This is a genomic window from Cryobacterium sp. 10C3 (assembly GCF_034314285.1).
GTDB classification, from domain to species: domain Bacteria; phylum Actinomycetota; class Actinomycetes; order Actinomycetales; family Microbacteriaceae; genus Cryobacterium; species Cryobacterium glucosi.
In genome coordinates, this window is record NZ_JAVIWF010000002.1 from 2,579,051 (window position 1) to 2,636,721 (window position 57,671).

A 57,671-nucleotide genomic window follows, 5' to 3' on the forward strand; every position below is an offset into this window, starting at 1 on the left:
GTACGAGCGAATGGCGATGCTGCACCTGTCGGTCGAGGGCGACGTGCACGCAGTCGCTGACGCAATCGGCGCCCTGGAAGGGGTGATCTATCTGGTCATCGGTGCGGGCTCATACGACCTGCTCGTCGAGGTCATCGCCGTCAACGCTGACGCACTCCTCGAATTGATCAACGGGCGCATCCGCACGATCCCGGGAGTCTCGCGCTGTGAGACGTTCTCGTATTACAACATCCATACCCATCGATTCACGTGGGGTACGCGATAGCCGGATCACCGTCTGCTCCGTGCGGACAGGACCCGGTCGAGTGCCTCTACGAAGAAGTCGACGCTCTCGGTCGTGATGTTCAGCGGCGGCTTGATTTTGAGGACGTTCTTGTAATCTCCGGTCGGCTGGACAATGCAGCCTTCACGCAGCAGTTCCTCGCAGATCTCGGACGCTTCCACTGAGGCCGGTTCGAGGGTATCGAGGTCACGTACAAGCTCGACGCCCAGATACAGGCCCAATCCGTGCACAGCGCCGATGATGTCGTGCCGGCCCTGCAGCGTGACGAGCTTGGCTTTCAGGTCGCCTCCGACAGTGCGTGCGTTCTCCTGCAGGCCTTCCTCGTGGAGGATGTCGAGCACGGTCAGCCCAACGACGCAGCTGACTGGGCTTCCACCGGCGGAGGAGAACATGCTGCCCTCTTCGGCGAATTTCTCGGCGATGTCACGACGTGTGATCACGGCCCCGACTGGCTGACCATTGCCCATGCCCTTGGCAATCGTGATGATGTCCGGTATGACCCCCTGCTGTTCGACCCCCAGAAATACTCTCCGAGGCGACCGTATCCGACCTGCACCTCGTCGGAAATGGTGAGTCCGCCTCTGGATCTCACCTTCTCGAAAACGCCGGCCAGGTACCCGTCCGGCAAGAGCACGCCACCGGCATTTCCGAAGACCGGTTCCCCGATGAAGGCCGCAAGACCAGTTCCTGCGTCATCGAGCACTCCGAGTCGGGCTTCGAGATCTTCCAGGTATCGGGCGGCTGAATCGGCGCCGCGGTATGTGCCGCGGAAGGGGTGGGGCGCATCGATGACGTGCACCCAGTCCGGCCGGGTTTCCAGCGCACGCGGGTTGTCTCCGATGGAGGATGAAACGGCGTCGGCTCCCACCGTCCAGCCGTGGTACGCCTCCTGGAAGGCGAGGACGCCATCATTCCCGGTATAGGTCTTCGCCAACCGCAGCGCGAGATCGACAGCTTCGCTGCCGCTGTTCACGAGGAAGACGGTGTCCAGACCGTCTGGAGCCAGGGCCACAAGCCGTTCCGTGAAACGCGGCAATGCGCTGTAGTTGAAACGGGAGTTGGTGTTCAGCAGCGACCATTGATTGCTCACGGCTTTGACCAACCGGGGATGGGCGTGTCCGGCCAATGCGACGTTATTCACCAGGTCGAGATAGCACTGAGCGTGCACGTCGATGAGGTGTTCCCGCCAACCGCGTTCAATTTCCGGGGGCTCCGTGTAGTAGTGCTCCTGGACTGCGGCGAACGTCGAAACACGCCGCTCGAGAACATCCCCGGACAGCAGTTCAGGTGCAGCAAGGTCGATGCCGAGAAGCGGGGAGGGGTCTGGGTAGACACGCTGCCAGATCTCGGCTTCAGCAGGAGTAGCGAAGAAGGCTGGGCGGATACCCGCCACCCGTGACAGTTGGACCCTGACGTGGACGGGAGCTTCGGGCCGTGCCGTGCCCGCGCGTGCCGCGCCGATGCGCTGCCCTGCGCTGACGCGACCCGTCGCCACGGGTTCGAGCCCGGAGAGCCAGATCTCGTACCCGCTCGCTTCCAGCACCAGTGCGTCGCCCTCGATGCGCACGGCACCGTCGACCGGTGCCGAGAAGACCGTTCCGGGTGCACTCACCACCTCGACGCCGAGCGCCAACGTCGCGGTTTCCCCGGTGTAATGCAGCTTCGCGCGCGTCAGCCGGTACTCGCCGTAGCGCGTGACGGCTGTGCCCGATGTTCGGAAGACCGCGGCGGCGAGGGCAGCCTCGGAGTCGTGGCGCACCCAGATCCCGTCGCTGAGTTCCGGGTTGGTGACGGAGAAGTCAAGGACGGACATCGGGGCGGCCTGGAGGAGGAGGGCCTCGGGGCGCTCGATGACGCTGCGCCGATCGAAGCGCACGCGTGCTCTGATCAACGCGCACATCTGCTGAGCGTCAAGGCCCTCAGCGGCTTCGAATGCGATCCATTCGTGGTCACGATTCTCTGATGCGTAGTGGTTCGCGTCGTCAACGGCGACCTGCTGCTCGCCACTGACCACGAGGACACAGGTTCTGAGGACGATGAGGGCCCAGAGCGCAGCGAGCTCGTCGTCGGTCAACGGCGTATGCGTGACGAACGCGGCGATCGTCTCGAGGATGATCAACGGTGTTCGCGGGTTGTGGTGAAGGATTGATGCGCAGGTGACAGCCAGCTCGGCGACGATCCAGCTGTCGGCGATGTCGCCGAAGTCGATGACACCGAGTGTGCTGCCGTGCCGGGTGACGACGTTGTCGTCGGTGATGTCACCGTGGATGGGCTGCGATCGGAGCTTGTCGCTGAGCGGTTGCAGCGCCGCCTGTGCTTGCGCCGCGGCCTCTCGAACGCGCTCCCGGCGAACAAGGTCCGGCACGTGCGGAAGATACATCTGCACGACCTGCGTCGCGATCCGGAGATTCCATTGGGTGACTCGCTCGGTGCCGGGGTGGACGAAGTCTTCGAGGGAAGCGGCGAGACGGCCGGCAGTGTGGCCCAGGGAGCGGGCTTCCACGACTGAGAGAGCACCGCGACTGGTGAGCGCATCCCCTTCGACGAAGCTCAGGAGTCGGACGTGGAGGTCGACGTCGTCGACATGAACGATCCGGATCGCGGCTCCGTCGCGCGAAGGGACGCTTCGAGGAACGTCGATTCCGGCCAGGCTCACACGTTCCGCTGCAGCATCCTGGGCCTCGAGCTCCTGGGCGGAGAACGCTGGATTGGAGAATTTGAGGAGCCAACGCGTCTCGCCGTCGTCGATGAGAAAATTGCGGTCCTGTTGACTTCCCAGTTCGGTGAGGTGTCCGGTCACGTGAAAAAGATCCCTGGCGACGGATGTTGCGTCGTGTTGCGTCACGGAGGGCCTGGGGAGAGAGGGATTGGAGAAGAAGTTGTAGTTCGTCATTGTGGTGTGTTTCAGCCGATCCGTGTGAATTTCCTGTGGGCGAACTCGTCGACGGCGAATCGTACGACTTCGCGACCTTGGGCTGGTGTCTTGATTCCGGCGAAGGGAGGGTCAATCCATGGCTTCAGCATTTCATAAATGTCACGGATTTAGTCAATATGGTGACAAATCATTAGCCCGAGGTGCATGTGCATGATTTTTGCATACCGTAACCGTCAGAGGTCAGCACGCCATCGAAGCGGGGGCGACGGTCAGGCGGGCGCGGGGGCGAGCGCGCCCGCCGGGAGGCCGAGTTCGTGCTCCGCGACGGTGCGCACAAGGTCGCGCTGGCCGCGGGCGTCGCCGTAGCGCACGACCGCGTGCGCGTTGATGCCGTCGATGATCGCGAGCAGCTGCCAGGCCAGTGCGCCGCTGTCGGCGACCGCGAACTCGCCACGCGCGCAGCCCCGGTTCAGGAGGGCCACCAGGAACGCCTGCCAGGCATCCATCTGCACACCGACCTCACGGGCCAGGGCGATGTTGCGTCGCCCGACGCTCCAGGCGTCGAGCCACACGGTCGTCACCGCGCTGCGGTCGGGGCCGAGGAGCGTGTCGATCAGCGCGCGCAGCGCCTCGACGGAAGTCGGGAGCGCCGAAAGCTCCTTCGTGATCTCCGCGAGCTCGGCGCCGGCGATCGAGCCGAAGGTCGTCGCGACGAGGCCCTCCGTGCTCGGTTCATAGTGGCTGACCAGGGCGGGTGTGACGCCGATCCGGGCCGCGATCGCGCGGAGCGTGATGGCGTCGAGACCGTCGTAGCGGGCGATCTCGCGGGCCGTGCGCGCGATCTCGGAGGCGCGCTCGGGACCGGACTTACGCTTGGCGCGGCTCGGAAGGGTTGACATCGCACCTCAGTGTATATAGTTTTGCCTCGGGCTTATTGATCAAGTGATCAACTGGCTCCCTATCCTTCCTTCGACCGCCGTTCCCGGCACCCCAGGAGACGCCTTGCAGCTCATCATCGCCCCCGCCGCCCCGCCGCTGACCCGGGTCGCCGGCGCCGCACCCTCCGCCACCCCGCTCCGGGTCGGCCTCGTGCAGCACCGCTGGCACGCGGACGACGCGGCCCTCCGTGCCGAACTCGCCGAGGGCATCCGCCTCGCCGCCGCCGCGGGAGCCCGGATCGTGTTCCTCCCGGAGCTGACCCTCCGCAAGTACCCCGGCAACCGGCGCGCGACCGGCGTGCCCAAGCTCGATGCCGAGGACCTGCTCACCGGCCCGACCTTCGCCTTCGCCGCCGAGCAGGCCCGCGCGCACGGCGTCGTCGTGCACGCCTCGCTGTTCGAACGGCCGGACCCGGCCGACCAGCCCGGCGACCCGCGCGGCTACAACACCGCGATCATCGTCTCCCGCTCCGGCGAGTTGCTCGGCCGTACCCGCAAGCTGCATATCCCGGTCACCGAGGGCTACTACGAGGACACCTACTTCCGCCCCGGGCCTCCGGAGGACGCATACCCCGTCTACGCGCCGGTCGAACTCGACGGCGCCCGCATCGGCCTGCCGACCTGCTGGGACGAGTGGTTCCCCGAGGTCTCGCGCCTCTACGGCCTCGCCGGGGCGCAGATCCTCGCCTACCCGACCGCGATCGGCTCAGAACCGGGCTTCCCGGCCTTCGACACCCAGCCGATCTGGCAGCACGTCATCGTCGGCAACGGCATCACGAGCGGCCTGTTCATGGTCGTCCCGAACCGCTGGGGCGACGAGGGCGACCTGACCTTCTACGGCTCCTCGTTCATCTCCGACCCCTACGGGCGGATGCTGGTCCAGGCCCCCCGCGACACGTCGGCCGTGCTCGTCGCCGACCTCGATCTCGCCCAGCGGGCCGAGTGGCTGGCCCTGTTCCCGTTCCTGGGCACGCGCCGGCCCGACAGCTACGGGCGTCTGACCGCCCCGGTCGAGCCGACGCATCCGTTCGGTGCGGACGCGGACGCGGACTCGAGCGCGGGCGCGGCGGCCCGCGCATGACCTGGCGGATGCCCGCGGAGACCGCGTTGCAGGAGCGGGTCTGGATGGCCTTCCCCTCCGACGGTTACACGCTCGGCGACACGGCGGCCGAGGCGGAGGAGGCGCGCAGCACCTGGGCGGCCGTCGCACACGCGGTGCTCGAGTTCGAGCCGGTGACCATGGTCGTCGACCCCGGCGGGAGCACGGCCGGGACCGGCGCACGCGACGCGCGCGCCGCCGCCGCGCGGCACCTCTCCGCCGGCGTCGACGTGCTCGAGGCCCCGCTCGACGATGCCTGGATGCGCGACATCGGGCCGACCTTCGTGCTCGACGACAACGGCAGGCTCGGCGCCGTCGACTGGATCTTCAACGGTTGGGGCGGCCAGGACTGGGCGAGCTGGGGCCGCGACGCCGACATCGCCGGGATCGTGACCCGCGCGGCCGGGGCGACACCGGTGTCCTCGCTGCTCGTCAACGAGGGCGGCGGCATCCAGGTCGACGGCGAGGGCACCGTCATCGTCACCCAGACCGTGCAGCTCGACCCCGGCCGGAACCCGCACGCGGACCGGGCCAGGGTCGAGGCCGAACTCGCCCGCACGATCGGGGCGACCCACGTGATCTGGCTGCCGCGCGGCCTCACCCGCGACCAGGCCCGCTTCGGCACCCGCGGGCACGTCGACATCGTCGCCGCGATCCCCGCGCCCGGCACGCTCCTGGTGCACGCCCAGAACGACCAGGCGCATCCCGACTACACCGTGACCCGCGAGCTGCGCGCGGTGCTCGCCGCCTCGACGGATGCCGCAGGCCGGCCCTGGACGATCATCGACCTGCCCGCGCCCGCCCGGCTCTCCGACGACGAGGGATTCGTCGACTACAGCTACGTGAACCATCTCGTGGTCAACGGCGGCGTCATCGCGTGCGGCTTCGGCGAACCCCGGGCGGATGCCGCGGCCCGGTCGATCCTCGAGGACGCCTACCCGGGGCGGACGGTTGTGACCGTGGACGCGCGGCCACTCTTCGCCCGCGGCGGAGGCATCCACTGCATCACCCAGCAGCAGCCCGCGGCGGCTTAACCCGCCGCAATGTCTGGCGGTGAGGCTGTCGGCGCAGCTAGGGTATGTGTGGGCGTGTGATTACCCCCTGTTCCGGGGTCAGTCGCACGGCCGACCCTACCCATCTATCACTACGTAACCATTCGTCGGAAGGTCTGTCGTTCGCCCCGGCGGCTGATTCGATTTTCCAGACGGTGTCGGACCCCTCGCAGCACTGACTGCGCGCCGGTCCCCTCCGTTCGACTGCCGACTTCACGGTCCCGAAACCCGGGTCGGCTGAGCACCCCGACGAAGAGGTGACGTCGAAGCGAGAAACGCGGACCCGCCGTGACCCACCCGACACCCGATACACCTGTACCCCCAGCCGGCGACCGACCGCTGGCCTCCGCCACTGGACGTGCGGGAGTCCTCGAATGAGCGCCGCAGGCGATTTCCGTGACGTGGAACGCGAGGCCCTGCTGCGCCGCAGCCAGCGCTCCGCCGCACGCACCGCGGCGAAGAATCCCCCGGTCGCACGCGCAAGCCAGCCCTCGACCGGGACCTCCCCCGTCGTCCGGCTCGGGCGCAGCGCAGCGATCACCTTCAACCCGGCGCTCCTGAGCGCCGCAGAGCGCAGCCGGTTCAGCCGGCACATGAACGCCCGGGTGTCTCCGGGCAAGGGCGTGCTCTCCAACGCGGAGTACTACGCCCAACAGGCCTTTGTCGACGTCGCCCAGATCTCGGTGCCCACGGTCAGCGGCCGGGACAACGTGAACTGGGTGCTCAAGCGCGGCGACGGCAGCACCGAGGTCGTCCCCGACTTCGTGGCCCGGGCCGTCCAGCCGCGGGAAACCGGTCATCCGGGCGTGAGCGCTGCCGTGACCGCGCCCGTTGCGGTGCCGGTTGTTCTTCCGCCCGCCGCGCTCCAGGCCGCGCCGCCGGTCGCCGCGCCGCTCGCTGGCGCACCGTTTGCTGCCGCGCCGCCGCTCGCCGCACAACTGGCCACTGCACCGCCGGCGCGACCCAGTGCATCGGCTGCCGCTGCCGCGCTTGCCGCAGCCGCAGAGACCGCGGTCGCTCAGGCAGCCGCGGCGCAGGCCGCCGCCGCGCAAGCCGAGGCGGCACAGGCCGAGGCGGCGCACGCCGCCGCCGTGCAAACCGCTGCAGCACAAGCAGCGGCACACCGTGCGGCTGAGCAGGCCGAGGCAGCGCACGCCGCGATCGAGCAGGCCACCCGGGCGCAGGCCGCAGCCGCACACGCCGAAGCACAAGCCGCGGCAGAAGAAGCCGCCGCCGCACAGGCCGCAACCGCGCACGCAGCGGCACAGACGGCGTCAGCACAAGCCGCCGCCGCAGCGCAAGCGATCAACGTGCCGCTGCACGTGCCACTGGCCGGCCCGTCGCGACTGCCCGCGCCGCCGGAACCGGAACCGGTGTCGACGGTGCGGTCCGCTGCGGTGTCTGCCGCACACCTCGCCGCACAGCGCGCACCCCAGGCACCCCTGACCCGGTCAGCGCGTGCGCCGATGGCGCCCGCGCCGGGCGCGCCGATCGTGGCGAATTACGTCGGCACGGTCACGGGTTCTCAGGTCCTGCGCGCCGAACGGGACAGGGCCAGGGAGATCCTGGCCAGGGCCACGGAGCTGCGGGTGAAGACCGGGCAGAAGAGCACGGGCCCGAACTATCGCGCCGCGCTCATCTCCGAGAACCGGGCGCGCACGAAGTTCTTCGAGCTGAATACCCAGACCGAGCAGGCCACCGCCCGCGAGGCGCGCATCGAGTACGCCGCGCTGCTGAGTTCGCTGACCGAGGGCACCGAGAACCATCGGATCGAGTACGAGGCGCAGCTCTCAGCGCTGCTCGCGGGTGTCCCACTGCCCGCCCTGACGGAGCGGATCGCGGCCGCCGAGGCGATCGTGCACCGCCAGGACGAGATCGCCGGGCTCGCCACGGATTCCGCGGAGCGCTGGGCGGCCGGCTCCCCGCAGCGGAAGGTCAACCACACCGAGTAGGCGCAGGTCGCGCGGGCTCAGCGGGGCGGCATCCGGATTCCGCCGTCGAGCCGGATCGTCTCGCCGTTGAGCATCGGGTTGTCCACGATGTGCCGCACGAGCGCGGCGAACTCATTCGGGTCGCCGAGCCGGGCCGGGTGCGGAACCTGCGCGGCGAGCGACTCCCGCACCGCGGCGGGCATGCCCTGCAGCATCGCGGTGTCGAAGACGCCCGGCGCGATCGACACGACCCGGATCAGTGAGCGCGCGAACTCCCGGGCGAGCGGCAGGGTCATCGCCGCGACCCCGCCCTTCGAGGCCGCGTATGCCGCCTGCCCGACCTGTCCGTCGAAGGCGGCGACGGATGCCGTCGTCACGATCACGCCCCGCTCGGCGGTCCCGCCTCCCCTGGTCCACCACCCGCGCCAGAGCCGGCCCCGAAGCCGGCGCCGAGGCCGATGCCCAGCGCGTCGATCGGCTCGGCGGCGAGCATCGCGGCCGCCGCGAGCCGGATCACGTTGAACGTCCCGGTGAGGTTCACCCGGATCACCCGCTCGAAGTCGTCGAGCGGGAGCGGGCCGTCCCTCCCGACGGTGCGTTCCGCCGGCGCGATTCCCGCGCACGTCACGACAATCCGCAGCGGCGCCATCGACACCGCAGCCTCGACGGCACGGTGCACATCGCCCGCGCTCGTGACGTCGCCGGCCACGAAGCGCGTCCGGTCGCCGAGGGCGGCCACGATCGCGGCCCCGGGTGCCCCCGGCAGGTCGAGCAGCACGACCGCTGCCCCGGCCGCGTGCAGGGCGGTGGCGGTGGCCAGCCCGAGGCCGGAGGCGGCCCCGGTGACCAGTGCGGAGCATCCGTCGATGCGCATTTCAAAGCCTCTCGATGATCGTCGCGTTGGCCATGCCGCCGCCCTCGCACATGATCTGCAGGCCGAAGCGGCCACCGGTGCGCTCGAGGGTGCCGAGCAGGGTGCCGAGCAGTCGGGTGCCGGAGGAGCCGAGCGCGTGGCCGAGGGCGATCGCGCCGCCTGCCGGGTTGAGCCGGACGGGGTCGGCGTCGAATTCGCGCGCCCAGACGAGCGGCACGCACGCGAAGGCCTCGTTGACCTCGTAGGCGTCGAGGTCGTCGAGGTCGAGGCCGGAGCGGGCGAGGATGCGCCGGGTCGCCGGGATCACGCCGGTGAGCATCAGGAGCGGGTCGCTCCCCGTGATGGCGAAGCTGTCGAACCGCGCCCGCGGGGTGCAGCCGAGCTGGGCGGCGCGGGCGGCGCTCATGATCAGCACGGCGGAGGCGCCGTCGGTGAGCGGCGACGAGTTGCCCGCGGTGGTCAGCCAGTCGAGGTCGGGGAATCGGTCCGCAAGGGCATCGGTGCGGAACGCGGGCGGCAAGGCGGCCAGGGTGTCCAGCGTGGTACCGGGGCGGATGGTCTCGTCCTCGGTGACGACGGTGCCGTCCGGCAGCCGGACCGGCACGAGGCCGCGCGCGAAGTCACCGCTGTCGCGCGCCTCGGCGGCCAGCCAGTGCGACCGGGCCGCGTAGTCGTCGAGCTCCGTGCGGGTCAAGCCCCAACGGCGGGTGATCAGCTCGGCGGAGACGCCCTGGCCGACGAGACCGTTCGGGTAGCGCTCGTGCAGGAGACGACCGGACGGATCCTGGCCCGGGCGCAGGGACGAGCCGAGCGGAACCCGGCTCATCGACTCGACTCCGCACGCGATCACGATGTCGTAGCTTCCGGCGATCACGCCCTGGGCGGCGAAGGTCGCAGCCTGCTGGCTGGAACCGCACTGCCGGTCGATCGTCGTGCCCGGCACCGACTCCGGGAACCCCGCGCTGAGCAGCGCCGTGCGGGTCACGTTGTAGCCCTGCTCGCCCGTCTGCGTGACGCAGCCCCCGATCACGTCGTCGACGAGCGCGGGGTCGAGGTCGTTCCGGCGCACCAGCTCGGCGAGCACCCCGGCGAGCAGGTCCGCCGGGTGCACCCCCGACAGTGCTCCACCCGGTTTGCCCCGCCCGGACGGGGTGCGCACGACATCGATGATCACGGCCTCGTTGCTCATGCCGACAGCCTAGGCCTATGCCGCGCCGCCGGGCCCGCCGGGGCCCGCCAGCCTTGGCGCGGCGCGGGTCAGGCGGAGAGCGCCCACATCGCGACGGCGCTGGCCGCGGCCACGTTGAGGGAGTCGATGCCGTGCTTCATCGGGATCTGCACGACGCTGTCGGCTGCGGCGAGGGCGTCCTCGGTGAGGCCCTCGCCCTCGGCGCCGAGCAGCAGGGCGAGCTTCTCGTGATCGCGACCGTCGAAGTCGCGCAGGCTGACGGCATCCGCCCGGAGGGCGAGCGCGGCGACGTGGAAGCCGCGCCTCGACAACAGCGCGCGGGTGCTCGGCCAGTCGCCGACGCGGGTCCACGGCACCTGCAGCACCGTCCCCATCGAGACGCGGATGGCGCGGCGGTAGAACGGGTCGGAGCAGCGCGGCGTGACGAGGATCGCATCCGCCCCGATCGCGCCGGCGGAGCGGAAGATCGCACCGACGTTGGTGGGGTCCGACACGTTCTCAAGGATCACGATGCGCCGGGCCCCGGCGAGCAGGGTGTCGGCGTCCGGCAGGGCGGGCCGGTTCATCGCCGCGATCAGGCCGCGGTGCAGGATGTACCCGGTCAGCTCGGCGAGGAGCTCCCCTGGCCCGACGAACACCGGCACGTCCTCGCCGACGAGCGCGCGGGCCTCGTCGACCGTATTGCCGAGCGCGAGCACGGAGCGGGCCCGGTGGCCGGCCCGCAGCGCCCGCTCGAGCACGAGCGCCGACTCGGCGATGTACAGGCCGTGCTCGGTGCCGCGGGCCTTCTTGAGGGCGACGTCGGTGACGTGGGCGTAGTCGACGAGCCTCGGGTCGTCGAGGTCGGTGATCTCGATGACGGGCATCCGTTCAGTCTACGAGCCGGGGACGCTAGTCGGCGAAGGGGTCCGGGGTCATCGTGTATTTGGTCGAGAGGTACTCCTGGATGCCCTCCGGGCCGCCCTCGCGGCCGAGGCCGGATTGCTTGACCCCGCCGAATGGTGCGGCCGCGTTCGAGATCACGCCGATGTTGAGCCCCATCATGCCGGTCTGGAGGCGTTCGACCATGCGCTGCCCGCGGGCGAGGTCCCGGGTGAAGACGTAGCTGACAGACCGAACTCGGTGTCGTTGGCGAGGCGCACGGCGTCGTCTTCCTCGTCGAAGGTCGCGATCGCGAGCACCGGCCCGAAGATCTCCTCGCGCAGGATGTCGCTGCCCGGCGCGACCCCGGCCAGCACGGTCGGTTCGAAGAAGGTGCCGGCGCCTTCGATCGAGTCGCCGCCGGTGAGCAGTCTCGCGCCGCGCTCGAGGGCGTCCTGCACCAGGGTGGATGCCTTCTCAACGGCCCCGGCGTTGATCAGCGGTCCGATGTTCACGCCCTCTGCAGTGCCGCGACCCACGACGAAGTCCTGCACCCGCTCGGTGACCCGGCGGGCGAACTCCTCCGCGACGGACGCCTGCACGATGAACCGGTTGGCGGCCGTGCACGCCTGCCCGACGTTACGGAATTTCGCCGGCGATGGCACCGTTGATCGGCGCTGTCGAGGTCGGCGTCGGCGAAGACGATGAACGGCGCGTTCCCGCCGAGTTCCATCGAGGTGCGCAGCACGCCCTGGCCTGCCTGGCCGATCATGCGGCGACCGACCGCTGTCGACCCGGTGAAGCTGAGCTTGCGCAGCCGCGGGTCGGCGATGATCGGGTCGGACACCGCGCCGGAGCGCGAGGTTGTGATGACATTGAGCACACCGGAGGGGAGCCCGACCTCGGCGAGAAGCTTGGCGAAGTACAGGGTCGTGAGCGGGGTCAGCGACGCCGGCTTCACGACGACGGTGCAGCCGGCGGCGAGCGCGGGAGCGATCTTGCGGGTGGCCATGGCGAGCGGGAAGTTCCAGGGCGTGATCAGGAAGCAGGGGCCGACCGGGTGCTGGGACACCAGCATCCTCCCGGTGCCCTCGGGGTTGGTGCCGTACCGGCCGCTGATGCGCACGGCCTCTTCGCTGAACCAGCGCAGGAATTCGCCGCCGTATGCAACCTCGCCGTATGCCTCGGTGAGCGGCTTGCCCATCTCGATCGTCATCAGCAGGGCGAACTCCTGCTTGCGCTCCTGCATCAGGTCGAAGGCCCGCCGCAGGATCTCACCGCGGACCCGGGGTGGGGTCGCCGCCCAGCTGTCCTGGGCGTTGACGGCGGCGTCGAGGGCTGCTGCGCCGTCGGCGACCCCGGCGTCGGAGATCGAGGCGATGACGAGCCCGGTGGCCGGGTCGACGACGTCGAGCGTCGCCCCGTCACGTGCAGGCACCCACTCCCCGTTGATGAAGAGTTCCTTCGGAACCATCCGGAGAAGTTCGGCTTCGGTGACGTTCGTCATAGTGTCTCCCTGTCGCGAGTGTCTGCTGCTCTGCGTCATCCAGCCTATCCGGGGGCGGCCGCGCTCACGTAGCGTGCAGTTCTCCGCGCACGATCGAATTTCCTGAGTGGGCCGGGTTTCCGTTGTCGGGTTCCGCCGAAACGTCGACGAGCGGGTACTGGGCGAGGTCGACGTCGTCGGGAATGTCGAAGTGGCCGGTGCTGCCGTCGAGGAGGCCGATGCTGATCAGTCCGGAGGCATCCGCCTTGATCAGCCAAACCTCGCGCAGGGGGCCGCCGCGGTGGCGACGGCGAGGCCGGTGAGGTCGACGACGACCTCGCGGTGTCCGCCGGGCATGGCCTCGACCTCGGCGCTGCCGCTCGCCTGCCATCCGGGGAACGGCTCGAGGCGGGCCTCGTAGGTGACGGGCGCGGTCGCGGGCGGCTGCACCGCATCGACCCAGCGCGCCGCGCCGAAGCCGGCGAGGACCAGGACCACGGCCGCGGCCGCCGCCAGGAGGAGGCGCACCCCGGTTCGACTCCTGGCTTTCGCCCGTCGACGCGGACGCAGCGCGGCGGGCGAGTCGGACGTGGGCGGACGGGCGGACGGCGGGTCGGCAACGGCTGGGCCCGCGGCGGGTGTGGCGAGAATGGCGGGCGCGGCAGGCGTGACGGGCATGACGGGCATGACGGGCATGACGGGCGTGACGGGCATGACGGATGCCTCCCGCTCGCCCTCGAGGAGGTCGGTCAGGTCGTCACCGGCACCGGCAGCATCCGCCGGGCGCACGAAGTCGGGCATTCTCGGCGGCGCGCCGACGGCGGCGCTGAGACCGAGGGTCGCGTGGATGCCCGCCCACACGGCGACGGAGGGCTCGGTGAGGCTGATGTGCCTGGCGGACCGACCGACCGCGGCGGTGTGCTGCAGCGAGATCAGTTCGAGCGCACACTGCGGGCACTCGGCGAGATGTCCGCGCTCTGCCTCGGTGAGGTCGAACTCGGCGAGGGCGATGAGTGCGAGGTCGTCGCGGTCAATATGTGTCATCCTCGGCCTCCAATCGGGCTCGCAGTCGGCCGAGACTTCGGCGGATATGGCTTTTGACGGTTCCGAGCGGCAGATCGAGCATCGCAGCGATCTGCGCGTGTGTGAGGTCAGCATAGAAGGCGAGTTGCATGACGCGCTGCGGAACCGGCGCGAGCCGCTGCAACTCCTCGGCGAACATCACCCGGTCGGCGACGTCGACAGAGTCGTCGACGGATGTCGTGCGCAGTTCGCCCGCGACGGCCTGCTCGATCCGGCGGCGCCGGGAGCGGGCCTCATGGGTGTCCGCGACGGTGTGGCGGGTGATGCCCACGATCCAGGCGGGCAGCCTCGCCCGGTCGGGATCGTAGTTTTCCCTGCCGCGCCAGGCGGCGATGAACACCGTCTGCGTCACGTCCTCTGCCTCGCCGGGATCTCCGAGCGAGCGCACCGCGATCGTGTAGACGAGCGACGACCACCGGGCATAGGCCTCGGCGAGGGCGCGCTCGTCCCCCGCGCGGAACGCGGCGACGAGGCGCAGGTGGTCGACATCATCGATGGGTGCGGTCACTGAGTTTCGTTGCCTCCCGGCTGACGGAGTCACGCGGTTCCCGGTCATCCGCGACCCCTGTCGGGTGCAGCGTGCCGGGCTTCGTCGCCGACAGCATAGCCAGACCTCAGCATCAGGGAACCGGCGTCGCGGAAACGATCACGTTGGAGAGGTAACGTCTCGCCGTGTAGTCGAATTCACCGCCACACGTGACGAGGGTGAGGCGGGCGGGCCCTGTCCGGTCGAAGATCGCCGGCCAGGGCACGTCGGGCTTGAGGACAAGGTCGACGGATGCGACGCGGTAGCGCCGCTCGCCGCCGTCGGCCAGCGAGAGCACGATCTCCGTTCCCGCCGTGCAGCGCTGGCGAGCCGGGAGAACGGGCCGATGTCGTACTCGAGCGAGTCGACGTGGGCCGCGATCACCGTCGCGCCCGCCGCACTCGCCGGGGCAGGCCCGAACTTGTACCAGGCCGCGATCGCGGGGTTCTTCGGCAGGCCCATGCCGCCGGTGTCGCCGAGTCCGACGGCCTCGATGTCCATATCGATCCCGAGCGCCTCGATCCTGATCCGCACCGGTGCGACCGTCGCCTGTGCCTGCACCGAGCGGATGTCGGCACTCGCCCCGGTGAGGAGCGGAACGGCCGGCGGCGCTGCGGTCGGCGTGGACGCCGGCTTGGACGCCGGCTTGGGCGTGGGCATGGGCGTCGCGGGGAGCTGCGTCGGCGCGGCGGCGAGGGTCCGCGCGCCGGGTGCGCTCCCGCATCCGCTCAGCATCAGTGCGAGGGCGACAGCGGAAAGCAAGATAAGGGCCACAGCGAGCATCCCGATTTTGCCCGCCATGGCCCTCATCGTTGTCCCTCAGTCCTGGCTCGCGCGCTCAGCGGCGCGCTCGGCGGAATCCGAGGAAGGTAGCCGACCCGAGGCCGAGCAACACGAGCACGGCAATGCCGCCGAGCCAGAGCGGAGTCTGGTTTGCCGGCCGGTTGGTTGCGACGAGTCCGGCCTCGCCGGCGGGGATGCCGTTGGGGTCGGAGTTCATGCCCGAAACGGTCTGCACGGCGACGGCGAGGTTCTTGTCCGCGAGGCTGCCCCAGGCGTAGACGATCGTGTCGACTCCCTCGGCCACCTTCACGTCGGCCGGGCCGATCACGGGGGCCGTAGTACCGGTGGCCGCGACGACGGCCGAGATCGTGCCCGCGGGAATCGTCAGGACCGACTCCTTCGGGTTGGACAGGTTCGAGATCGCGACCGCGCCATTCGCGAGGACGTCAACAGCGGGCGCCGTGGCCACGTGCCGCACGACGAGGCGGCCAGAGCCGGCGGCGATCATGGACGTGTCGTTGGTGAAGAGGGTCGCCGTGGGCTTCGCGTCAGCCCCGAGGTGCGCGACGGTGGTGTAGTTCTTGCCCGCCTCGAGGGGAGGTCGACCGGGCCGATCGCCGGCTTGCTCGCGTCCGCGGCGTCGGAGGCCGTGATCGCGACGGTGTACGTGCCGGCGGGGAGGTCGAGGGGGCCGGCCATGTCTCCCGGCTTGAAGTTGTCGATCGTCAGCTTGTTGTTGACGTAGACGTCGACCGTGAGACCGGGGACGCCGTGGAAGACCGACAGTTGTGCGTCGCCCGTTGCGGCGGTCGCCGTGGTGAGGCCGCCGAAGACGACGAGCGCCCCGATCGAAGCGGCCGTGAGTGAGACGGTGAGGGAAGCGGTGAGGGAAGCCTTCACTCGTCTGCTGTGTGTCGAGCGCATGGTGTCCTCCTGTTTTGGGGGTGAACTACGTTGGGGGTGAACTGCTTCTTACCCACTACTTCCTGTTCAGGGCCCATTTCGGATGCGGTTGCGACAAAAGATTTCCCGGGAGAGCGGATGCGGAACGGCTGCACGACGAGACGGAGACCGGCCCGCGCAGTGGGTGTCTGCGCAGGCCGGTCCGCTCATGCCGGCACCTGACGGGTCAGTGCCGGTGGCCCTTCTCGAGCGGAACCGTCTGCACGGCGAGCGCCAGGGTTCCGTCGGCGAGGCTGCCGTAGGCGTACACGATGGTGTTCGTGCGCTTCGCGATCGAGACATCGGCCGGCCCGAGGAGCGGGTCGGTGGTGCCCGTCGCGGCGACGGCCGCCGAGATCGTGCCGGTGGGGAGGGTGAGTTCGACCTCGTCGGGGTTGGTGAGGTCGGTGATGGCCGCGGCACCGTTCGCGAGCACGTCGACGGACGGCGCTGCGGCAACGTGACGGACCGTGAGCCGGCCTTTACCCTTGCCGACCGAGTCGGGGTTGTTCGTGAACAGGGTGGCCGTCGGCTCCCCTGCCTCGGTGAGGTGGGCGACGGCGGTGTAGTTGTCGCCACTCTTGAGGGAGAGGTCGACCGGGCCGATCACCGGGCTGCTCGCATCCGCTGCATCGGCAGCGGTGATCGCGACCGAGTAGGTGCCGGGGTCGAGGGACAGGGTGTCCGAGAAGGAGCCAGGCGTGAAGTCGTCGAGCGTGAGGGCTCCGTCGACATAGACGTCGACGGTGACCCCGGGGATTCCGTGGAACACGGTCAATTCGGCCGGCCCGTTGTCACCGGAACCGTGACCGTGGCCTCCGTCCCCGGCGTACGCCGGCCCGAATCCTGCGAGAGCTACGAGTACACCGACTGCGGCGCCTACGGCGAGAATTTTGCGCATGGTTACCTCCTGCTTGTCGTGGTGGCGGAAGGCAGCGTTGCCTCCCATCCCCACTTCGCCGGGTACCCCCCATCCGGATGCACCCAGGCACAAACTCCTGCAAATTTCCGGGTGGCGCCGGAGCTGGCGGAGCAGGTGCTAGGCGGTCGCGAGGTCCGCTGCGGTGGTCAGGGCGACGCCGGCGTACGCCAGCTCGGCGAGCGCCGCGGCAGAGGCGTCCGGGTCGACGCCGACCACGAGGTCGGTGAGCACGCGCACCCGCTGGCCGTGCTCGAGCGCATCGAGACCCGAGGCCCGCACACAGTGATCGGTTGCGATTCCGACGACGTCGACATCCGTCACCGCGTGCTCGATCAGCACCTCGGCCGTGCGCGCGCCCGACTCGTCGACGCCGGCGAAGATCGAGTACCCCGGTTCGCCCTGTCCCTTGCGGATATGCACGGTCCCGGCCGGGAGCGCGAGGTCCCGGTGGTAATCGGCGCCGGGAGTGTCCGCGACGCAGTGCACCGGCCAGGTGCCGGTGTAGTCGGGCTCTGCACCCGCCGCGGCGAAGTGGCCACCGTTGTCTCCGGCCGCGTTGTGCCAGTCGCGCGAGGCGAAGACGTAGTCGTAGCGCAGCGGATGCTCCGCCAGCAGTCTGCTGATGCCCGCGGCCACGGCCGCCCCGCCGTCGACCCCCAGGACGCCGCCCTCCGTGAAGTCGTTCTGCACGTCGATGATGAACAAGGCCCTGGCCACGGTGCTCCGTTCTGGGTTCTGCGCCTGCGTGAGGCGCTAGGTATTGGAGAGGTTGTTTCCGCAGCGATAGAACGCCGCCGTGATGGTGTCGATCGCCTGCTTCGCATTATCACCCACATCACCGAGCGCGTAGACGGCGAAGGTGAGCGGGGTCCCGTCTGCGGCGTGGATGATGCCGGCGAGGGTGTACCCGGTGTCGATCCAGCCGGTCTTCGCGAACACGGAACCGTCGGCATCCGCGTTCTTGCCGGTGAACCGGTCGCTGTAGGAGAGGGAGCCGGTCTTACCGCCGGCGACGGGCAGTCCGTCGAAGACGATCCCGAGATCGCCCTCGCGTGCGTTGATCTTGATGAACAGCTTGGTCAGGTACGACGGCGGAACGGCATTGTTGTCGCTCAGGCCGGAGCCGTCGGCGATGACGATGCCGGTCGTGTCGATGCCATACGTCTGCAGCCCGGCGACCGTCGATTTCTGGAGTGCCGAGAAGGTGTTGCCCGCGCCGGACTTGACCGCGACGAGCCGCGCGAGCATCTCGGCGATGGTGTTGTCCGAGACGATGAGCGCCTGCTTGATCAGTGTCGACACCGGCTGCGACTGGACCGATGCGAGCTGGGTCGCCCCGGCCGGCGCCGTGCCACGGGTGACCGTGACGCTGCTGCCGAGAAGGTCGGCGAATGCCTGCCCGGCGCGCCCGATCGGGTCGCTGCTGCGGGCGGAGGTGCTCTGCTTCGGGTTGTCCCTGTCGCCGTCGACCTGCAGGGCGGTGATCTCGGGCATGTACCCGTCGGTGAGTTCCTTGCGGTTCCAGCTGGGGCCCCACGCCGGGTCTCCGAACAGGGAGGAGTCGAGCACGAGGGAGGTGATCGGGACGATCGCGGTCGCGGGGTCGGCCTGCCACGCCGCGACGGCCTGCACGGCGAGGGTGTCGAGGTGTGCCGCCCCGGTATAGGTCGACTCCGCCCCGCTGGGCAGCCGGGAAAGGGTCAGGTCCCCGCCGCCGACGAGCACGAGTGAACCGGGTTCCGCGCCCTTCACAACCGTCGTCGTCGCCCGGTAGTCGGAGCCGAGAACGCTCAGCGCCGCGGCGGAGGTGAGGACCTTGAGCACGCTCGCGGTGCGGGAGGGCGTGCTGCCGCCCCGGTCGAAGAGGACCTCGCCCGTCGTCGCGTTCACGACCTGCGACTGGAAGCTGCCCAGGCGGGAGTCGGTGGACAGTGCGGCGACGGAACACGTGCGCAAGTGGCTCGCGGGGACGACCGCTCCGGGAACCGGGCGCACGGGGATCGGCGTCGGGGTGGGGGTGGGCGTCGGCGTCGCGGAGTCCGTGACCGGGAGGGAGACCGGCGCGGAGGCGCGCGTGGACGCGCCGGCGACGACGGCGCCGCTGCCGAGCAGGGCGAAGGCGACGGCCGCGGCCGTGACCCAGGCAGCAGTGCGGTGCCGGGCGAGGAACCCGGCGATCCCGGCCGCTCCGGGGCCGCTCACTCCGGGGCGATGCGGGGCGGCCTCCTGGGCTCCTGGACCCTGCAGTGCGGTGCTGTCCTGATCGTTCACGCCTGTACTGTACCTGCGTCCGCTGTGAGGCGCGCGGCCAGCCACTCGTCGAGAACGGCGGCGGGCACCGGCGGAGACACGTAGTAGCCCTGGGCCTGGTCGCAACCGAACCGCGCGAGCTGCGCGTACGCCTCGGCGTCCTCGACCCCCTCGGCCACCATCCGCAGCCCCAGGCTGTGGGCGAGGTGGATGCTCGACGACACCACTGCGGCGGCGCGCTTGTCACCGTTCAGGGGGGCCACGAACGAGCGGTCGAGCTTGAGCTCGTCGATCGGGAGTTCGCGGAGGTAGGCGAGCGAGCTGTAACCCACGCCGAAGTCGTCGACGGCGATGCGGATGCCGCGGGCACGCAGTCTCCCGAGGATGTCGCTCGCCCGGCCGCGATCGTCGAGCAGGAAGGCCTCGGTGATCTCGAACATGAGGGCAGTCGCCGGGAGGTCCCGCGCGGTGAGCATGACGCCGACCCGTTCAGGCAGGCCGGAGTCGAGGAGCGAACTCGCCGCGAGGTTGACCGCGATCGTGAGCCTCTCGCCGCGACGGTGCCACACCGCGGCCTGGTCGAATGCGAGTTCGAGGACCCGCTCCGTCAGCGTCTGCATCAGGCCGGCGTCCTCGACGAGTTCGAGGAATTCGCTTGGGTAGAGCAGGCCGCGTTTCGGATGGTTCCAGCGCACGAGGGCCTCAACCCCGCGCACCTCCCCGCCGGAGAGTTCGACCTTCGGCTGGTAGTGCAGCACCAGCTGGTTGGTCACAAGCGCCGCGCGCAATTCCTCGAGGGTGCGCAGCCGGGTGTCGCCATGGCTGTCGTCGACCGGGTGGTACACGCGATGTCCGCCGCGCCGCACCTTGGCCCGGTACATCGCCATGTCGGCCTTGCGCATCAGGATGCCGAGGCTCTCGCCGTGCTCGGGGCTCAGCGCGATCCCGATGCTCGCGCTCGACTGCAGCGAGATGCCTTCGAGCGTGTGCGGTGCCGCGAGGGCGGATTGCACCTTCATCGCGACGACTTCGGCCTCTTCCCGGCCGGAGTCGCGGAGGAAGATCGCGAATTCGTCGCCGCCGAGCCGCACGAGGAGGTCGTCCGCGCCGAGCTGGGCGCCGATCCGCAGGCCAACCTGTACGAGGAGCACGTCCCCGACGTCGTGCCCGAGACTGTCGTTGACCTCCTTGAACCGGTCCAGGTCGAGCAGGAGCAGGGCGTTGCGCCCGCCGAGGGCCAGCCGGGCGGGCACTTCGGCGTAGAGGGCCCGCCGGTTCGGGAGCCCGGTGAGGTCGTCGCTGCGGGCCAGCCTGGCGAGATCGCCCATCCGGCCGAGTTCCCGGAATGCGATGACCGTGCGGGCGGACGAGACGACGAGGGTGGCGGCGGCGAGCCCCACCGTCACCTGTGACTCTCCGTGCCTGCTCGAAACCAGGAGGACGGCGAGACCGGCGATCGTCGCGACGACAGGGACCGCGAGCACGCCGGATCCGCTCGCCGAGGCGCCCGGCCGGTCTGCTGCATCCGTGCCGCGTTCGGCCGTGCCTCCGTCGCCCGTGCCTCCGTCGCCCGTGCCTTCGTCGTCCGTGTCCGGGGTCGCTGCCGTGCGCAGCCACGTCGCGACGAGCGCGAGTCCGATCGACCAGCCGGCGTCGAGCCAGTGGCCGACCACGTAGGTGCCGTTGAGCTTGCCCAACGCGAAGAGGATGTCCCCCGCGGCGAACGAGAGCAGCCCGCCCACGAGCAGGATCCAGCTCTGGCCTGCCATCAGGATCGGTGACGCCGCGATCGCGACGACCGCTGCGACGATGACGAGGTCGAGCACGGGACTCGCGATGCCCACAAAGGTGGAAATGGACGGCGGCCCCTGGGCGCCGACCGCGAGCACGGGCCCGAGCACGGCGGACACGACAGCGGCGGCGCCGAGACCGCCGACGACGCAGTCCAGCGCGATCGCGAGGGAAAGGCTCCGCAACTGGTGCCGCACGAGGGTGAACAGGGCGGCGAGCATCAGCGGGTAGAAGGCGAGGTAGCAGAGCTGGGCGAGGGCGGCCAGCACCGGCACCCAGTCCCCGGCCGGCAGGTCGGCGGCCGCGAAGAAGCCGTTGCCAATCACGAACACGGTCACGGCCGAGGCGGCGAGCCTGGCCTGCAGTCGATTCGACCGGGTGTGCGCGACCGCCACCCAGCAGACGATGAGGGGCGCGGCGGCGGCGAGCACCCCGAGCAGGATGAACGGGGAGGAGACGTAGTCCGCCGGTGCCCGCAGCACGAGGCTCGCCACGTGCGCCGCGATGATCAGCCAGAGCGCCCAGAGCATCCAGCGGTCCAGGCCCTGGCGGCGCGGCGTCACGACGGCCGTCACGGTGACGCCGTGAGGGCGAGTCGACGTTCTGCGAGCCACCTGTCGAGTTCGCCGGCTGGCATCGGCCGGGACATGTGGAAGCCCTGGGCCTCGTCGCAGCCGTACCGGGCCAGGTCGGCGTAGACCTCGGCGTCCTCGACACCCTCGGCCACCATCGTGAGCCCGAGGCTGTGCGCCAGTTCGATCGTCGAGGAGACGAGGGCGGCCGCGCGCGGGTCGTCCTTCATCGGCGACACGATCGACCGGTCGAGCTTGAGTTCGTCGACCGGCAGGTCGCGCAGGTACGCGAGCGAGCTGTATCCCGTCCCGAAGTCGTCGATGGCGATGCGGATGCCCCCGCCCGCAGCCGGGTCAGGATCGCGGTGGTCCGGGCGCGGTCCTCGAGCAGGAATTCCTCGGTGATCTCGAGGATGAGGGCGGATGCCGGCACGCCGCGGTCCGCGAGCATCGCCGCGGTCCGCTCCGGCAGTTCCGCGTCGACGAGCGCGCTCGCCGTCAGGTTGACGGCGACGGTCAGGTCGGCACCGCGGGAATGCCAGACGGCGGCCTGGTCGAGGGCCATGTCGAGCACCTGTTCGGTCATCGGTTCATCAGACCGGCCTCTTCGACGATGCTCAGGAAGTCACCGGGCTGGACGAGTCCGCGCACCGGGTGGTTCCAGCGCACGAGCGACTCGACACCGCGCACGGCCCCGGTCGCGAGGTCGACTTTGGGCTGGTAGTAGAGCTCCAGCTGACGCTCGGCCAGGGCCACGCGCAGCTCCTGGAGGGTGCGAAGCCGGGCGGCGCCGTGGCTGTCGTCGCTCGTGTCGTAGACCCGGTGACCGCTGCGGCTTGCCTTCGCCTTGTACATGGCCATGTCGGCTTTGCGGAGGAGGCCGGTCAGGTCGAGGGCCTGGCTGGGATAGAGGGCGATGCCGATGCTGACCGTGGTCTGCAGGGTGATTCCTTCGAGCAGGTACGGCCGGGCGAGGGCTTCCCTGAGCGTCCCCGCCACGATCACGGCCTCCGCCTCCCCGGCGTCGGCGAGGAGGATCGCGAATTCATCGCCGCCGAGCCGGGCGACGAGGTCGGTCCCCCGGACATGGCTCGTGAGGCGAGTCCCGACCTGCACAAGCAGTTCGTCCCCGACATCGTGCCCGAGGCTGTCGTTGATGTGTTTGAAGCGGTCCAGGTCGAGGAGCAGCAGGGCCCGGTTGGCACCGGAGGTGAGGCTCAACGGCACCTCGGAGTAGAGGGCGCGCCGGTTGGGCAGCCCGGTGAGGTCGTCCGTCCTGGCCTGCCTGCGCATGTCGCCCATCCGCCGCAGTTCACGGAACGCGAGCGTCGTGCGGGCTGCGGAGAGGACCACGGCCCCTGCCGCGAGGGAGATGGCGAGCGGGGAGACCTCGATCTCGCTCGCGATCAGGAGGACGACGAGTCCCGCGGTCGTAGCCAGGACAGGGAGGGAGAGCGCCCAGCGCATCACGGCCGTGTCGCGGACGGCCGGCGCCGGCGGCACGGGCCTGGCCGAGCGGTGCGCCCACAGGGCCATCAGTGCGAGGCCCGCGATCCAGCCGAGGTCGAACGGCGACGCCGTCGAGTAACTGCCCTCGATGGTCATCCCGGTGAGGGAGAAGCCGATGTCGGCGGCGGCGAAGAGAAGCACCCCCGCGACCAGCATGAGCCAGTTGCGCCCGGCACTGATCGACCGTGAGGCGCCGACACCGGCGAGGGCGGCGAGAACAAGGATGTCCAGGAGGGGATTCGCGGCGGCGACGAACGAGTCGAGCGAGAACGGCCTCCCATATGCCCGGTCGATGCTCGGGCCGAGGAGGACGACGACGAGGGATGCCGCGCCGAGGGCGCCGACGGTGCTGTCGAGAGTCACACCCCAGGACAGCCGCCCCTTCTGCCGGTGGACCAGGACGGCGAGGGCCGCGAGCACCAGCGGGTAGAACGAGAAGAAGAGCGCGGTCGCAAGGATCGCCAGCGAGTCGGAGGCAACGCCCGCGAAGACCAGGTAGACCAGGGAGAAGAGGATGCCCGACAGGGAATAGGCGCTCAGGGCCAGGGCAGTGAGGACCAACTCGGTCCGGCGCGCCGCGGCACGATGGACCGATATCCAGCAGAGAACGACGGGCGCAGAGAAGGACAGCGCCCCCACGATGTCGCCGACCGGGGTCCGGACGCCTGCGACACCCGCGACGAGGGTCTGGACCGCCGACGCCGCCACCAGCACGATGAGTGACCAGACGAGCCAGGCATCCGACCGTGGCGTGGCCGCACCTCGCCTGCGATCCTCCCGCACCAGCAATTCCATTGGATCCGAGCTCTCGATTGCCGTACCGTCCGGCCGGGGGTCATCCCCGGGTCGCGGTTGCCTGTGAGGTCAGGCTACCGTGCCTGAAGCGCTAGCGTCGGCTGGTCAGCGGCCTATTCACCCGGGTAGCGCAGTCCGATCCGTTCCCGGACTGTGTCGAGGGTCCCCATGATGCTCACCATCTCCGCGACCGGGAGCAGGTCGCTCTCGGTGAGGCCGGCGCGGATGACCCGCTCGGCTTCGACCGCCTGGAATTGCATCCCGCGGCCGTTCACGGCAGACACGTACGATTCGAGCACCTCCCCGCTGCGGTTCAGCACCCGGAAACTCGTCGGCGAGTACCAGACCGCGTCGATCTCGATCCGGCCGAGCGTGCCCAGGATCACGGCCGTGTTCGTCCCGGCCGTGTCGCTCGCCGAGAGCGTGACGGCGATCTGGCCGCCGGGGTAGCGGAAGGTCGTCGCGACCTGGGCGTCCGCTCCCGTCGCCTTGAAGGTCGCCGCGGCGAGGATGGTCTCCGGCGTGCCGAAGAGCTCGGAGGCGAAGGTGATCGGGTACACGCCGAGGTCGAGGAGCGCACCGCCGCCGAGTTGCATCGAGTTGAGCCGGTGCCCGGGGTCGTCGGGGAGATCCTGGGTGTGGTCGGCGATCAGGGTGTGCACGTCGCCGAGGGTGCCCGCTGCGATGATCTCCCTGATTCGCCGCATGTGCGGCAGGAACCGGGTCCACATCCCCTCGAGCACGAGCAGGCCCTTCTCCGCGGCGAGTTCGGTGATCTCCCTCGCCTCGCGCGCGTTGAGGGTGATCGGCTTCTCGATCAGCACGTGCTTGCCGTTGTTCAGGGCGAGCGTCGCGTTGGCGGCGTGAAACGGATGCGGGGTCGACACATAGACGATGTCGACCTCGGGGTCCGCGGCGAGGGCCTCGTAGCTTCCGTGGGCCGTGGGGATCCCGAACTCGGTCGCGAAGGCATCCGCCCCCGCCTGGGACCGGGAGCCGACGGCCTGGACGGTGTGCCCGGCCAGGATGAGGTCACTCGTGAATGCGTGGGCGATGCCGCCTGTGGCCAGGATCCCCCAGCGAATTGTCTTGGTCATGCTCCGAGCCTAGTCACGTGCCGCTAGATGTACTGAGTCATGACGTTGGTGACACTCGGCTGATGGGGGTTGTTCCGATGCCGGTGTGGATGCGTTCAGTGTTGTAGTAGTTGAGCCAGGGTGCAAGAGCTGCTGTGCGGTCTTCGTTGCTGGTGAAGACTTGGCTGTAGGCCCATTCGGTTGCGAGGGTGCGGTTGAGGCGTTCGACTTTGCCGTTGGTCCAGGGGCAGTGCGGTTTGATGAAGCGTTGCTCAGCGCCGAGGTCGGCGACGGCCTTCTGGAACGCTGCGGAATTCCGGTAGGCGAAGGCGTTGTCGGAGAGGACTCGTTCGATGTTGGGGATGCCGTTCACGGCGAAGAACGCGGCCGCCCGGGTGAGGACGCCGGCGGCGGTGACGCCTTTTTCGTCGGGGTGGATCTCGATGTAGGCGAGGCGGGTGTGGTCGTCGATCACGGCGTGGACGTAGTCGAATCCGATGCCGCGGCCACGCACCTGCTCGCTGCGGCCGTGGGCTCTCCAGCCGCCGCCGTCGGGGATCCGGCCCAGTTTCTTCACGTCGATGTGGACGAGCTCGCCGGGACGTTCGCGCTCGTAGCGGTTGGCCGTGGCCCGGGTCGCGCGGATCGGTTCCCCGGTGAGGGGATCGCACCACGCCAGTGGGGGACGTGGTGTCGGGCCAGTATCCGGGACACGGTCCGGGCCGGCACGCCGGTAGCGGCGGCGATGCGTAGTGGCCCGGACTTGAGAGTGCGGCGTGATTTCAGGACGAGTGCTTCCCGCTCCGGGCTCGTCTTTCGGGGTGAGGACCGCGGCTGGGAGGAGCGTTCGTGGAGGCCGGCAGGACCCTGGGCCCGGTAGCGGGCCAGCCAGCGGTGGGCACATTGACGTGAGATGCCGAGCTCTTTCGCGACGTGAGCGACAGGCCGGTTATCCACAGTTACCCGCTCGATAAGGAGAACTTTTCCATGAACAGTCAAACGCGCGTTAATGTGACCCATGAGGACCTCCGTGACTTGTGAAGATTTCAGATACCTCCACTAAGCCCGGAGGTCCTCCTTCTTCACAAGCCCGAAAGTGTCACCAACGTCATGGCCGGGTACACCTAGAGCGCAGAGAGGGCCCGGTCGAGGTCGGCGATCAGGTCGGTCGGGTCCTCGATGCCGATCGACAGCCGGATCAGGCCGGGCGCGATGCCGAGGCGCTCGCGGAGCTCGGGGGTGAACGAGGAGTGGGTCGTCGTCGCGGGGTGCAGCGCCATCGAGCGCACGTCGCCGATGTTGGTCATCCGGCTGATCACCCGGAGCCCGTCGAGGAACCGGCGGGCTCCGGCGGTGCCGCCGCGGACCGTGACCGAGAACACCGAGCCGCTGCGGCCGCCGTAGAGCCGATCGGCGAGCTCGTAGTACGGGCTCCCGGGCAGGCCGGCGTAGTCGACGCTGTCGACGCGCGGATGTCCCTCGAGCCATTCCGCGATCGCGAGCGAATTCGAGAGGTGTCGTTCCATGCGGAGGGACAGGGTCTCGATGCCCTGGTGCAGCAGGAAGGAGTTGAACGGGGAGAGTGCGGGACCGATGTCGTTCACGACGGCCTCGCGGGTCATCCGTGCATACGCGGTGGGGCCGTACTGGTCGAGGATCGAAGGCCGGCCCGGGCGCACCGGGTCGGTGAGCAGTGGGTAGGAGCGCGTGGAGGCGGCCCAGTCGAAGCGGCCGCCGTCGACGATGGTGCCGGACAGGGCGGCGCCGTGGCCGCTCAGGAACTTCGTCGAGGAGTGCACGACGATGTCGGCGCCGTGCTCGAATGGCCGGATCAGGAAGGGCGAAGCGATCGTGTTGTCGACGACGAGCGGGATCCCGTGCCGGCGGGCGACCCGCGCGACCCGGGCGATGTCGACGATGTCGTTCTTGGGGTTCGGGATGGTCTCGGTGAAGATCGCCTTGGTGTCCGGGGTGATCTGGCGGTCCCACTCATCGTCGTCGGCTTCGTTCCAGACGTAGTCGACGCTGACGCCGAAGCGTTTGAAACTGCGGCCGAACAGCACCCGGGTGCCGCTGTAGATGCTCGCGGTCGAGACGATCCGTTCGCCGGAGCCGGCGAGCGCGAGCAGCGCGGCGGTGATCGCGGCCTGGCCGGAGGAGACGACGATGGCCTCGGTGCCGCCCTCGAGGGAGGCGATCCGTTTCTCGGCGACGGTGCCGGAGGGGTTGCGCTGCCGGGAGTAGATCAGGCCGTCGCCTTCGCCGGAGAAACGCCCGGCGGCGTCGTCGTAGGAGTCGAACCGGTAGCCGGCCGTCATCGCGATCGGCTGGATCCTGGCGCCGTTGGAGCGGTCTTCGGTCTCGCCGGCGTGCACCTGGCGGGTGTCGAAGGCGTAGCCGTCCCAGTCGTACTCCGGCGCGGCGACGGTGTGCCCCGTGGCGGTGTTCCCTGGCGCGGTGTCCTCGAGGGTGGGTTCGATGTCGGCCTGGTGGGTCACGGTGTTCCTGTCCGTACGTTGTTGCTGTGCACGTTCTGGCGCTGCGCGGTATGCCGCAGGACGGCATCCCGCATCTGCAACACGGCCTGCTCGAGGATCGGCCGGGGCATGGCGAAGATCAGCCGGACGTACCCGTCATATCCCTTCCCGCACTGCGCTCCGTCGGTCACCGCAACACCCGCCTCTGTGCGGAAGAAGTCGGCGAGCGACCCCTCGATACCGAGCCGCCGACAGTCGAGCCAGGCGATGTACGTCGCCTCGGGGATGCGATAGCCGACCTCGGGCAGGTGCTCCGCCAGGAGCCGCCCGAGCTCGCGTCGGTTGCCGTCGAGGTAGCCGGTGACCTCGGTGAGCCACTCCCGACCGTGCCGGTAGGCCGCAGTGGCCGCGATGACCCCGGGCGTCGACGCCCCGTGCAGCACCGCGAAACCGAAGATCTGGTAGAGCTCCTCGTCGGCGACGTTGGACGTGATGAGCTGCGCGGCCTTGAGCCCAGGGATGTTCCAGGCCTTCGACGCTGAGGTCGCGGTGATCGTGTGCCGCCCGGTCACGGTCGAGAGGGAGGCGTACGCCACGTGCCGCGTCGCCCCGTACCGGAGGGGCGAATGGATCTCGTCGGCGAAGACCCGGCCGTTGTGCCGGTCGACGATCTGCGCGATGGCCTCGAGTTCCTCGCGGGAGATCGCCGTCCCGGTCGGGTTGTGCGGATTGCAGAGGATGAGGGTACGCGCGCCGGCGTGGAAGGCTGCCTCGATCCCGGCGAGGTCGTGCGTCCAGCGCCCGTCCGAGTCGATGCCGGGCACCTCGAAGACCTCTCGGCCGAGTGTCGGAATGAAGGAGAGGAACGGCATGTAGGCGGGCGTCGGGATGATGACGCCGCTCCCGGCCGGGGAGTACTTGGTGATCGCGACCTCGAGGGCGGCCATCACGTCGGAGACCGGGTGGATGTTCTCCGGGGCGATCGCCCAGCCGCAATCGGTGCGGAGCCACTCCGAGGCGGCCTCGGCCATCCGCCGCGTGGTCGCGGGAGCCAGGTAGCCGAGGTCGCCGTCATCGATCGCGCGGTGCAGCGCCTCGGTGACCACGGGGGCCGTTCCGAAGTCCATCTCTGCGACCCAGGCGCCGATGGTGCCGGCGTGCAGGCTCCACTTCCGGCTGTCGGGGCGGCTCAGTTGCTCGCGGGTGATGTCGTCAAAGCGGGAAGTCGTCATCAGAATCTCTCCGGTGGATGGCCGGAGGTGCCCCTGCCTGCCAAGTAGTGCTTGACCTGCACGCTATCAACTGCGTGCAATGCGGGGAGTCTCGGTGCGACACATAACGACTCAGTGCGAGATCACGGCGAACTAACGCACGGTCGCGGTGCGGAGCGGCAACCAGATGCCCGCCATCGCGATCACGACCAGCACGACGCCGGCGACGGCGAGCCACCAGAGCGCGAAGTTCGCGATCAGCACGGATGCCGACGGGATCACGACGATCAGGCCGACGATGATCAGGATGGCAGCGACGGCCGCGATCACCTGCGGGCCGCGCGCCCCGAACCGCACCCAGGATGCGCCGAAGGCCCTCCGACGCTCAGCAGGGCGAGCACCGAGAGGAAGACGATCGGGATCAGTTTCGTGAGGTCGCCGGCCCCGAGGATGTTGATGTCGAAGATGTAGAAGCCGAAGAACCAGTGCCCGGTGGCGAGTTCGAGAAGCGTCAGCACGGCGAACACCACGGTGAGATAGACGGCCTGCAGGATGTTCCACGCCAGGGTCCCCAGGGTGAACGCCCGCCGGGTGGCCCCGAGCGCCAGTGCGAACGGGAACGTGGTCGCGGCAGAGGCGACGCCCATGCTGACCAGAAACCCGGCGAGCGAGAACAGCATGCCGGTGTTGCTCCGCGAGGCGTTGATCCACACTGCGGAGCCGGGCTGGCTGCCACCCCGCAAGAAGAGCAGCGAGATCAGGATCGAAATCACCACGACGACCGCGACGATGAAGAGCGGCACCAGGAGGGCGACCACGCGCCGGTTCAGGTGCAGTTTGACGACCGATGTGATGGCGTTCATGCTGCTGCCGCTTCCTTCTGCTGGGTGGTGCGGGTGGGCTGGGGGGCGGTCTGCTCCTCCGCGTTTCCGGCGGGCGCGCCGTATGCCGCGACGAGCTGCTGCAGCGAGACCGGCGCGACCTGCACTCCCGCTCGCCGGGCGTCGGCGAGGAGGGCCTCGTCGGCGTCGCCGGTAACGGTCACCGAACTGAGAGTGCCGATGGCGCGCGTCTGCAGGACCGTGCGGCCGATGCACAGCCGGCCGACGGCATCCGCTGCGCCGCTGATCACGACCGCGAGTTCGCGGGCCTCGTCACGGTCGCAATCGACGGCCACCCGACCCGCGTTGAGAATGACGACCCGGTCGAAGAGCGACTCCGACTCGTCGATGAGGTGCGTCGAGAGCAGGATCGTGCGCGGATGCCGGCCGTAGTCCCGCAGGAGCACGTCGTAGAAGAGGGTGCGCGCTCCGACATCCAGACCGAGGTACGGCTCGTCGAAGAGGGTGACGGGGGCCCGGGAGGCGAGGCCGAGCACGATCGCGACGGCAGACAGCTGGCCACGGGAGAACTTCTTGATCGGCGTCTTCGCCGGGATCCGGAAGCCCTCGACGAGCTCAGCGGCGACCTCGGCGCTCCAGTCGGGTGCGAATTCGGGGGCGATCCGCAGCACGTGCTTGAGCTGGTAGTTGTCGGGGTAGCGCTGGTTGTCGCGGATGAAGCTGATCCGCGAGACGGTGGGCTCGTGCTCGAACGGAGTGTCGCCGAGCACAAGGGCCTCACCGGAAGACGGCCGGTCGTGGCCGGCGATGATCGACATCACGGTGGTCTTCCCTGCGCCGTTGCTACCGAAGAGCCCGCATATCGAGCCTTCCGGCACTCGGAAACTGACGTCGTCGAGAGCCGTGGCGTGGCCGTAGGTGCGGGTCACGGCGCGGATGTCGATGGCTGCGGTCATGAGAGAGCTTCTTTCTCGATCGTCGGGTTTCGATGGGGGGTCTGGGACTGGGACGGATCCTGGTTCTGGGTCTGGGATTCGGTCTCGGCAGCGATCATCCGGGCGAGCTCCTCGGTCTCGATGCCGAGCACGTGCGCCTCGCGGACGAGGGGCTCGACGAACAGCGCGCGGAACGCCGCGTGCCGCTGGGCGCTGAGCAGCTCGCGGGCACCTTCGGACACGAACATGCCGACCCCCGCTTCTTGAACAACACACCCTGCTCGACGAGCACGTTCACGGCCTTGCCCGCCGTCGCCGGATTCATCTGGTAGAAAATCGCGTATTCACTCGCCGACGGAACGGCCGTGCCCTCCGGGTACGTGCCGGCCACGATGTCGTTGGCGATCTGCGCAGCGAGTTGCTGGAAGATCGGACTGCCTTCGGAAAACACCTGTACCCCTTTGGTCCATTACTACACTAATGAACCTATGGACCTCGGCGGGTTCTGTCAAGCCTCTCCGGCCCTCCGCCGGCCCCGTCTTCAGGGGCCATTCCCGCCCGGCACTCGGACGAGCGCACCGGCTGGCCCCAAATACCGAACACATATAAGGTTTTACCAATGCTCGACTCAGCTCGCCCTTCTCAACGGAGAGACCATGCCAGACAACTTGCGGACCGTACCCTCGATCTCTTCCCTGCGCGCTGAGGGGCGTGGCCGGCCGCGGTTCCTCGCCACGGGCAGCCCGGCGCTCTCCTGGCAGGTCGAGACGGATGCCCCTGGCTGGCTGCAGGAGTCCTACGAACTCGAAACCCGGGTCGGCTCCCGCGTGCTGAGTGCCCGGGTGGCCTCCGGGGAGTCGCGGCACCGGGCGTGGCCGGCAGACCCGCTGCCCGCGTATTCGAGCGGCGAGGTGCGGGTGCGTGTCACGGGCGCGGATGGCCTGACGAGCGACTTCTCCCCGTGGCTCTCGGTCGAGACGGGTCCCCTGGGTGCCGCCGACTGGGTCGGCTCCTTCATCGCGGCGGGGCCCGCTGGCGGCGCAGCCACAGCAGCCGGCCACGCCTCCGACGCTGCCGAATCCACTGGCCCCGCTACTGCAGCAGACCTCGATTCCGCCGACCGCGGCACCGTGCGGTTCCGCACCGACTTCGAGAGCCGGGACGGCCTCATCCGCGCGACCCTCTCCGCGACGGCGCACGGCGTCTACGAGGCCGTGCTGAACGGGCGCATCGTCGGCGACGAGGTCCTCACGCCCGGATGGACGAGCTGCGCGGACCGGCTGGCCTGCCAGACCTTCGACGTCACCGATCTCGTGCACGCGGGCGGCCCCAATGTGGTCGGAGCGACCGTCGCAGACGGCTGGTACGGCGAACGTTTCGGCTTCGACGGCAACTTCGCGCAGAGCTATCCCGGACCGAAGGCGCTCGCCCTCCAGCTCCGGCTGGAATATGCCGACGGGCGCATCGACACCGTGGCGACGGATACGTCATGGACCGCGACGACGGACGGACCGGTCACGAGCGCAGGGATCTACCGGGGCGAGAACTACGACGCCCGGGCGGAGGACGACGCGCTCGCGGTTCCGGGGACGTCGTTCCCGCATCCGCTCGCCGTCATCGTGCTGCCGGAGGACGCGGCGGACCCCGCGCGCGTCTTCCCCTCCTTCGCTCCCCCGGTGCGCCGGATCGAGACCCGGGCCGCCGGGCGCATCTTCACGAGCCGGTCCGGAGCGACCCTCGTCGACTTCGGGCAGAACCTCGTCGGCTGGCTGTCGATCACGGTCGACGCGCCGGCGGGGCACACGATCACCCTGCGCCACGCCGAGGTGCTCGAGCACGGCGAACTCGGCGTGCGGCCCCTGCGCTTCGCCCGGGCGAAGGACCGCTTCACTGGCAACGGCGGCGGCCCGCGCACCTGGAGCCCGCGCTTCACCTTCCACGGTTTTCGCTATGCGGAGATCACGAACTGGCCCGGCACCTCGGTGCCGAAGCTCGAGGATATCCATGCCGTCGTCGTGCACAACGATCTCGAACGCACCGGCCACCTCGAGACGAGCAACCCCCAACTCAACCAACTGCACGAGAACGTGGTCTGGGGCATGCGCGGGAATTTCCTGAGCCTGCCCACCGACTGCCCGCAGCGCGACGAGCGCCTCGGTTGGACCGGGGACATCCAGGTCTTCGCGCCGACCGCGAGTTATCTCTACGACGTGTCCGGCTTCCTCGGCTCGTGGCTGCGCGACGTCGCCGCCGAACAGGAGCGGGCGGGCGGGGTGGTGCCGTTCGTGGTGCCGAACCCGCTTCCGATGCCGCCGATGCCCGCCGCCGCGTGGGGCGACGCCGCGACCCTCGTGCCGGACGCGCTGTTCGAGCGCTTCGGTAGTGCCCGGGACCTCGCCGCGCAGTACCCGAGCATGCGGGCCTGGGTCGACACGGTCGACCGGCTCGCCGGGGCGAACCACCTCTGGACCGGCGGGTTCCAGTTCGGCGACTGGCTCGACCCGAGCGCCCCGCCGGAGAACCCGGCCGCGGCGAAAACCGACCCGGATATCGTGGCCACGGCGTACTTCTTCCGGTCCACGGTTCGGCTCGCGGCTGCCGCCGTCGAACTCGGCCACACCGAAGACGCCGCCCGGTATGCGCGGCTCGGCACGGACATCCGCACGGCATTCCTCGCCGAGTATGTGACGCCGGCCGGGCGGATGATGTCGGATGCGCACACCGCATACGCGCTCGCGATCGCCTTCGACCTCGTCACCGAGCCCGCGGCCGTTCGACTCGCCGGCGCCCGGCTCGCCGAGCTCGTACGCTCGCACGGCTACCGGATCGGCACCGGCTTCGTCGGCACGCCGCTAATCTGCGATGCGCTGTGCCGGGCCGGGCAGTCCGAGGTCGCATACCGGCTGCTGCTCGAGGAGGGCTGCCCGTCCTGGCTCTACCCGATCTCGATGGGCGCGACCACGATCTGGGAGCGCTGGGACAGCATGCTGCCCGACGGCAGCATCAACCCGGGCGAGATGACCTCGTTCAACCACTATGCGCTCGGTGCGGTCGCCGACTGGATGCACCGCACCATCGGCGGCATCGCGCCCGCAGAGCCCGGCTACCGGGTGGTACAGATTGCGCCGGTCCTCGGCGGAGGACTCACCCGTTGCTTCGCGCGGCTCGATACCGGCTACGGTCCGGTGCGCGTCAACTGGACCCTCGACGGCGGCACGTTCTCGCTCTGCGTCACGATTCCGCCGAACACCACGGCCCGCGTGCTGCTGCCCGGGGCGGCCGAGACCATCGAGATCGGCTCCGGCAGGCACGCGTGGGTGACGGATGTCTCCGCGCTCGTCGCCGTCCCGGCCCGGCCGCTGACCCTCGAAACCTCCCTCTCGGAGATCGTGAACGACGCCGAAGCCCGTGCGGCCCTCCAGGCGCTCTTCACGGAGATCGGGTACGTCATCGGGCTCGGCTGGACGAGCGGCGGGCGCTGGAAGAGCGACTCCCCGCTCAGGAGCTCACTCATCATGATGCCGCCGGCCGGCTTCGCGCGCGTCGAGGGGCTCCTCGCGACCCTGAACGCCCGCCCCTAGATGTACCCGGCCATGACGTTGGTGACACTTTCGGGCTTGTGAAGAAGGAGGACCTCCGGGCTTAGTGGAGGTATCTGAAATCTTCACAAGTCACGGAGGTCCTCATGGGTCACATTAACGCGCGTTTGACTGTTCATGGAAAAGTTCTCCTTATCGAGCGGGTAACTGTGGATAACCGGCCTGTCGCTCACGTCGCGAAAGAGCTCGGCATCTCACGTCAATGTGCCCACCGCTGGCTGGCCCGCTACCGGGCCCAGGGTCCTGCCGGCCTCCACGAACGCTCCTCCCAGCCGCGGTCCTCACCCCGAAAGACGAGCCCGGAGCGGGAAGCACTCGTCCTGAAATCACGCCGCACTCTCAAGTCCGGGCCACTACGCATCGCCGCCGCTACCGGCGTGCCGGCCCGGACCGTGTCCCGGATACTGGCCCGACACCACGTCCCCCACTGGCGTGGTGCGATCCCCTCACCGGGGAACCGATCCGCGCGACCCGGGCCACGGCCAACCGCTACGAGCGCGAACGTCCCGGCGAGCTCGTCCACATCGACGTGAAGAAACTGGGCCGGATCCCCGACGGCGGCGGCTGGAGAGCCCACGGCCGCAGCGAGCAGGTGCGTGGCCGCGGCATCGGATTCGACTACGTCCACGCCGTGATCGACGACCACACCCGCCTCGCCTACATCGAGATCCACCCCGACGAAAAAGGCGTCACCGCCGCCGGCGTCCTCACCCGGGCGGCCGCGTTCTTCGCCGTGAACGGCATCCCCAACATCGAACGAGTCCTCTCCGACAACGCCTTCGCCTACCGGAATTCCGCAGCGTTCCAGAAGGCCGTCGCCGACCTCGGCGCTGAGCAACGCTTCATCAAACCGCACTGCCCCTGGACCAACGGCAAAGTCGAACGCCTCAACCGCACCCTCGCAACCGAATGGGCCTACAGCCAAGTCTTCACCAGCAACGAAGACCGCACAGCAGCTCTTGCACCCTGGCTCAACTACTACAACACTGAACGCATCCACACCGGCATCGGAACAACCCCCATCAGCCGAGTGTCACCAACGTCATGACTCAGTACACCTAGAGCCGCTCGCGCGCCCCGAGCGGGGTCGCGCGTGCGCCGGTCGGTGCGCGCGAGCATCCGCTCCCGCGCCCGAATGCGCAGCCCGCACCCGAAACGGCGAGCGCGGCCAGCCGAAACCAGCGCGTGCGCGACTCGCGCACGGAAAGGGGCGCGACCCGGCCACCACGGCCAGGTCGCGCCCCCTCGGAACAGTCGTTTACTCGTCGTGGCCGGCGTAGCGGAACGAGTCGAACGCGACCGTTCCGGTGACGGCGTGGAGGCCGATCACGCGGCCGGTGAACGAGGCGGCGGTCTCCTGGGAGAGGTACCGCCCGTCGACGCGGGCCAGCTCGATCCGGTCGGCGCCGGTGCCGACGCTCAGCACGACGAGGTCGCTCGTGAGGCCGGCGAGCATGCCCGACCGCATCCCGTCCGGCCCCATCGCACCGGGGGCGACGAAGTCGAGGCCGAGGGTGACCGGCCCGTCCGAGCCCGGCGCGAGCTCACGGGTCCACTCCTGCCGGATCCCGGCGACGCAGGCCCGAGCGGTGACGACGCCGTTGCCGACCTCGATCTCGTAGTGGTGCACCTCGTCGTAGCGCACGCTGATCCCGCCGAGGCCCTGCCCCGGGTCGATCAGTACCGACGCCGTGGCGAGCGGATGCTGCTGCCGGTAGCCGAGCAAGACCGGCTGCTCGTCGTCGAGGGTCGCACCCTCGCCGTGTAGCACGAGCGAGCCCGGCCGTTCCGTCAGCGACGCGATCTCGGACGGGTAGCGGCGGATCGAGATCCATTCGGGCGACACGACGGTCTCGGAGAAGTCGGTCTCGTAGACGAACTCGCCGGGCCGCGGGGCGAGAATGACCGGCTCGGCGACGAGCCAGTCATCCTCCCAGCGGGCCTCCGTGATGAAGGTCTCACGACCCATGGCCGCGAACGCCTGGGTCATGCCCGTCGGGCGCATGCCAAGCATGACGATGGCCCAGCCGCCGTCCGGCGTCTCGACGAGGTCGCCGTGGCCAGTGTTCTGGATCGGCCGGGACGTGCTGCGCGCCGACAGGATCGGGTTGCCCGGTCCCCCGGTGAAGGGGCCGGACGGTGAGGTGCCGCGGGCGATGCTGATGCCGTGGCCGCGTTCGGTGCCGCCCTCGGCGATCATCAGGTACCAGTAGCCGCCGTGCCGGTAGAGGTGGGGCGCCTCGGGGAATTTGAGGCCGGTGCCCGACCAGAGCGAGATCGGTTCGCTGAGCCGCGCCCCGGTCTCGAGGTCGACCGTGACCTGCAGGATGCCGCCGTGCTCCCCTGGCGGGTTCCCGGACGTGGTGTCCAGGCCCGAATAGGTGATGTGCGCGACGCCCTCGTCCGACCAGGCCAGGTCGGAGTCGATGCCGTGCACGCCGTCGACGATGGTGCCGTCGCTCCAGGGCCCGGCCGGGTCCGTGGCGGTGAAGATCAGCATGCCGCGACCCATCGCATCCGTCACGACGACGTAGAACAGACCGTCGCGGAAGCGGATGGTCGGGGCCCAGGCCCCGCCGAGGGTCGGGATGTGCGCGGAGGCGAGCTGCCCCGGCCGTTCGACGACGTTGCCGACCTGGGTCCAGGTCACGAGGTCGCGGCTGTGGAAGACCGGGATTCCGGGCAGGTACTCGAAGGTCGAGTTGGCGAGGTAGTAGTCCTCGCCGACCTTGACGATGCTCGGGTCGGGGTAGAAGCCCGCGATCAGCGGGTTCGGGTAGCGGGTCACGGCGCTCATCGAACCGTCACCGTCGCTCCGAGCGGGAGCGCCGAAACGCTCGTGCCGGCCTCGAGCCGGAAGTCCCCCGGTTCGAAGTGCCAGCCGTCCTGCCAGTCCGCGAAGGCGCGGGCCGGCACCAGGATGCTGGCCACCACACTCTCCCCGCCTCGGCGTGCACGGCGGCGAAGCCCACAAGCCAGCGCACCGGCCGGTCGATGGCCGATTCCGCACGGGAGGCGTAGACCTGCACGACCTGTTTGCCTGCCCGGTCGCCGGTGTTGGTGAGACCGACGGTCACTGCGACGGTGTCGGCGCCGTTCTCCTCCGGAGCGACGTAGAGCCGGTCGAGACTGAGGTCGTCGAGGGTCCACTCGGTGTAGCCGAGACCGTGGCCGAACTCGTACGCCGGCTCGGTGCCGGCCTTGAGCCAGGCGCGGTAGCCGATGTGGATGCCCTCGTCGTAGCGCACGACGCCGTCGACGGGGGTCACGTCGAACACCGGGACATCCTCGAGAGTCACCGGCCAGGTGGAGGGCAGGCGCCCGCCCGGCTCGGACTCGCCGAGCAGAATTGCGGCGACGGCGTCGCCGTATTCCTGGCCGCCGAACCAACTGAGCAGCACGGCGGAGACGTCGTTTCGCCACGGCATCAGCACGGGTGAGCCCGCGTTGACCACGACGACGGTGCGCGGGTTGGCCGCGGCGACGGCGCGGACGAGCTCGTCCTGGCGTCCGGGGAGGTCGAGCGAGGTGCGGTCGAAGCCCTCCGACTCGACCTTGGAGTTGGTGCCGACCACGAGCACGACGACGTCGGCGGCCGCAGCGGCGGCGGCGGCTTCCTCGATGAGCGCCTCGGGGTGGGACAGGTCGGGCTCGATGCCGACCGTGATCGCGAGCGCTCCGCCGAGGAAGTCGGGGACGACGTCGTACTCGATCTTCACGTCGATCGGCACGCCGGCCTCGACCGCGAGGTCGACGGTCACCGAGGGCGGCGACAGGAACGCGGCGCCGAGATCGGTGCCGACGGCTTCGGCGCTCGCCTCGTGGCGGAGTTCGCCGTCGATGAAGATGCGGCCGTTGCCGACGCTCGCGAAGCCGATCAGCACCTCGCCGCTCTCCTCCGGCGTATACCGGGTGGTGAACTCGAGCACGCTCGAGGCCGCGATCGGGGCGTCGCCGCCGAACCAGACGAGGGCGCTCGCACGGCGGTCCTCGCTGAAGAGCTCCACGCCGGCCGCGTCGAGGAAGCGCACCCGTGCGCCGGGCTCTCCGGTGACCGGGTTCTCGATCGTCGAGAGCGGGAATTCGGCGATGCCCTCCTGCACGACCGCGCCGACCGAGTAGGTCACTTCCGCGTTCGGCAGCGCGGCGATCAGGCCGTCGAGCGGGGTGACGACGTGCTCGGGGAGCACGGTCGCACTGCCCCCGCCCTGGGTACGGGCGAACTTCGCGTTGTGCCCGATCACGGCGACCTTCGTCAGGCGCTCCGCGGCCCAGGGCAGCTCACCGTCGTTGCGCACGAGCACGGCCCCCGCGATCGCGGCCTCCCGGGCGAAACGGATGCCGTCCTCCACGACGACAGGGAGCGGCACGGCGGCTTCGAAGCCGTCCAGGGCGCCGACCCGGGCGGCCAGCCCGAGGAGACGCAGCACCTTGCCGTCGACCTGGGCCTCGTCGACCTCACCGGCGAGCACCGCCGCGACGAGGGTGTCGCCCCAGGGCCCTGCCGGGCCGGGCATCACGAGGTCCTGGGAGTGCCGGGCGCTCTCGATCGAGCGCACGGCGGTCCAGTCGCTGATCACGACGCCGTCGAAGCCCCACTCGGAGTTCAGCGGGGTCTCGAGCAGCTCGTTCTCGGTGACGGTGGGCCCATTGACAGAGTTGTACGAGCTCATCACGAGCCAGGCACCAGCGTCGACGATGGCCTCCTCGAAGGCGAGCAGATAGAGCTCGCGCAGGGTGCGGTCGGCGACGACGACGTTCGCGGTGAAGCGGTCCGTCTCGAAGTCGTTGGCGATGTAGTGCTTCGGGGTTGCCCCGACGCCGTTCTCCTGAACGCCCGTGACATAGGCGGATGCGAGCTTCGCGGTGAGGATCGGGTCTTCGCTGAAGCACTCGAAGTGGCGGCCGCCGAGCGGCGAGCGGTGCAGGTTGATGGTCGGGCCGAGCACGACGTCGACGCCCTTGCGGCGCGCCTCGACGGCGGCGACATTGCCGTAGCGCCGGGCGATGGCCGGGTCCCACGACGCGCCGAGCGCGGTGGAGGACGGCAGGTTGAGCGAGGGGCTGCGTTCGTCCCAGACCTCGCCGCGCACGCCGGACGGACCGTCGGAGACGAGGATGCGGCGCAGGCCGATCTTCGGGAGCGGCCAGGTCGCCCAGAAGTCGTGCCCGGTGAGCACGAGCACCTTCTCCTCGAGCGTGAGCTGGTCGAGGAGGGCGACGAGACGGGCGTCCACGGCCGTGTCTTCGTTCAGAGAAATCGTCATGACTGGGGTGTCGCTTTCTGTTCTGGAGTCGAAAGATCAAAGGAAATGGGGAGCACGCCGGTCATTCGGCCGCTCCATCGGTGAACACGCGCACGTCCCACGGTCCGAGCGTGATCAGGTCCCCCGCATCGTGGGCGGTGCCCGCAAGCACGTCGCTGAGCCGGCCGGGCGCCGGGGCCTCCTGAGGGGTCCACGACCAGTTGTGCACGAAGTACACCCGGGAACCGTCGGCCGCCGTGGAACTCGTCACGGTGACGCTCTCCGGCAGGCCGGTCCAGCCGGCCGAGGGCGCGGGGACCAGCCATTCGGCGAGTGACCGGGCGAGCTCCTGGTTCGGCACCGTGCCGACCACAGTCACCCGGCCGGAGCCGCTGACCGCGCTCGTCACGGCGGGCCAGCGCCCGAAATGCGGATGCTCGTAGCGGGCGAGCGACTCCGCTCCCGTCGGCGTGAGACCGTCCACCCACTCGGTGGCGGCGGAGCCGGGACGCAGCACAAAGCCGGTCGCGGCATCCGCTGCCGCAGCGGTGGCCGGGCCAACCGGAATCGGGTCTGTGAGGTTGGCGAACTCCTCGTACCAGGCCCCGGCGACGCCGTCGAGCCGGGCCGGCTGCACCTCGGTGCGGGCGCGGCCCTCCCGGTCGGCGTATGCCGAGCGCGGCCCGAGCACGAGGTGCCCGCCCGCTACCGCGTACTCGGCGAGCCAGTCGAGCTCCGCGTCCGCTGCGGTGAAGAAGGCCGGCACGATCAAAACGGGATAGGTCGCCGCGAAGTCGATCGGGTCCCCGCCCTCGAGCGGGTCGACCCCGGCGGTGAACCGGGTCGGGAAAAGCTGCTGCGGCCGCACCATGCGAATCTGGAGCCCCGCGTCGAAGGCGCCGCGATAGAACGACGCGAAGATCTTCCGGTACGAGTCGACGTCGAAGTACTGGCCGGGAGCCTGGAACGGCGCCTGCGACGACAGCGCGAACTTGCTGTCCGAGTCGTAGAGGATGGCGACGTCGCAGTCCGGAGTCGCCTGCGCGACGAGGGACCCGGCGGCACCGAATTCGGCGCCGATCCTGGCCAACTCGCGGTAGGCGCGACCCGGCTTCTGGTTGTGCGGGAGTACGCCGCCCCAGTACGTCTCGGTGCCGTAGTGCAGGGTGTGCCAGTGCCAGTACTCGATCATCTCGGCCCCGCGGGCGACGAGCGCCCAGGCGATCTGGCGCCACTGGCCGTCGTAAGGCGAGAAGTTCATCGGGGAGTGGCCGATCGACCCGGCATTGGTCTCGGTCACCAGGAACGGTGCCTGCTTCGAGGAGAACATCAGGTCGGCGAGGTTGTAGACCGCCCAGGTCCCGCTAACGATCCAGCCGGTCGAACGCGGCGCATCCGAGGGGTGCAGGAGCGAGTCCTGCGATTCGTAGTACGCGTTGCCGGAGGCCACGTCGAGGTTCGCCGACAGGTCGACGTCTTCGACGCCGACCTGGTCGTAGGAGATGCAGGTGGTGACGAAGTGGTCCGGGTGCGCGAGTTCACGCACGATGCCGGCCTCCCAGCCGATGAACTCGGTGACGAGCCCGGCCTGGTACCGACGCCAGGCGAGGTCGTACTGGGGCTGGAAGTTGCCGTCCGGCACCCACAGGTCGGCCCAGGTCGAGAGCCGGTGCGACCAGTAGGTGAGGCCCCATTCCGTGTTGAGGGTCTCGACGTCGCCGTAGATCCCGCGCAGGTGGTCGACGAAACCCTGGAAGACGCCGCGGTTGTAGAGCAGGTGCAGGCCGGGCTCGTTGTCGACCTGGTAGCCGATCAGGGCGGGGTGGTCCCGGTAGCGCCCCACGATGGCGCGGATGATGCGCTCGGCATGGAAGCGGAAGGCCGGGTGGGTGAAGTCCATCTCCTGGCGCGACCCCCAGGCCTTCGCCGTGCCCGTCGCCGTGTCGAGGGCGATCTCGGGGTGCTTCCGCGCCAGCCACATCGGCAGCGCGTAGGTCGGGGTGCCGAGGATGACCCCGATGCCCCGCTTGTGCGCGCCGTCGAGCACGGGCTCGAGCCAGTCGAGGTCGAAGACGCCGTCCTCGGGTTCCCAGGTCGACCAGACCGATTCGCCGACGCGGATGACCGTGAAACCGGCCGCCTGCATCAGGTCGAGGTCGGTGTCGAGCCGCGGGCTCGGCTGGTACTCGTGGTAGTAGGCGGCTCCGAAGCGGATGCCGGCGAACGGCGGGGCGGACGAAGGCCCGGTCACGCGACGGCCTCGGGGAGCAGGGCCTTGGCCCGCTGCTCGGCGAGCAGGCGCGCACGGTCCTCACGGCGCTCCGTCTGCCGGTCGGGGTCCGGCACGGGTGCGGCGAGGAAGAGCCGCTGGGTGTACGGGTGCTCCGGGCGACTGGTGACCTGGTCGCCGTCGCCCCACTCCACGATCTCGCCGTGCAGCATCACGGCCACGCGGTGGCTGAGGTGCCGCACGACGGCGAGGTCGTGCGAGACGAAGAGGTAGGCGACGCCGGTGCGTTCCTGGATCTGACGGAAGAGGTCGAGCACCCGCGCCTGCGTGGAGAGGTCGAGCGCGGAGACGGGCTCGTCGCAGACGATCAGCCGCGGGTCGAGGGCGAGGGCGCGCGCGATCGCGATGCGCTGCCGCTGGCCGCCGGAGAATTCCCGGGGCAGGCGGTCGGCCGCATTGCTCGGCAGCCCGACCTGGTCGAGCAGGTCGAGCACGCGCTTGGACGCATCCGCCCGGCTGACCTTTCGCACGGTGAGCGGTTCCACGAGGATCTGCTCGATGGTCAGCGAGGGATTCAGCGAGGTGTACGGGTCCTGGAAGACGACCTGGATCTCGCTCGACAGCGCCCGGCGGCCCTGGCGGCCGAGGTGGGCGATGTCCTTCCCCTTGTAGAGGATCTGGCCGCCGGTGACCGGGGCCAGGCCGAGCACGGCGCGACCGAGGGTGGTCTTGCCTGAGCCGGACTCGCCGACGAGGCCGACGGTCTCGCCGGGGCGGATGTCCAGGGACACGCCCTTGAGAGCCCGGAACGGCGGCTTGCGGAAGCCCTTGATCGGGTATTCGACGACGACATCCTTGACGTCGAGCAGAAGGTCGGTCATGACTGCACTCCAATGGTTTCGTCGGTCCTGGCGGCGGCCGCAGCGGAGACGAACTCGAGCAGCGGGCCGCGGGCCTCGCCGTCCTCGAGGATCGCCGCGAGCAGGGACTGGGTGTACGGGTGTTCGGCGTGGTTGAAGATGGCGCGCACCGGGCCGGTTTCGATCACCCGGCCGTCGCGCATCACCGAGACGCGGTCGCAGAGGTCGGCGACGACCCCGAAGTTGTGCGTGACGAGCACGACGCCCATGTTGAGTTCGGCCTGCAGGTCGCGCAACAGCTCGAGCACCTCGGCCTGCACGGTGACGTCGAGCGCGGTGGTCGGCTCGTCGGCGATGAGCAGGTCGGGTTCGCAGGAGACGGCGCCGGCGATGAGCACCCGCTGGGCCATGCCGCCGGACACCTCGTGCGGGTACGCCGCGAAGGTGCGTTCCGGGTTCGGGATGCCGACCTTGGCGAGCAGGTCGAGCGCGCGGGCTGTGGCGGCCTTCTTCGACAGGCCCATGCAGACCCGCATCGGTTCGACGAGCTGGCTGCCGATCGTGAATGACGAGTCCAGGTTCGACATCGGCTCCTGGGGGATGTAGGCGATCTTCTTGCCGCGGATCTTCGTCATCTCCTTCTCGGAGACGGTGGAGAGGTCGCGGCCCTCGAAGAAGATGGCGCCACCGGTGATCCGGCCGCCGTCGGGCAGGAGCCGGAGGATCGACCAGGCGGTCTGGGTCTTGCCGGACCCGGACTCGCCGATCAGGCCGTGGACCTCGCCGCGTCGGACCGTGAGCGAGACGTCGGAGACGACGACCTTCACAGAGCCGTTCGGCTGGTCATAGCCGACGGCGAGCTCGCGCACATCGAGCAGGACCTCTCCGGTGCGGCCGGCGATGGCCGCGTCGTCGGGGTGCGAGAGCACGGGCGTCTTGTAGACGTCGACGCTCGCGACGGTCTTCTTCGCGTTCCGGCGCTTGGCCTTGCCGCTGCGCTCGAGTTCGTCGCGCATCGCGTTGGCGAGCAGGGTGAGCGCGACACAGACGATCGCGATCACGAGGCTCGGCCAGAGGATCAGGAGCGGCGCCTTGTAGATCTTGGCGAAGCCGTCGTTGAGCATGGTGCCCCAGGTCGGGATCGACTGGTCGCCGAGACCGAGGAAGTCGAGTCCGGCCTGGATCGCGATCGCGATGCCGAGCACCATGGCCGACTGGATGATGACGGGGGCCCGCACGACCGTGAGGATGTGCCGGCCGATGATGCGGGCGTCACCGAGCCCCGCGACGCGGGCGGCGTCGACGTAGAGCTCGTTCCGTACCGCGGTGACCGAGGCGTAGACCAGCCGGAAGAACGCCGGCGAGAGCAGCACGCCGAAGATGGCCATCGAGAGCCACATCGACGGGCCGAGCACGGCGCGCGCCGCGAGGAGCACGACGATGCCGGGCAGCGCCATCAACAGGCCGGTGAGCCAGGAGGAGACCGCGTCGAACCACTTGCCGTAGTACCCGGCGATGAGACCGCCGGTCACGCCGATGATCAGGGCGATGACGAGGGCGAGCAGGGCACCGGCGAGGCTGAACCGGCCGGCGAAGACGAGGCGCGAGAAGACGTCGCGTCCGGCGCTGTCGAAGCCGAGCGGATGTCCCGGCTCGGCCGGTGCGAGCACCTTGGCGATGGTCGCGAGGTTGGGATCCGCGGTGGCGATGATCGGCGCGAAGATCGCGCTCAGCGCGACCACGACGAGGAAGAAGATCGAGACGAGGCCGATCGGGTTCCTGAGCAGGCGCACGAACAAGGAGCGGCGCGAGCTGCGGGGGGCGACGGGCGCGAGGGCCGTGGGAGTGAGATCGATCATGAGAGACGCACCTTCGGGTTCAGCCAGCCCTGGAGCAGGTCGATGAGCAGGTTGACGACGACGACGATGATGGCGGTCGCGACGACTAGGCCCATCACCATCGGGATGTCGCCCTGGGTGGTCGCGGTGACCGCGACCTGGCCGAGGCCCGGGATCGCGAAGATCTGTTCCACGATGACGGCGCCGCCGAGCAGTCCGACGAACTGCACCGCGAGCACGGCGAGCGCCGGTCCGCCGGCATTCCGCAGCACGTGCTTGTAGACGACCCGATTGAAGGAAAGGCCCCGGCTGCGCAGGGTGCGCACGTAGTCCTGGCGGAGGGCATCCGTTACCGAGCCCCGCACCTGCTGGGCGACGCCGGCGATGCTGCCGATCGCGAGGGCGATGATGGGCAGGGTGACCGTTGCGAGCCATCCGCTCGGCGATTCGGTCAGGGGCACATACCCGGTGGGCTTGAACCACTTGAGGTTGAGCGCGAAGAGAGTGACGAGGCCGAGGGCCACGAGAAAGCCGGGAATCGCGAAGCCGAGGATGGAGACGGCCTGGACGACCTTGTCGGCCCAGCCGCCGTGCACCGCCGCCCAGACGCCGAGCACAACGGCGACGATCGCGGTGACGAGGATGGCGCCGATCACGAGAGAGGGTGACGCCGACCCGGGACGTGATGCCGACCGTGACGAGCTGGCCGGTGAACCAGGACGTGCCCAGGTCGCCGCGGACCGCGTGGCTGAGCCAGTCGACGTATTGCACGGCGAGGGGGCGGTCGAGCCCGAGGGCCGCGGTCTTCTGGGCGACACCCCCTCGGTGGCCATCTGGCCGAGGATGCGGCGGGCAATGTCACCGCCGCCGACGTAGAGAAGGGAATACGCGATCGTGGAGATCACGAAGAGCAGAACGATGCCAGAGAGCAATCGTCTGAGGATGAATCTGAACATCGTTGTTCCTCACTGCAGTGGATGGAGACCGGGCCGCGCGGCTGCCCGCGCGGCCCGGGTGGTGGTGATGTGTCCCGGTTAGGACACCGGGGTGAAGTTCCAGAGGTACGGGTAGGTGTTGCCGACCTGGGTGACCACCTTCGTTTTCGCATCCGTCGCGAAGTTGGACTGCACGCGGTACCACGGGGCGAACCAGGCCTGCTCGACGATGTAGGCGTTGAGCTTCTTCGCTGCGGCATCGGCGTCGGCCTTCGAACCCGTGTGCACGGTGGCGATAAGCGCGTCGGCCGTGGGGTCGTCGTACTTCGTCGGGTTGAAGGTCGAGTTCGGGGTGAGCTCGAAGTTGATCAGCGCCCAGTCGGTGTCTTCCTGCAGCTGCATCCAGGTCGCGGCGTACTTCGGGGCCAGGATGTCGGCGATGAAGTTGTTGCCGGCATCCGTGTAGTTCACGGTGATGCCGACGTCCTTGAGCTGCTGCTGGATGAGGGTGAAGGTGGCCGCAGGCACGAAGCTCGTGGTCGGCATGTCGATCGTGAGCCCGCCGGAGTAGCCGGCTTCGGCGAGGAGCGCCTTGGCCTTGGCCGGGTCGTAGGAGTAGCGGGAGTCGAGGCTCTCGTCGTAGGCGACCGAGCTGGTCGGGAAGATCTGGCTCGTCGGGGTGCCGAGGCCCTCGCCGACCGCGGTCAGCAGGGACTTGCTGTCGAATGCGTAGTTGATGGCCTGGCGCACCCGCACGTCCTTGAACGCCGGGTTCAGCGTGCCGTCACGGTCGAAGAGGATGAGGCCGGTCCAGTCGAGCTCGAACGGGTTCATCGTGTAGCCGGCCGCTTCGAACTCAGGGATCGTGCTGCTGTCCGCGACCGCGGCACCGTTGATCTGGCCGCCCTTGACGGCGTTGAGGAGTGCCGTGCCGTCCGCGTAGACCTTGAGGGACAGGTTGTCGTAGTGCACGCTCGTCGGGTCCCAGTAGGTCGGGTTCTTGGTGAACTCGTAGCTCGTGCCGACGACGGTCTTGGCCGTGTCGAGGATGTAGGGACCGCTGCCGATCGGGTTGGTCTGCAGGTCGGCGCTGGTGAAGGCCTTGGGGCTCTCGACCATGCCGGCGTTCTGGGTCAGGTAGTGCAGCAGCGCCGGGTCGGCCTCGGTGAGGGTGATCGTCAGCGTGGTGGGGTCCGTCGCGGTCGCGGCGGATACCGACTTCAGGAACGACGCGTTGGCCGAGGCGCCGTCACGGAACCGGACAATGTTCTGGGCTGCGGCATCGGCGTCGAACTTGGTGCCGTCCGTGAAGGTGACGTCGTCACGCAAGGTGAGGGTCAGAACCGTGTTGTCGGCGTTGTACGCCCATTTTGTTGCCAGGTCCGGGCCGACCTCACCGCTCGGATCCGCTTTGAGCAGGGTGTCGTAGACGGCCTGACCGTATGCGGTCTGCGTCGCGAAGTTCATGTCCGCTGCGGCGAAGGTCGAGGCCGGGACGACGACGCCCAGGGTGAGAGTCGTCGCAGCGGAGCTGGACGAGGTCGACCCTGCGGCACAGCCGGTCAGGCTCAGGGCCACGACGGCGGCTACCGCGGTCATGCTTTTCCATCGGAACATCTTCGGTCCCTTTCACGTACAAGTGCAGCCCCACTGTGGGCTCCGTGCAGCAAAGCTAACATCAAAAACGAACGAGCACTAGGTTTTCAATCATGAATTACGAATAGTTATTAGCTTTTTATTTTTCCGGGCTGAAACCCGGTCGTGGGCCGGCGCGCTGGGCTGCGCGCCGGCCCCCGACCCGGTCTATGACCGGACCATGCCGCGGCTAGGAAACGGGCGTGAAGTTCCAGAGGTACGGGTAGGCGTTGCCGAACTGAGGGATGACCGTCGTCTTCGCATCCGTGGCGTAGTTGGACTGCACGCGGTACCACGGGGCGAACCAGGCCTGCTCGACGACGTAGGTGTTCAGGTCCTTGAGCGCGGCGTCGGACTCGTCCTTGCTGCCGTTCAGGATGGTCGCGACGAACGCGTCGACCTTCGGGTCCTGGTACTTGGTCGGGTTGAAGGTCGCGGTCGGGGTGATCTCGAAGTTCACGAGCGCCCAGTCGTTGTCCTGCTGCAGCTGCATCCAGGACGCGGCGTACTTGGGGGCGAGGAGGTCGGCGATGAAGTTCGTGCCGGTGTCGGTGTAGTTCACCGTGATGCCGACGTCCTTGAGCTGCTGCTGGACGAGGGTGAAGATCGCCGGGCCGATGAGCGAGGTGCTCGGCATGTCGATCGTGAGGCCGCCCGCGTAGCCGGCGTCGGCGAGGAGCGACTTGGCCTTGGCCGGGTCGAAGGCGTAGCGGGAGTCGAGGGACGCGTCGTAGGCGACGGAGCTCTTCGGGAAGATCTGCGTGGTCGGGGTGCCGAGGCCTTCACCGACCGCGGTCAGCATGGCCTTGGTGTCGATCGCGTAGTTGAGCGCCTGGCGGACCCGGACGTCCTTGAAGGCCGGGTTCATCGAACCGTCGCGGTCGAGCAGGATGAGACCGGTCCAGTCCAGCTCGAACGGGTTCAGCGTGTAGCCGGCCGCTTCGACCTCGGCGTTGTTGGTGTTGACGGTGAGCTTGGCGCCGTTGAGCTGGCCGCCCTTGACGGCGTTCAGCATCGCGGTGACATCGGCGAGCACCTTGATGGAGAGGTTGTCGTAGTGCACGGAGCTCGGGTCCCAGTACTTCGGGTTCTTGGTGAACTCGTAGTTCGTACCGACGACGGTCTTGGTGGTGTCGAGGATGTACGGGCCGCTGCCGACCGGGTTGGTCTTGAGGTCGGCGTTGCCGAAGGCCTTGGGGCTCTCCTGCATACCGGCGTTCTGGGTCAGGTAGTGCAGCAGGGCCGGGTCGGCCTGGGTGAGAGTGAGGGCGACATGGGTGTCGTCGACGGCTTTCGCGTCGGCGAGTGACGCGAGGAAGGATTTGTTCGGCGAGGCGCCGTCACGGAAGCGGATCAGGTTCTGGGCCGCGGCATCCGCGTTGAACTTGGTGCCGTCGGTGAAGGTGACGTCGTCGCGAAGGGTCAGGGTGAGCACCGTCTTGGTGTCGTTGTACTCCCACTTGGTGGCCAGGTCGGGTCCGACCTCGCCGGCGGGATCCGCCTTGAGGAGGGTGTCGTAGACCGCCTGGCCGTAGGGGGCCTCATTGGCGAATGCGATATCCGCGGCCGAGAAGGTGGTAGCTGGAACGATCACGCCGAGGGTGAGTGTGGTCGGGGCGCCGGAGGTGGTCGTGGTGCTGGTTGCCGAGCAACCGGTCAGGCCGAGAGCAAAAACTACTGCGGCCGCGGTGAGGCTTTTCCATCGGAACATCGGTGTTCCCTTTCAGTGGGTGACCCCTCTTTGGGTCGCGTGGCTGAAAAGCTAACAGGAAAAGCGATTAACTACTAGGTTTTCGTCAAATCGTTATTTTCCGCGCTAGAGTCAGCGCATGACTATGACGGGGAAGTCGCGTGGGAGCTACGCCAAAACGGCAGGCCGACGTCGGGAAATCCTCGAGGCCGGCATCGAGGTGTTCGCCAACCACGGTTTTCGCAACGGTTCGCTGCGGGAGATCGCCGAGCGGGTCGGAATGAGCCAGGCCGGCCTGCTGCACCACTTCTCGAACAAGAACGAACTGCTCGCGGGCGTGCTCGCACTGCGCGACGAGCGGGCGACCCCCTCGTCATGCTCGACGAGACGCCCGGGATCGAAACGATTCGCGGGATCGTCCGCGTGGCGGAGTACAACGCCAATTTTGCCCCCGGCCTGGTCGAGCTGCACTGTGTCCTCTCCGCCGAGGCGACCGCCCCCGAACACCCCGCCCACCAGTACTTCCTCGACAGGTACACCTGGGTCGTCGCGCTGATGATCGAGGCGTTTTCCAACGCACAGGCCGCGGGCCAGCTGGCAGAGGCGGTCGAGCCGGCGAGCGCCGCGCGGTCGCTCATCGCGCTCAGCGACGGCCTGCAGGTGCAGTGGCTGCTCGCCCCGGACACCCTCGACATGGCTGAGGAGCTCCGGCGCTACCTACGCCCCCTCTTCACGATCGACTTCTAGAACTCTCCCCGGCCCTTTCCGGTCGAGAGTCACCGGTATGCCTGGCACTCTCGACAGGAAAGGTCACCCCGCAGCCGCGGCGTGGGCCGCGAGCTTGGCGGTGAAGTCGGCGAAGAGCAGGCGCAGGTCAAGCCGGGTGTAGACCCGGATCGGACGCGGACCCTGCCGCGGCGTCGGGTCGTAGCTGCCGTCCGGCAGGATCCGTGGGGCGGTGCGGGTGACCCACGCACTCGAAGACGGGTCAGGCTCGAAACTGGAGTGCAGCGCGGTCAGCAGCACGAGCGGGCTGTCACCGAGGATGTACGTCTCACCGAGGTCGATCCCGTGCCGCCCGGCCATGTCCGCGACCCCGGCGAGCGCCGCGTAGAGGTGCCGGCCGATCGCACCGTGCGGCCGCACCGAGGTGAGCAGCTCGGCCCAGGAGAACAGCGTCTGCCGGTAGGCGTCCCGCGGCACCTGCCAGAGCGGAATCCGGGAGTCGAAGATCACCTGGGCCGCACGGATGTCGATGGCGAGGTTGTATTCCGCGCCGCTCGTCCCCGGCGGCGCGGCCGCGATCCCGTCGTGTTCGGGCCCCCGATCCAGACCAGGGTCAGCCGGTCGGCGATCCGAGGCTCGAGCAGGTAGGCGCTCGCGATCTCGGTGAGCCCGGCGCCGCACGCGACGAAGAGCGGCAGCTCGGTGTCGTCGCGGAGCGCCTCCCGGATGATCAGGTCGGTTGCGGCAGAGCGGATGGCCGTGGTCCGGTCGCTGAGTCCGACGTTCGACCCGGCGATGACCGGGATGCTCCCGGTGCGCCCGAGCAGGTCGAGGACCTTTTCGGCGGCGGCGGCCGCGTTCGTCGAGGTCTGCTCCGAGGGATCGAACGGGTCGCCGGGGCGCAGGTGCGAACCGATGATCGCCCGGATCTCGACCGACGGCGACAGCACGTGGTGCGCGAGCTGGACGAGGCCGTCCGGATCCCCGGAGAAGTCGTTGTCGATGATGACGCGGGCGCGGGGCCGGACCACCCGCTGCAGCTCGGCTTCGATCGGGGGCAGCGCCCCGGCATCCGTCTCGATCTGGTTCATCGTGCCTGCGCCTTCGCCCGGGGGAAATATCGCAACCAGACTACAAGTGTCCCCGGCCCCGCCCGTCCCAGGTGTTCCGAATTCAGGAGTTGAGGGCGGATTCAGCCGAGAAAACGCTTGTTTCGGGCGCGAACCGCCTCAACTCCTGAATTCGGAACAGTGCGGGGCCGGGCAGGACTAGCGTGCGGGACGGCCGGCCCCCTTCTCGCAGCATCCGCCGGGGCAGCCGGACAGTACGGGGCCGTGCTGGCGCTCGAGGGCGAGGGTGGCGAGGGCCGCGACGAAGGCGGGGTGGACACCGGGGGTTGCGACGCGTTCCATCGCCAGTCCGAGGCTGGCTGCGGTGGCGGCGGCCTCGGTGTCGAGGTCCCAGAGCACCTCCATGTGGTCGGAGATGAAGCCGATCGGCACGATCACGACTGCCTCGGTCCCGTCGGCGGCGAGCGCCCTGAGCGCGTCGTTGACGTCGGGTTCGAGCCACGGCATCGCCGGCGGGCCCGAGCGGGACTGGAAGGCGAGCGACCAGGCCGGCTGGGGTGCATCGGGGGCGGCAGCTCCCGGTTCGGCGAGGGCGGCCATCACGGCGACCGCGACGGCCCGGTGCTGGGCGAGGTAGGCCCCACCCGTGCCCCAGCCGGCGTCGCGCGGACCGCTGCGGTCGGCATCCGCTGTCGGGATCGAGTGCGTCGTGAAGAGCACCTGGGTGCGATCGACCGGCACGCCCCGCGCCGCGAGGCGTGCGAGAGCGGCACGCGCGCCCTCGACGAAGGGCAGGACGAAGCCGGACTCGTAGAAGTACGGGCGCACCTCGTCGATGCGCACGGTAGCGTCGAGCCCGGTCGCGGTCAGGGCCCCGGCGATGTCCTCACGGTACTGGCGGCAGCTCGAGTATGAGCTGTACGCGCTCGTCGTGATCGCGAGGAGCCGGGTATGACCGGCAGCGGATGCCGCCCGCACGGTGTCCGCGAGCAGGGGCGTCCAGTTGCGGTTGCCCCAGTACACCGGCAGCGGCTCACCCCGGTCAACCAACTCCGCATCGAGGGCGGCCCGCAGGGCCCGGTTCTGCCCGTTGACCGGGCTCACTCCCCCGAAGGCCCGATAGTGGGTCGCGACGGTCTCGAGCCGTTCCTCGGGGATGCCGCGACCACGGGTGACGTTCCGGAGGAAGGGGATGACGTCGTCCTGCCCCTCGGGGCCGCCGAAGCCGAGCAGGAGCACGGCGTCGTATGCGCGGTCAGGCTGGGTCTCCTCCCCCGGCTCGCTCATGCCGTCAGGCCGGCCGCAGCATCCGCGCCTGGCTGGTACGGGCAGGCCGGGTCTTCGCCGAGGGGATCTCCGCTCGAGGCGAAGGCGCGCGCCCGCGAGCCGCCGCAGAGGTCGGCGTATTCGCAGCTGCCGCAACGGCCGCTGAATTCGGTCGCGCGGATCTGCTTGAGCAGCGGGTTGTCGCGATAGATCTCGGCGAGCGGGGTCGTTTCGACATTGCCGAGGCCGAGCGGCAGGAAACCGGCCGGGTAGACCTCGCCGTCGTAGGCGACGAAGACGATGCCCTTGCCGTCGCGGGTCGACGCCGTCTGCGCGCGGGGCAGTCCGATCGGCGGCCCCATCAGGGACTCGAGCCGGCCGGCCAGCCGCTGGTATAGCGCGGTCTCCGGCGCCGGGTCTCCCGCGCGGCGCCGGGCGACGACCCGGCGGAAGAACGGGGCCTCGACCGTGCGGACGATGAAACCGTGTTGGGAAGCATCGAAGAGGAAGTGGCAGATCTCCTCGTGTTCCTCGGGCGTGACAGCCTCCGTCGAGACGCCGCGTCCGACCTGGACCAGGAAGAAGACCTCCCAGATGGCCGCGCCCGCGTTCGAGATGAGGGCGGCGACATCCGCCAGTTCGTCGACGTTCGCGCGCATCACCGTTGTGTTCACCTGCACGCTGAGCCCGGCCGAGGCGAGGGCGCGGATGGCGTTGACGGTGTCCTCGAAGTGGCCGGGGATGCCGCGCACGCCTTCATGGGTCGGCGCGCTCGCACCGTCGAGGCTGATCGATACGGCCTTCACCCCGCTCGCGACGATCTTCTCGATCATCGCGGCGGTGAGGGTGGGCGTGACCGAGGGCGAGAGGGCCGTCGGCAGGCCGAGACCGGTGGCGTATTCGACGAGTTCGAACAGGTCGGGGCGCATCAGGCAGTCGCCGCCGGTGAGCACGAGGATCGGGTACGGCCGGCCGAAACCGGCGATCTGGTCGATCAGGTCCTTGCCCTGGGCCGTCGTGAGTTCACCCGGCAGCGCCTGCATCGTCGCGCTCGCGCGGCAGTGCTTGCAGGCGAGGGCGCAGGCCCGGGTCGTCTCCCAGAACACGAGCATCGGGCGCTTCGAGTAGTCGGGGCCGGGGCCGCGCCGGGCGGCGGGCAGCGTCGGCAGCACGGCGGGGTGGCCGAGCACGTGGCTTCTGGTCTCGTCGACGATGCTCATGCGCCGACCTCGCTCGGTGCCTTCGCCGCGGCGATGGTGCCGGCGGCGATGCTTTCGGCGATCCGGGTGGCGACCCGCTCGGCGTCGGCGACGCAACTCGCGAGGCCGACTCCGCGATACCCCGATCCGGTCAGGTGCACCCCGGGCAGCGCGGCGAGCTCCCGGTCGGCGGTGTCGAGCCGGCCCTGGTGCCCGACGACGTATTGCGGCATCCCGAGCGGCCAGCGCTCGATGTGGTGGCTGGTGGGTCTCCCGGTCAGCCCGAGCGCCTCGACGAGTTCGGCGTGCACCTGCGCGACGAGGGTCGTGTCGTCGAAGCCGGCCCAGCGGGTGTCCCCGGCGCGCCCGACCATGCAGCGGATGATGACAGTCTCCTCATCGGCGAGGTGCGGCCATTTCTCGCTCGAGAACGTGCAGCCAACTACGAGTTTGCCCTCGACCGGCGGAACCAGGAACCCGTTGCCGCCGAGCGGGCGACCGAGCGCGGAGCGCGGGTAGGCGAGGCAGATCGTCGCGACGTCCGTGTAGGGGATCCCGGCGAGCGCGGCCCCGAGCACGGGGTTCTCGGCCAGGAGCAGGCCGGCGGCGACAAAGGCGGGGGTGGCGATCACGACGGCGTCGGCCTCGGCACTCGTCCCGTCGGAGAGACCCACGAGGTAGCCGGCACCCTCGCGGGCCAGACTCGTGGCGGCCGTGCCGAGGCGGATGTCGTCGCTCGCCGCCCGCGCGGCGAGCGCGTCGATGAGGCGGGCGAGTCCGCCCTCGACAGTGACGAGGGTGGCCCCGCCGGCCCGGGCGAGCCGGGGTGCCGTTGCGGCGGGCGCCGTCGCGCGGGACCCGGCCGCGGCATCCCCGCGGTGGCGACGGGCACGGATGCGGAGCGGGACGCGGCGGCGGCCATCGCAGCCCCGGCGCGGCGCCGGCGGCGGAGCGCGAGGTTCAGGCTGCGCTTACCGCGGGCGAGCACCTCGATGTCGGGGGCGGTGCTGTGCGCGCTGAGCTCATCGGCGCGACCGGCGTGGATGCCGCCGAGGAGGGGGTCGACGAGCCGGTCGAAGACCTCGTGGCCCATCCGCGGGACCACGATCTCGGCGATCGTGGGATCGGCCGGCAGGGTGCGCCCGGCGGGGAGCACGAGGTCGAGGAGTACCCGGGCGAAGCCGAGCGGGGAGAGCAGGCGTGACCGGAGCAGCGGCAGCAGTCGGTCGGGGATGCCGAACACGGTTCCTGCGGGCAGCGTGCGGAGGCGTCCGCGGGACCAGATCCGCGATCCCCCGCTCGCGGGTGCGACGACGAGGTCGGCGAGGCCCAGGTCGGTGAGGAGGTTCACGGCGACGGGTGCGCGCACCATCAGCGCATCGGGGCCGGCGTCGACCGAGTGCCCGGCGAAGTCCTCGGTGATGATCTTGCCGCCGAGGCGCGGGGAGGCCTCGAGCACGGTGATCAGGACCCCGTCCCCGAGAGACTGGTGCAGATAGTGGGCTGTCGCCAGTCCGCTGATTCCGCCGCCGATGATGACGGCCCGGGGTCGAGAGAGCACGTATGGTCCTTCCGTTGCCGGTGGACCGGCACAGTCGGAAGGCTGGAGCACACCGTTCCATCGATCCTACGGCTCGGCAGGAAAGGGTTTTCCGACACTAGTGTCGGCGTCCCGTTCTGCCGCGCCCCCGTGACCCGAGACCACAGCAACGCCTACTTGGCGTGCGCCTCGGTCTTCTGCAGCTGCCACTCGAGGTCGTCTGGCGAGAGATTGGCGTCGCGGAAGGCATCCGTCAGCGGCAGCTGCAGGCGCAGGTCGGTGCCGAGGCAGAGGGCGGCGTGGCCGGACTTCAGCTTGAAGTCGAGCACGTGGCCGCCGGCGCTGCGGTCGTCGGTGACGAAGTGGGCGTGGCAGCCGGGAACGCCGATGCCCTGCTCGTAGAGCGGGGTGCGGAAGCCTACGATCGTGCCGGTCACGTTGTGCAGCTCGACGATCGCGTCCTCATCGGTGGCCTCGACCATCGGGCGATACGGCTTCTCCTGCTTGACGACCGTGCGCATGGTGATCCACTCGAACTCGGCGTCGATCCGCAGCGCGTACATGTAGTTCTCCGACGAGGTCATGTGGTCGATGAAGGCGGATGCCTCCGCGCGCAGGACACCCTCCGGCAGATCGCTCTCGACGTGGGGGACGAAGTTCGTGACGACCGCGTACGGGGTGTGCGCGCCGAGATCGGCCTTGGAGACTCCGCCGTCGGCACGCAGCTGATAGCAGCTGCCGTCGAGGATCAGCATCTCGCCGTCGAGCCCGTTGAAGGTGCCGATGCCGAAGCTGCCGTGGCCGAGCAGGTCGCGCACGGTCATCTCGCCCTCGTACACGCCGTCGAGCAGGGCGCTCATCAGGCTCGTCTGGAAGATCTCGTGTCGGGAGACCGTGAATTCACTCACTGCAGCACATCGCTTTCCAGATCAGCCATGAGCTCATCCCGGTTGTTTCGGTAGTCGACGCGCACGTCGATGATGCTCGGACCTGGCTCGGCCATAGCCTGTTTCAGCACGCCCGCGAAGTCGTCGAGGTGCGTGACCCGGTAGCCGTGGGCGCCGAAGGATTCGGCGTACTTGACCGCGTCGTAGTCGCCGAGCTGCACGCCGGAGGTGCGGCCGTACTTGCCCTGCTGCTGGAACGCGACCATGTCGTAGGTGCCGTCGTTGAAGATCACGTGGGTGAACGTCGAGCCGAGGCGCACCGCGGTCTCGAGTTCCATCGCCGAGTAGAGGAACCCGCCGTCGCCCGAGACGGAGACGACCGGGGTGCCCGGCCGCACGAGGGTCGCGGCGATCGCCCACGGCAGGGCGACGCCGAGGGTCTGCTGCCCGTTGGAGAAGAGCAGGGTGCGCGGGTGATAGGTACGGAAGTGCCTGGCCATGTAGATGTAGTGCGACCCGACGTCGCACAGCACGGTCGTGTCATCGGGCAGCAGGTTGCGCATCGCGAGGGTCAGGGCCGCGGGGTGCACACCCTCCGACTCGTCGTCGTTCCAGTGCGGTTCGTCGGCCTCGGCGAGGCGGGCCCGTTCGGTGGCGACAACAGCGGATGCCGCGGCACTGAGCTCGAGGCCGTCGATCTGCCGGGCGAGCGCGTCGATGGTCTCGGCGACGTCGCCGCGCAGCTCGACCGTCGGGCGGTAGTAGTCGTCGAGGTCTGCGGAGAGCTCGTCGAGGTGGATGATCCGGCGCTGGTGGTCCTTGTTCCACTTCGAGGGCTCGTACTCGACGAAGTCGTAGCCGATCGCGAGGATGAGGTCGGCCTTGTGCAACAGGATGTCGCCCGGCTGGTTGCGGAACAGGCCCACCCGGCCGAGGTAGTGCTCTTCGAGCTCGTGGGACAGCACGCCGGCCGCCTGGAACGTCTCGACGACGGGCAGGTCGGCGACGCCGAGAAGGCGATGCAGGGCAACGGTCGCGCGGTCGGACCCTGCGCGTGCGCCGGCGAGGATGACCGGGAACTTCGCGCCCATCAGCAGTGCGGCCGCGCGCGTGACGCTCTCCGCCGGGGCGGCGCCGAGGCGCGGCACCCAGTGCGGTCCCGTCATCGACACGGTCGTCGTGTCGACGAGCACGTCATACGGGAGCACGACGGCGGCGGCGCCCTTGGGCTCCTGGGTCGCGCGTCGGAACGCGTTGGCGATGGCCTCCGGCACGTTGTCGGCGACGCTGACCTCGCCTGCGGACTTGGTCACGGCGGAGAGCATGCCGACGGCGTCCATGGACTGGTGGGTGCGCTTGAGCCGGTCGGCGCGGGAGACCGCGCCGCAGATCGCGACCATCGGGTCGCCCTCTGTCGTGGCCGTGAGCAGGCCGGTCGCGAGGTTGGAGGTGCCGGGCCCGCTCGTGACGAGCACGACCCCGGGCTGGCCGCTCAGCCGGCCGACGGCCGCGGCCATGAAGGCCGCATTCTGCTCGTGCCGGCAGACGATGAGTTCGGGGCCGTCGTCGACGAGGGCGTCGTAGACGGGGTCGATCTTGGCGCCGGGAACGCCGAACACCCATTTCACCCCGTGGGCCTTGAGCACCTCGACGACCCGGTCGGCCGACCGCCGGGGCGCGGCGGGCCCGCCGAGGCCATCTGTTAGCGAGGGGACCGCGGAATGAGGATCGGTCTCGACCCGGGCATCCGCCTGGATCGGGGTGTCCGCCACGGGGCCGCTGCCCAGGACAGTTGAATTGTTCGTCACGTCATGCCTTCCGGTTCGCCGTTCGAGCGGCTCCCTGTATCTATCGTCCCGCTCTGACAGATAAGAAACAACGCCGAATGGTGATGGAAACGATCTGTAAATGAGATGATGCACGAGTGGATGTGCGACAGTTCGAATTCTTCAGCGCGGTGGCGAGTGAACTGAGCTTCACGCGCGCCGCCGATCGGCTCACGATCGCGCAGTCCGCGGTGTCCGCGGGGGTGCGGTCGCTCGAGAACGAACTCGGCGTCGAGCTCTTCGACCGCAGCCGCAGGCAGATCCGGCTCACCTCGACGGGCGAGCTGTTGCTGCCCAAGGTGCGCGAGGCGCTCGATGCCGTGAACGGGGTGCGCGATGCCGCCGAGGAGACCACCCACGCGATCACGGGGTCGATCGTGATCGGCCTGATGACCTCGGTCACCCTCGTCAACGTGCCGCGACTGCTCGGGCTGTTCCGCACCGGCCACCCGGGGGTCGGGGTGCGGCTGCGCGCGGCCAGGCGCGGTTCGGCCGGGCTCCTCGACGAGCTCGCGACCGGCGAACTCGACCTCGCCTTCCTCTCGCTCAGCGGACCGGTGCCCACCCAGCTCGTGGCCGCGCCGATCTCCTCCTCGCCGATGGTGCTCGTGGTCCCGGCCGATCACCGCCTCGCCACGGCCGGGCACGTCGGCCTCGACCATCTCGACGACCTCGCCCCCGAGGAATTCATCGACCTGCCGCCCGGCTACGCGAGCCGGCAGATCGTGGACGAGACCTTCGCCGCGGCCGGCCTCGAACGCCGGGTGATGATCGAGGTCTCCGACATCGGCACCGCCGCCGAATACGTGACCAACGGGCTCG

The 57,671-nt window shown here is 69.4% G+C and carries 43 protein-coding genes and 9 pseudogenes (2 of these 52 running past the window's edge); 9 read left to right on the forward strand and 43 right to left on the reverse strand.

Going from position 1 to position 57,671, the window contains the following annotated elements:
• On the forward strand, nt 1-265 hold the 3' portion of the coding sequence (locus RGU41_RS13195) for an Lrp/AsnC family transcriptional regulator (RefSeq protein ID WP_322136462.1). Its footprint begins 218 nt before the window's first position; the window shows 265 of its 483 coding nt (coding positions 219-483); its start codon lies beyond the left edge, outside the window; the stop codon is at nt 263-265.
• Nucleotides 266-270: 5 nt separating this feature from the next.
• On the opposite strand, the gene RGU41_RS13200 is transcribed toward RGU41_RS13195, so the two are convergent.
• From RGU41_RS13200 to RGU41_RS13210, 3 genes are all read right to left on the reverse strand, one after another.
• Nucleotides 271-750: an aminotransferase class III-fold pyridoxal phosphate-dependent enzyme gene (locus RGU41_RS13200; RefSeq protein ID WP_322136463.1), complete on the reverse strand. Its 480-nt coding sequence runs from the start codon at nt 748-750 to the stop codon at nt 271-273.
• Nucleotides 720-3,176, reverse strand: a complete 2,457-nt coding sequence (locus RGU41_RS13205; protein WP_322136464.1) for an aminotransferase class III-fold pyridoxal phosphate-dependent enzyme — start codon at nt 3,174-3,176, stop codon at nt 720-722. Before RGU41_RS13205 ends, RGU41_RS13200 begins: the two co-directional genes overlap by 31 nt.
• A gap of 251 nt (nt 3,177-3,427) precedes the next feature.
• Complete coding sequence (locus tag RGU41_RS13210) at nt 3,428-4,057, reverse strand: TetR/AcrR family transcriptional regulator (protein ID WP_322136465.1); 630 nt, start codon at nt 4,055-4,057, stop codon at nt 3,428-3,430.
• 103 nt (nt 4,058-4,160) lie between these two features.
• Here RGU41_RS13210 and RGU41_RS13215 point away from each other — a divergent pair, with 103 nt between their 5' ends.
• From RGU41_RS13215 to RGU41_RS13225, 3 genes are all read left to right on the forward strand, one after another.
• Nucleotides 4,161-5,177 carry a nitrilase-related carbon-nitrogen hydrolase gene (locus RGU41_RS13215; protein ID WP_416172929.1) on the forward strand — a complete coding sequence of 339 codons (1,017 nt, stop codon included), beginning with the start codon at nt 4,161-4,163 and terminating at the stop codon, nt 5,175-5,177.
• Nucleotides 5,174-6,229, forward strand: coding sequence for an agmatine deiminase family protein (locus RGU41_RS13220; RefSeq protein WP_322136466.1), 1,056 nt, complete (start codon nt 5,174-5,176; stop codon nt 6,227-6,229). Before RGU41_RS13215 ends, RGU41_RS13220 begins: the two co-directional genes overlap by 4 nt.
• A gap of 392 nt (nt 6,230-6,621) precedes the next feature.
• Complete coding sequence (locus tag RGU41_RS13225) at nt 6,622-8,199, forward strand: hypothetical protein (RefSeq protein WP_322136467.1); 1,578 nt, start codon at nt 6,622-6,624, stop codon at nt 8,197-8,199.
• 17 nt (nt 8,200-8,216) lie between these two features.
• Here RGU41_RS13225 and RGU41_RS13230 read toward each other — a convergent pair.
• From RGU41_RS13230 to RGU41_RS13330, 24 genes and pseudogenes are all read right to left on the reverse strand, one after another.
• Nucleotides 8,217-9,052 (reverse strand): annotated as a pseudogene (locus tag RGU41_RS13230) (SDR family NAD(P)-dependent oxidoreductase).
• 1 nt (nt 9,053) lies between these two features.
• On the reverse strand, nt 9,054-10,241 hold the full coding sequence (locus RGU41_RS13235) for a thiolase family protein (protein WP_322136468.1): 1,188 nt from the start codon (nt 10,239-10,241) through the stop codon (nt 9,054-9,056).
• A 68-nt stretch (nt 10,242-10,309) separates the two neighbouring features.
• Nucleotides 10,310-11,107 (reverse strand): RNA methyltransferase, encoded by a 798-nt coding sequence (locus RGU41_RS13240; protein ID WP_322136469.1) that lies wholly within the window; start codon nt 11,105-11,107, stop codon nt 10,310-10,312.
• Nucleotides 11,108-11,132: 25 nt separating this feature from the next.
• Nucleotides 11,133-12,609, reverse strand: a pseudogene (locus RGU41_RS13245) (NAD-dependent succinate-semialdehyde dehydrogenase).
• 64 nt (nt 12,610-12,673) lie between these two features.
• The gene (locus RGU41_RS20925; protein WP_416173186.1) at nt 12,674-12,877 is read right to left on the reverse strand and encodes an anti-sigma factor domain-containing protein; all 204 of its coding nucleotides are present in this window, start codon (nt 12,875-12,877) and stop codon (nt 12,674-12,676) included.
• Nucleotides 12,859-13,632, reverse strand: coding sequence for a hypothetical protein (locus RGU41_RS13250; RefSeq protein ID WP_322136470.1), 774 nt, complete (start codon nt 13,630-13,632; stop codon nt 12,859-12,861). The genes RGU41_RS20925 and RGU41_RS13250 overlap by 19 nt, the downstream gene beginning before the upstream one ends.
• Entirely contained in the window at nt 13,619-14,179 is a 561-nt protein-coding gene (locus RGU41_RS13255) for an RNA polymerase sigma factor (protein WP_322136471.1), read from the reverse strand. Before RGU41_RS13255 ends, RGU41_RS13250 begins: the two co-directional genes overlap by 14 nt.
• 112 nt (nt 14,180-14,291) lie before the next feature.
• Nucleotides 14,292-14,921 (reverse strand): class F sortase, encoded by a 630-nt coding sequence (locus RGU41_RS13260; RefSeq protein WP_416173150.1) that lies wholly within the window; start codon nt 14,919-14,921, stop codon nt 14,292-14,294.
• A 114-nt stretch (nt 14,922-15,035) separates the two neighbouring features.
• Nucleotides 15,036-15,515: pseudogene (locus RGU41_RS20930) on the reverse strand (DUF4397 domain-containing protein); the annotation flags it as partial.
• Complete coding sequence (locus RGU41_RS20935) at nt 15,485-15,904, reverse strand: DUF4397 domain-containing protein (protein ID WP_416173151.1); 420 nt, start codon at nt 15,902-15,904, stop codon at nt 15,485-15,487. The pseudogene RGU41_RS20930 and the gene RGU41_RS20935, both read right to left, overlap by 31 nt.
• Before the next feature lie 205 nt (nt 15,905-16,109).
• Nucleotides 16,110-16,823 carry a DUF4397 domain-containing protein gene (locus RGU41_RS13270; protein ID WP_322136473.1) on the reverse strand — a complete coding sequence of 238 codons (714 nt, stop codon included), beginning with the start codon at nt 16,821-16,823 and terminating at the stop codon, nt 16,110-16,112.
• Nucleotides 16,824-16,961: 138 nt separating this feature from the next.
• On the reverse strand, nt 16,962-17,561 hold the full coding sequence (locus RGU41_RS13275; RefSeq protein WP_322136474.1) for an isochorismatase family protein: 600 nt from the start codon (nt 17,559-17,561) through the stop codon (nt 16,962-16,964).
• Nucleotides 17,562-17,597: 36 nt separating this feature from the next.
• Nucleotides 17,598-19,115, reverse strand: a complete 1,518-nt coding sequence (gene dacB / locus RGU41_RS13280; RefSeq protein ID WP_322136475.1) for a D-alanyl-D-alanine carboxypeptidase/D-alanyl-D-alanine-endopeptidase — start codon at nt 19,113-19,115, stop codon at nt 17,598-17,600.
• Nucleotides 19,112-21,460 (reverse strand): putative bifunctional diguanylate cyclase/phosphodiesterase, encoded by a 2,349-nt coding sequence (locus tag RGU41_RS13285; protein ID WP_322136476.1) that lies wholly within the window; start codon nt 21,458-21,460, stop codon nt 19,112-19,114. Before RGU41_RS13285 ends, dacB begins: the two co-directional genes overlap by 4 nt.
• Nucleotides 21,457-21,792 (reverse strand): EAL domain-containing protein, encoded by a 336-nt coding sequence (locus RGU41_RS20940; protein ID WP_416173187.1) that lies wholly within the window; start codon nt 21,790-21,792, stop codon nt 21,457-21,459. Before RGU41_RS20940 ends, RGU41_RS13285 begins: the two co-directional genes overlap by 4 nt.
• A pseudogene (locus RGU41_RS13290) lies at nt 21,684-23,761 on the reverse strand (putative bifunctional diguanylate cyclase/phosphodiesterase). The gene RGU41_RS20940 and the pseudogene RGU41_RS13290 overlap by 109 nt, the downstream one beginning before the upstream one ends.
• Before the next feature lie 113 nt (nt 23,762-23,874).
• Nucleotides 23,875-24,858, reverse strand: coding sequence for a Gfo/Idh/MocA family oxidoreductase (locus RGU41_RS13295; RefSeq protein WP_322136477.1), 984 nt, complete (start codon nt 24,856-24,858; stop codon nt 23,875-23,877).
• 37 nt (nt 24,859-24,895) lie between these two features.
• Nucleotides 24,896-25,857 (reverse strand): annotated as a pseudogene (locus tag RGU41_RS13300) (IS481 family transposase).
• A gap of 104 nt (nt 25,858-25,961) precedes the next feature.
• A complete protein-coding gene (locus RGU41_RS13305) occupies nt 25,962-27,335 on the reverse strand; it encodes an O-acetylhomoserine aminocarboxypropyltransferase/cysteine synthase family protein (protein WP_416172928.1) in 1,374 nt (457 codons plus the stop codon).
• Nucleotides 27,332-28,546: a MalY/PatB family protein gene (locus RGU41_RS13310; RefSeq protein ID WP_322136478.1), complete on the reverse strand. Its 1,215-nt coding sequence runs from the start codon at nt 28,544-28,546 to the stop codon at nt 27,332-27,334. The genes RGU41_RS13305 and RGU41_RS13310 overlap by 4 nt, the downstream gene beginning before the upstream one ends.
• Nucleotides 28,547-28,678: 132 nt before the next feature.
• Nucleotides 28,679-28,855: a hypothetical protein gene (locus RGU41_RS13315; protein WP_322136479.1), complete on the reverse strand. Its 177-nt coding sequence runs from the start codon at nt 28,853-28,855 to the stop codon at nt 28,679-28,681.
• The gene (locus RGU41_RS13320; RefSeq protein WP_322136480.1) at nt 28,852-29,388 is read right to left on the reverse strand and encodes a hypothetical protein; all 537 of its coding nucleotides are present in this window, start codon (nt 29,386-29,388) and stop codon (nt 28,852-28,854) included. Before RGU41_RS13320 ends, RGU41_RS13315 begins: the two co-directional genes overlap by 4 nt.
• Entirely contained in the window at nt 29,385-30,323 is a 939-nt protein-coding gene (locus RGU41_RS13325) for an ABC transporter ATP-binding protein (RefSeq protein WP_322136481.1), read from the reverse strand. Before RGU41_RS13325 ends, RGU41_RS13320 begins: the two co-directional genes overlap by 4 nt.
• Nucleotides 30,320-30,550 carry a hypothetical protein gene (locus tag RGU41_RS13330; protein WP_322136482.1) on the reverse strand — a complete coding sequence of 77 codons (231 nt, stop codon included), beginning with the start codon at nt 30,548-30,550 and terminating at the stop codon, nt 30,320-30,322. The genes RGU41_RS13325 and RGU41_RS13330 overlap by 4 nt, the downstream gene beginning before the upstream one ends.
• 408 nt (nt 30,551-30,958) lie before the next feature.
• On the opposite strand from RGU41_RS13330, the gene RGU41_RS13335 reads away from it, so the two are divergent.
• Nucleotides 30,959-33,883: an alpha-L-rhamnosidase gene (locus RGU41_RS13335; RefSeq protein WP_322136483.1), complete on the forward strand. Its 2,925-nt coding sequence runs from the start codon at nt 30,959-30,961 to the stop codon at nt 33,881-33,883.
• A 104-nt stretch (nt 33,884-33,987) separates the two neighbouring features.
• Nucleotides 33,988-34,949 (forward strand): annotated as a pseudogene (locus RGU41_RS13340) (IS481 family transposase).
• Nucleotides 34,950-35,159: 210 nt separating this feature from the next.
• Here RGU41_RS13340 and RGU41_RS13345 read toward each other — a convergent pair.
• From RGU41_RS13345 to RGU41_RS13380, 8 genes and pseudogenes are all read right to left on the reverse strand, one after another.
• Nucleotides 35,160-36,698: a glycoside hydrolase family 43 protein gene (locus RGU41_RS13345; protein WP_322136484.1), complete on the reverse strand. Its 1,539-nt coding sequence runs from the start codon at nt 36,696-36,698 to the stop codon at nt 35,160-35,162.
• Nucleotides 36,695-39,168: pseudogene (locus RGU41_RS13350) on the reverse strand (glycoside hydrolase family 3 protein). The gene RGU41_RS13345 and the pseudogene RGU41_RS13350 overlap by 4 nt, the downstream one beginning before the upstream one ends.
• Before the next feature lie 61 nt (nt 39,169-39,229).
• Nucleotides 39,230-41,398, reverse strand: a complete 2,169-nt coding sequence (locus tag RGU41_RS13355) for a beta-galactosidase (protein ID WP_322136486.1) — start codon at nt 41,396-41,398, stop codon at nt 39,230-39,232.
• Complete coding sequence (locus tag RGU41_RS13360) at nt 41,395-42,258, reverse strand: ATP-binding cassette domain-containing protein (RefSeq protein WP_322136487.1); 864 nt, start codon at nt 42,256-42,258, stop codon at nt 41,395-41,397. Before RGU41_RS13360 ends, RGU41_RS13355 begins: the two co-directional genes overlap by 4 nt.
• Nucleotides 42,255-44,096: a dipeptide/oligopeptide/nickel ABC transporter permease/ATP-binding protein gene (locus RGU41_RS13365; protein ID WP_322136488.1), complete on the reverse strand. Its 1,842-nt coding sequence runs from the start codon at nt 44,094-44,096 to the stop codon at nt 42,255-42,257. The genes RGU41_RS13360 and RGU41_RS13365 overlap by 4 nt, the downstream gene beginning before the upstream one ends.
• Nucleotides 44,093-45,031 (reverse strand): ABC transporter permease, encoded by a 939-nt coding sequence (locus RGU41_RS13370; RefSeq protein WP_322136489.1) that lies wholly within the window; start codon nt 45,029-45,031, stop codon nt 44,093-44,095. The genes RGU41_RS13365 and RGU41_RS13370 overlap by 4 nt, the downstream gene beginning before the upstream one ends.
• Nucleotides 45,032-45,109: 78 nt before the next feature.
• Entirely contained in the window at nt 45,110-46,609 is a 1,500-nt protein-coding gene (locus tag RGU41_RS13375) for an ABC transporter substrate-binding protein (protein WP_322136490.1), read from the reverse strand.
• Nucleotides 46,610-46,835: 226 nt separating this feature from the next.
• Complete coding sequence (locus tag RGU41_RS13380; RefSeq protein ID WP_322136491.1) at nt 46,836-48,356, reverse strand: ABC transporter substrate-binding protein; 1,521 nt, start codon at nt 48,354-48,356, stop codon at nt 46,836-46,838.
• A gap of 124 nt (nt 48,357-48,480) precedes the next feature.
• On the opposite strand from RGU41_RS13380, the pseudogene RGU41_RS20945 reads away from it, so the two are divergent.
• Nucleotides 48,481-48,609, forward strand: a pseudogene (locus tag RGU41_RS20945) (TetR family transcriptional regulator); the annotation flags it as partial.
• 101 nt (nt 48,610-48,710) lie between these two features.
• Nucleotides 48,711-49,082, forward strand: coding sequence for a TetR family transcriptional regulator C-terminal domain-containing protein (locus RGU41_RS13385; protein ID WP_322136492.1), 372 nt, complete (start codon nt 48,711-48,713; stop codon nt 49,080-49,082).
• Between the two features lie 63 nt (nt 49,083-49,145).
• On the opposite strand, the gene RGU41_RS13390 is transcribed toward RGU41_RS13385, so the two are convergent.
• The 8 genes and pseudogenes from RGU41_RS13390 to alsS form a co-directional block, all read right to left on the reverse strand.
• Nucleotides 49,146-49,571 (reverse strand): hypothetical protein, encoded by a 426-nt coding sequence (locus tag RGU41_RS13390; protein WP_322136493.1) that lies wholly within the window; start codon nt 49,569-49,571, stop codon nt 49,146-49,148.
• Nucleotides 49,568-50,152 carry a hypothetical protein gene (locus RGU41_RS13395; protein ID WP_322136494.1) on the reverse strand — a complete coding sequence of 195 codons (585 nt, stop codon included), beginning with the start codon at nt 50,150-50,152 and terminating at the stop codon, nt 49,568-49,570. The genes RGU41_RS13390 and RGU41_RS13395 overlap by 4 nt, the downstream gene beginning before the upstream one ends.
• Nucleotides 50,153-50,329: 177 nt before the next feature.
• Nucleotides 50,330-51,418: a ferrochelatase gene (locus RGU41_RS13400; protein WP_322136495.1), complete on the reverse strand. Its 1,089-nt coding sequence runs from the start codon at nt 51,416-51,418 to the stop codon at nt 50,330-50,332.
• Nucleotides 51,415-52,617, reverse strand: coding sequence for a TIGR04053 family radical SAM/SPASM domain-containing protein (locus RGU41_RS13405; RefSeq protein ID WP_322136496.1), 1,203 nt, complete (start codon nt 52,615-52,617; stop codon nt 51,415-51,417). Before RGU41_RS13405 ends, RGU41_RS13400 begins: the two co-directional genes overlap by 4 nt.
• Entirely contained in the window at nt 52,614-53,492 is an 879-nt protein-coding gene (hemG, locus tag RGU41_RS13410) for a protoporphyrinogen oxidase (RefSeq protein WP_322137356.1), read from the reverse strand. Before hemG (RGU41_RS13410) ends, RGU41_RS13405 begins: the two co-directional genes overlap by 4 nt.
• A 59-nt stretch (nt 53,493-53,551) precedes the next feature.
• Nucleotides 53,552-54,208 (reverse strand): annotated as a pseudogene (hemG, locus tag RGU41_RS13415) (protoporphyrinogen oxidase); the annotation flags it as partial.
• 101 nt (nt 54,209-54,309) lie between these two features.
• Complete coding sequence (gene budA / locus RGU41_RS13420) at nt 54,310-55,044, reverse strand: acetolactate decarboxylase (protein WP_322136497.1); 735 nt, start codon at nt 55,042-55,044, stop codon at nt 54,310-54,312.
• Nucleotides 55,041-56,831, reverse strand: coding sequence for an acetolactate synthase AlsS (alsS, locus tag RGU41_RS13425; protein ID WP_322136498.1), 1,791 nt, complete (start codon nt 56,829-56,831; stop codon nt 55,041-55,043). The genes budA and alsS overlap by 4 nt, the downstream gene beginning before the upstream one ends.
• Before the next feature lie 116 nt (nt 56,832-56,947).
• Here alsS and RGU41_RS13430 point away from each other — a divergent pair, with 116 nt between their 5' ends.
• Nucleotides 56,948-57,671, forward strand: the 5' portion of a protein-coding gene (locus tag RGU41_RS13430) for a LysR family transcriptional regulator (RefSeq protein ID WP_322136499.1). 182 nt of this gene lie beyond the right edge of the window; the window shows 724 of its 906 coding nt (coding positions 1-724); it begins with the start codon at nt 56,948-56,950; its stop codon lies off the right edge, out of view.

Excerpts from the sequence above, each read along its gene's own strand:
- RGU41_RS13200 (WP_322136463.1), bottom strand. The coding sequence starts at position 750 with ATGGGCAATGGTCAGCCAGTCGGGGCCGTGATCACACGTCGTGACATC.
- RGU41_RS13205 (WP_322136464.1), bottom strand. The coding sequence starts at position 3,176 with ATGACGAACTACAACTTCTTCTCCAATCCCTCTCTCCCCAGGCCCTCC.
- RGU41_RS13210 (WP_322136465.1), bottom strand. The coding sequence starts at position 4,057 with ATGTCAACCCTTCCGAGCCGCGCCAAGCGTAAGTCCGGTCCCGAGCGC.
- RGU41_RS13220 (WP_322136466.1), top strand. The coding sequence starts at position 5,174 with ATGACCTGGCGGATGCCCGCGGAGACCGCGTTGCAGGAGCGGGTCTGG.
- RGU41_RS13225 (WP_322136467.1), top strand. The coding sequence starts at position 6,622 with ATGAGCGCCGCAGGCGATTTCCGTGACGTGGAACGCGAGGCCCTGCTG.
- RGU41_RS13235 (WP_322136468.1), bottom strand. The coding sequence starts at position 10,241 with ATGAGCAACGAGGCCGTGATCATCGATGTCGTGCGCACCCCGTCCGGG.
- RGU41_RS13240 (WP_322136469.1), bottom strand. The coding sequence starts at position 11,107 with ATGCCCGTCATCGAGATCACCGACCTCGACGACCCGAGGCTCGTCGAC.
- RGU41_RS13250 (WP_322136470.1), bottom strand. The coding sequence starts at position 13,632 with ATGACACATATTGACCGCGACGACCTCGCACTCATCGCCCTCGCCGAG.
- RGU41_RS13260 (WP_416173150.1), bottom strand. The coding sequence starts at position 14,921 with ATGCGGGAGCGCACCCGGCGCGCGGACCCTCGCCGCCGCGCCGACGCA.
- RGU41_RS20935 (WP_416173151.1), bottom strand. The coding sequence starts at position 15,904 with ATGCGCTCGACACACAGCAGACGAGTGAAGGCTTCCCTCACCGCTTCC.
- RGU41_RS13270 (WP_322136473.1), bottom strand. The coding sequence starts at position 16,823 with ATGCGCAAAATTCTCGCCGTAGGCGCCGCAGTCGGTGTACTCGTAGCT.
- RGU41_RS13295 (WP_322136477.1), bottom strand. The coding sequence starts at position 24,858 with ATGACCAAGACAATTCGCTGGGGGATCCTGGCCACAGGCGGCATCGCC.
- RGU41_RS13310 (WP_322136478.1), bottom strand. The coding sequence starts at position 28,546 with ATGACGACTTCCCGCTTTGACGACATCACCCGCGAGCAACTGAGCCGC.
- RGU41_RS13320 (WP_322136480.1), bottom strand. The coding sequence starts at position 29,388 with ATGAACGCCATCACATCGGTCGTCAAACTGCACCTGAACCGGCGCGTG.
- RGU41_RS13325 (WP_322136481.1), bottom strand. The coding sequence starts at position 30,323 with ATGACCGCAGCCATCGACATCCGCGCCGTGACCCGCACCTACGGCCAC.
- RGU41_RS13330 (WP_322136482.1), bottom strand. The coding sequence starts at position 30,550 with ATGTTCGTGTCCGAAGGTGCCCGCGAGCTGCTCAGCGCCCAGCGGCAC.
- RGU41_RS13335 (WP_322136483.1), top strand. The coding sequence starts at position 30,959 with ATGCCAGACAACTTGCGGACCGTACCCTCGATCTCTTCCCTGCGCGCT.
- RGU41_RS13345 (WP_322136484.1), bottom strand. The coding sequence starts at position 36,698 with ATGAGCGCCGTGACCCGCTACCCGAACCCGCTGATCGCGGGCTTCTAC.
- RGU41_RS13360 (WP_322136487.1), bottom strand. The coding sequence starts at position 42,258 with ATGACCGACCTTCTGCTCGACGTCAAGGATGTCGTCGTCGAATACCCG.
- RGU41_RS13365 (WP_322136488.1), bottom strand. The coding sequence starts at position 44,096 with ATGATCGATCTCACTCCCACGGCCCTCGCGCCCGTCGCCCCCCGCAGC.
- RGU41_RS13370 (WP_322136489.1), bottom strand. The coding sequence starts at position 45,031 with ATGTTCAGATTCATCCTCAGACGATTGCTCTCTGGCATCGTTCTGCTC.
- RGU41_RS13375 (WP_322136490.1), bottom strand. The coding sequence starts at position 46,609 with ATGACCGCGGTAGCCGCCGTCGTGGCCCTGAGCCTGACCGGCTGTGCC.
- RGU41_RS13380 (WP_322136491.1), bottom strand. The coding sequence starts at position 48,356 with ATGTTCCGATGGAAAAGCCTCACCGCGGCCGCAGTAGTTTTTGCTCTC.
- RGU41_RS13385 (WP_322136492.1), top strand. The coding sequence starts at position 48,711 with ATGCTCGACGAGACGCCCGGGATCGAAACGATTCGCGGGATCGTCCGC.
- RGU41_RS13395 (WP_322136494.1), bottom strand. The coding sequence starts at position 50,152 with ATGAACCAGATCGAGACGGATGCCGGGGCGCTGCCCCCGATCGAAGCC.
- RGU41_RS13400 (WP_322136495.1), bottom strand. The coding sequence starts at position 51,418 with ATGAGCGAGCCGGGGGAGGAGACCCAGCCTGACCGCGCATACGACGCC.
- RGU41_RS13405 (WP_322136496.1), bottom strand. The coding sequence starts at position 52,617 with ATGAGCATCGTCGACGAGACCAGAAGCCACGTGCTCGGCCACCCCGCC.